The 56054-nt window shown below is 70.4% G+C and carries 55 protein-coding genes and 2 pseudogenes (1 of these 57 cut by a window edge); 22 read left to right on the forward strand and 35 right to left on the reverse strand.

Features of this window, described 5'->3' with window-relative positions; genetic code table 11:
• Positions 1 to 136: 136 nt before the first annotated feature.
• On the reverse strand, positions 137 to 607 hold the full coding sequence (locus ACH4TV_RS11180; RefSeq protein WP_398396638.1) for a MarR family winged helix-turn-helix transcriptional regulator: 471 nt from the start codon (positions 605 to 607) through the stop codon (positions 137 to 139).
• 94 nt (positions 608 to 701) lie between these two features.
• On the opposite strand from ACH4TV_RS11180, the gene ACH4TV_RS11185 reads away from it, so the two are divergent.
• Both ACH4TV_RS11185 and mltG read left to right on the forward strand, forming a co-directional pair.
• Entirely contained in the window at positions 702 to 2507 is a 1806-nt protein-coding gene (locus ACH4TV_RS11185; RefSeq protein WP_398396640.1) for an ABC transporter ATP-binding protein, read from the forward strand.
• Between the two features lie 65 nt (positions 2508 to 2572).
• Positions 2573 to 3448: an endolytic transglycosylase MltG gene (gene mltG, locus ACH4TV_RS11190; protein ID WP_398396642.1), complete on the forward strand. Its 876-nt coding sequence runs from the start codon at positions 2573 to 2575 to the stop codon at positions 3446 to 3448.
• Positions 3449 to 3477: 29 nt separating this feature from the next.
• Here the strand turns inward: mltG and ACH4TV_RS11195 are convergent, their stop codons facing one another.
• From ACH4TV_RS11195 to ACH4TV_RS11210, 4 genes and pseudogenes are all read right to left on the reverse strand, one after another.
• Positions 3478 to 4575 carry an NAD(P)-binding domain-containing protein gene (locus tag ACH4TV_RS11195; protein ID WP_398396644.1) on the reverse strand — a complete coding sequence of 366 codons (1098 nt, stop codon included), beginning with the start codon at positions 4573 to 4575 and terminating at the stop codon, positions 3478 to 3480.
• Between the two features lie 69 nt (positions 4576 to 4644).
• On the reverse strand, positions 4645 to 5682 hold the full coding sequence (locus tag ACH4TV_RS11200) for an ABC transporter substrate-binding protein (RefSeq protein WP_398396645.1): 1038 nt from the start codon (positions 5680 to 5682) through the stop codon (positions 4645 to 4647).
• Positions 5683 to 5787: 105 nt separating this feature from the next.
• Positions 5788 to 5994, reverse strand: a pseudogene (locus ACH4TV_RS11205) (sulfonate ABC transporter ATP-binding protein); the annotation flags it as partial.
• A gap of 87 nt (positions 5995 to 6081) precedes the next feature.
• On the reverse strand, positions 6082 to 6165 hold the full coding sequence (locus tag ACH4TV_RS11210) for a putative leader peptide (RefSeq protein ID WP_351276907.1): 84 nt from the start codon (positions 6163 to 6165) through the stop codon (positions 6082 to 6084).
• Positions 6166 to 6287: 122 nt separating this feature from the next.
• Here ACH4TV_RS11210 and ACH4TV_RS11215 point away from each other — a divergent pair, with 122 nt between their 5' ends.
• Complete coding sequence (locus ACH4TV_RS11215; RefSeq protein ID WP_398396647.1) at positions 6288 to 6710, forward strand: secondary thiamine-phosphate synthase enzyme YjbQ; 423 nt, start codon at positions 6288 to 6290, stop codon at positions 6708 to 6710.
• A 71-nt stretch (positions 6711 to 6781) separates the two neighbouring features.
• Here the strand turns inward: ACH4TV_RS11215 and ACH4TV_RS11220 are convergent, their stop codons facing one another.
• The 3 genes from ACH4TV_RS11220 to ACH4TV_RS11230 form a co-directional block, all read right to left on the reverse strand.
• The gene (locus tag ACH4TV_RS11220) at positions 6782 to 7249 is read right to left on the reverse strand and encodes a hypothetical protein (RefSeq protein ID WP_398397740.1); all 468 of its coding nucleotides are present in this window, start codon (positions 7247 to 7249) and stop codon (positions 6782 to 6784) included.
• Positions 7147 to 7770 (reverse strand): helix-turn-helix domain-containing protein, encoded by a 624-nt coding sequence (locus ACH4TV_RS11225; RefSeq protein WP_398397742.1) that lies wholly within the window; start codon positions 7768 to 7770, stop codon positions 7147 to 7149. The genes ACH4TV_RS11220 and ACH4TV_RS11225 overlap by 103 nt, the downstream gene beginning before the upstream one ends.
• A gap of 115 nt (positions 7771 to 7885) precedes the next feature.
• Positions 7886 to 9073, reverse strand: coding sequence for a right-handed parallel beta-helix repeat-containing protein (locus ACH4TV_RS11230; RefSeq protein ID WP_398396649.1), 1188 nt, complete (start codon positions 9071 to 9073; stop codon positions 7886 to 7888).
• A 321-nt stretch (positions 9074 to 9394) separates the two neighbouring features.
• On the opposite strand from ACH4TV_RS11230, the pseudogene ACH4TV_RS11235 reads away from it, so the two are divergent.
• Positions 9395 to 10495 (forward strand): annotated as a pseudogene (locus ACH4TV_RS11235) (polysaccharide lyase family 1 protein); the annotation flags it as partial.
• Positions 10496 to 10768: 273 nt separating this feature from the next.
• Here the strand turns inward: ACH4TV_RS11235 and ACH4TV_RS11240 are convergent.
• From ACH4TV_RS11240 to ACH4TV_RS11275, 8 genes are all read right to left on the reverse strand, one after another.
• Positions 10769 to 11359 carry a TetR/AcrR family transcriptional regulator gene (locus ACH4TV_RS11240; RefSeq protein WP_398396651.1) on the reverse strand — a complete coding sequence of 197 codons (591 nt, stop codon included), beginning with the start codon at positions 11357 to 11359 and terminating at the stop codon, positions 10769 to 10771.
• A 241-nt stretch (positions 11360 to 11600) separates the two neighbouring features.
• On the reverse strand, positions 11601 to 11876 hold the full coding sequence (locus ACH4TV_RS11245; protein ID WP_398396653.1) for a hypothetical protein: 276 nt from the start codon (positions 11874 to 11876) through the stop codon (positions 11601 to 11603).
• Positions 11873 to 13318 carry a DHA2 family efflux MFS transporter permease subunit gene (locus tag ACH4TV_RS11250; RefSeq protein ID WP_398396655.1) on the reverse strand — a complete coding sequence of 482 codons (1446 nt, stop codon included), beginning with the start codon at positions 13316 to 13318 and terminating at the stop codon, positions 11873 to 11875. Before ACH4TV_RS11250 ends, ACH4TV_RS11245 begins: the two co-directional genes overlap by 4 nt.
• A 432-nt stretch (positions 13319 to 13750) precedes the next feature.
• Positions 13751 to 14071, reverse strand: a complete 321-nt coding sequence (locus tag ACH4TV_RS11255) for an ArsR/SmtB family transcription factor (protein WP_398396657.1) — start codon at positions 14069 to 14071, stop codon at positions 13751 to 13753.
• Between the two features lie 64 nt (positions 14072 to 14135).
• Complete coding sequence (locus tag ACH4TV_RS11260) at positions 14136 to 14438, reverse strand: hypothetical protein (RefSeq protein ID WP_398396659.1); 303 nt, start codon at positions 14436 to 14438, stop codon at positions 14136 to 14138.
• A gap of 453 nt (positions 14439 to 14891) precedes the next feature.
• Positions 14892 to 15362, reverse strand: coding sequence for a Fur family transcriptional regulator (locus ACH4TV_RS11265; protein WP_398396661.1), 471 nt, complete (start codon positions 15360 to 15362; stop codon positions 14892 to 14894).
• A 109-nt stretch (positions 15363 to 15471) separates the two neighbouring features.
• The gene (locus tag ACH4TV_RS11270) at positions 15472 to 17646 is read right to left on the reverse strand and encodes a heavy metal translocating P-type ATPase (protein WP_398396663.1); all 2175 of its coding nucleotides are present in this window, start codon (positions 17644 to 17646) and stop codon (positions 15472 to 15474) included.
• 150 nt (positions 17647 to 17796) lie between these two features.
• A complete protein-coding gene (locus ACH4TV_RS11275; protein ID WP_398396665.1) occupies positions 17797 to 18108 on the reverse strand; it encodes a DUF1490 family protein in 312 nt (103 codons plus the stop codon).
• Between the two features lie 137 nt (positions 18109 to 18245).
• Here ACH4TV_RS11275 and ACH4TV_RS11280 point away from each other — a divergent pair, with 137 nt between their 5' ends.
• The 9 genes from ACH4TV_RS11280 to ACH4TV_RS11320 all read left to right on the forward strand — a co-directional run bounded on the left by ACH4TV_RS11280 (position 18246) and on the right by ACH4TV_RS11320 (position 28207).
• Entirely contained in the window at positions 18246 to 19199 is a 954-nt protein-coding gene (locus ACH4TV_RS11280; protein WP_398396667.1) for a metal ABC transporter solute-binding protein, Zn/Mn family, read from the forward strand.
• Between the two features lie 11 nt (positions 19200 to 19210).
• Positions 19211 to 20077: a metal ABC transporter ATP-binding protein gene (locus tag ACH4TV_RS11285; RefSeq protein ID WP_398396669.1), complete on the forward strand. Its 867-nt coding sequence runs from the start codon at positions 19211 to 19213 to the stop codon at positions 20075 to 20077.
• On the forward strand, positions 20074 to 20955 hold the full coding sequence (locus tag ACH4TV_RS11290) for a metal ABC transporter permease (protein WP_398396671.1): 882 nt from the start codon (positions 20074 to 20076) through the stop codon (positions 20953 to 20955). The genes ACH4TV_RS11285 and ACH4TV_RS11290 overlap by 4 nt, the downstream gene beginning before the upstream one ends.
• A gap of 136 nt (positions 20956 to 21091) precedes the next feature.
• The gene (locus ACH4TV_RS11295) at positions 21092 to 21736 is read left to right on the forward strand and encodes a choice-of-anchor M domain-containing protein (protein ID WP_398396673.1); all 645 of its coding nucleotides are present in this window, start codon (positions 21092 to 21094) and stop codon (positions 21734 to 21736) included.
• Positions 21736 to 23436: a choice-of-anchor M domain-containing protein gene (locus tag ACH4TV_RS11300; RefSeq protein ID WP_398396675.1), complete on the forward strand. Its 1701-nt coding sequence runs from the start codon at positions 21736 to 21738 to the stop codon at positions 23434 to 23436. The genes ACH4TV_RS11295 and ACH4TV_RS11300 overlap by 1 nt, the downstream gene beginning before the upstream one ends.
• Positions 23437 to 23522: 86 nt before the next feature.
• Positions 23523 to 25055, forward strand: a complete 1533-nt coding sequence (locus ACH4TV_RS11305) for an anchored repeat ABC transporter, substrate-binding protein (RefSeq protein ID WP_398396676.1) — start codon at positions 23523 to 23525, stop codon at positions 25053 to 25055.
• Positions 25056 to 25063: 8 nt separating this feature from the next.
• On the forward strand, positions 25064 to 26587 hold the full coding sequence (locus tag ACH4TV_RS11310) for a TIGR03773 family transporter-associated surface protein (protein WP_398396678.1): 1524 nt from the start codon (positions 25064 to 25066) through the stop codon (positions 26585 to 26587).
• The gene (locus ACH4TV_RS11315; RefSeq protein WP_398396680.1) at positions 26580 to 27329 is read left to right on the forward strand and encodes an anchored repeat-type ABC transporter ATP-binding subunit; all 750 of its coding nucleotides are present in this window, start codon (positions 26580 to 26582) and stop codon (positions 27327 to 27329) included. The genes ACH4TV_RS11310 and ACH4TV_RS11315 overlap by 8 nt, the downstream gene beginning before the upstream one ends.
• Positions 27326 to 28207, forward strand: coding sequence for an anchored repeat-type ABC transporter permease subunit (locus ACH4TV_RS11320; RefSeq protein ID WP_398396682.1), 882 nt, complete (start codon positions 27326 to 27328; stop codon positions 28205 to 28207). Before ACH4TV_RS11315 ends, ACH4TV_RS11320 begins: the two co-directional genes overlap by 4 nt.
• Positions 28208 to 28293: 86 nt before the next feature.
• Here the strand turns inward: ACH4TV_RS11320 and ACH4TV_RS11325 are convergent, their stop codons facing one another.
• The 17 genes from ACH4TV_RS11325 to ACH4TV_RS11405 all read right to left on the reverse strand — a co-directional run bounded on the left by ACH4TV_RS11325 (position 28294) and on the right by ACH4TV_RS11405 (position 44975).
• A complete protein-coding gene (locus ACH4TV_RS11325) occupies positions 28294 to 29067 on the reverse strand; it encodes a class I SAM-dependent methyltransferase (protein WP_398396684.1) in 774 nt (257 codons plus the stop codon).
• 93 nt (positions 29068 to 29160) lie between these two features.
• A complete protein-coding gene (locus ACH4TV_RS11330) occupies positions 29161 to 30378 on the reverse strand; it encodes an aminotransferase class V-fold PLP-dependent enzyme (RefSeq protein WP_398396686.1) in 1218 nt (405 codons plus the stop codon).
• Position 30379: 1 nt separating this feature from the next.
• Complete coding sequence (locus tag ACH4TV_RS11335) at positions 30380 to 31699, reverse strand: pyridoxal-phosphate dependent enzyme (protein ID WP_398396688.1); 1320 nt, start codon at positions 31697 to 31699, stop codon at positions 30380 to 30382.
• Positions 31696 to 33165 carry a Y4yA family PLP-dependent enzyme gene (locus tag ACH4TV_RS11340; protein WP_398396690.1) on the reverse strand — a complete coding sequence of 490 codons (1470 nt, stop codon included), beginning with the start codon at positions 33163 to 33165 and terminating at the stop codon, positions 31696 to 31698. The genes ACH4TV_RS11335 and ACH4TV_RS11340 overlap by 4 nt, the downstream gene beginning before the upstream one ends.
• Before the next feature lie 157 nt (positions 33166 to 33322).
• Positions 33323 to 33736: a hypothetical protein gene (locus tag ACH4TV_RS11345; RefSeq protein WP_398396692.1), complete on the reverse strand. Its 414-nt coding sequence runs from the start codon at positions 33734 to 33736 to the stop codon at positions 33323 to 33325.
• Positions 33733 to 34539, reverse strand: coding sequence for a class I SAM-dependent methyltransferase (locus ACH4TV_RS11350; protein ID WP_398396693.1), 807 nt, complete (start codon positions 34537 to 34539; stop codon positions 33733 to 33735). The genes ACH4TV_RS11345 and ACH4TV_RS11350 overlap by 4 nt, the downstream gene beginning before the upstream one ends.
• A 64-nt stretch (positions 34540 to 34603) precedes the next feature.
• Positions 34604 to 34945, reverse strand: coding sequence for a DUF5713 family protein (locus ACH4TV_RS11355; RefSeq protein ID WP_398396695.1), 342 nt, complete (start codon positions 34943 to 34945; stop codon positions 34604 to 34606).
• Positions 34946 to 35018: 73 nt separating this feature from the next.
• Complete coding sequence (locus tag ACH4TV_RS11360; protein ID WP_398396697.1) at positions 35019 to 35825, reverse strand: class I SAM-dependent methyltransferase; 807 nt, start codon at positions 35823 to 35825, stop codon at positions 35019 to 35021.
• Positions 35822 to 36013, reverse strand: coding sequence for a hypothetical protein (locus ACH4TV_RS11365; RefSeq protein WP_398396699.1), 192 nt, complete (start codon positions 36011 to 36013; stop codon positions 35822 to 35824). The genes ACH4TV_RS11360 and ACH4TV_RS11365 overlap by 4 nt, the downstream gene beginning before the upstream one ends.
• Positions 36014 to 36039: 26 nt before the next feature.
• Positions 36040 to 37875: an ABC transporter ATP-binding protein gene (locus ACH4TV_RS11370; protein WP_398396701.1), complete on the reverse strand. Its 1836-nt coding sequence runs from the start codon at positions 37873 to 37875 to the stop codon at positions 36040 to 36042.
• Complete coding sequence (locus ACH4TV_RS11375) at positions 37872 to 37997, reverse strand: hypothetical protein (RefSeq protein ID WP_398396703.1); 126 nt, start codon at positions 37995 to 37997, stop codon at positions 37872 to 37874. Before ACH4TV_RS11375 ends, ACH4TV_RS11370 begins: the two co-directional genes overlap by 4 nt.
• A 2-nt stretch (positions 37998 to 37999) precedes the next feature.
• Entirely contained in the window at positions 38000 to 38638 is a 639-nt protein-coding gene (locus tag ACH4TV_RS11380; protein WP_398396705.1) for a hypothetical protein, read from the reverse strand.
• Positions 38635 to 40497, reverse strand: coding sequence for an alpha/beta fold hydrolase (locus tag ACH4TV_RS11385; RefSeq protein ID WP_398396707.1), 1863 nt, complete (start codon positions 40495 to 40497; stop codon positions 38635 to 38637). Before ACH4TV_RS11385 ends, ACH4TV_RS11380 begins: the two co-directional genes overlap by 4 nt.
• Positions 40498 to 40713: 216 nt before the next feature.
• Positions 40714 to 41001, reverse strand: coding sequence for a hypothetical protein (locus ACH4TV_RS11390; RefSeq protein ID WP_319094485.1), 288 nt, complete (start codon positions 40999 to 41001; stop codon positions 40714 to 40716).
• Positions 41002 to 41204: 203 nt separating this feature from the next.
• Complete coding sequence (locus ACH4TV_RS11395; protein ID WP_398396710.1) at positions 41205 to 42620, reverse strand: phytoene desaturase family protein; 1416 nt, start codon at positions 42618 to 42620, stop codon at positions 41205 to 41207.
• Between the two features lie 222 nt (positions 42621 to 42842).
• Positions 42843 to 44072: a sensor histidine kinase gene (locus ACH4TV_RS11400; RefSeq protein ID WP_398396713.1), complete on the reverse strand. Its 1230-nt coding sequence runs from the start codon at positions 44070 to 44072 to the stop codon at positions 42843 to 42845.
• Positions 44073 to 44285: 213 nt separating this feature from the next.
• A complete protein-coding gene (locus tag ACH4TV_RS11405; RefSeq protein ID WP_398397744.1) occupies positions 44286 to 44975 on the reverse strand; it encodes a response regulator in 690 nt (229 codons plus the stop codon).
• Between the two features lie 253 nt (positions 44976 to 45228).
• Between ACH4TV_RS11405 and ACH4TV_RS11410 the strand changes: the two genes are divergently transcribed.
• The 3 genes from ACH4TV_RS11410 (at position 45229) to ACH4TV_RS11420 (ending at position 48379) form a co-directional block, all read left to right on the forward strand.
• A complete protein-coding gene (locus ACH4TV_RS11410) occupies positions 45229 to 45531 on the forward strand; it encodes a response regulator transcription factor (protein WP_398396716.1) in 303 nt (100 codons plus the stop codon).
• Between the two features lie 184 nt (positions 45532 to 45715).
• A complete protein-coding gene (locus tag ACH4TV_RS11415; RefSeq protein ID WP_398396719.1) occupies positions 45716 to 46822 on the forward strand; it encodes an NAD(P)/FAD-dependent oxidoreductase in 1107 nt (368 codons plus the stop codon).
• 156 nt (positions 46823 to 46978) lie between these two features.
• Complete coding sequence (locus tag ACH4TV_RS11420) at positions 46979 to 48379, forward strand: cytochrome P450 (protein ID WP_398396721.1); 1401 nt, start codon at positions 46979 to 46981, stop codon at positions 48377 to 48379.
• Between the two features lie 73 nt (positions 48380 to 48452).
• Here the strand turns inward: ACH4TV_RS11420 and ACH4TV_RS11425 are convergent, their stop codons facing one another.
• Both ACH4TV_RS11425 and hutH read right to left on the reverse strand, forming a co-directional pair.
• Positions 48453 to 49355, reverse strand: a complete 903-nt coding sequence (locus ACH4TV_RS11425) for an amidohydrolase (protein WP_398396723.1) — start codon at positions 49353 to 49355, stop codon at positions 48453 to 48455.
• On the reverse strand, positions 49352 to 50923 hold the full coding sequence (hutH, locus tag ACH4TV_RS11430) for a histidine ammonia-lyase (RefSeq protein WP_398396725.1): 1572 nt from the start codon (positions 50921 to 50923) through the stop codon (positions 49352 to 49354). The genes ACH4TV_RS11425 and hutH overlap by 4 nt, the downstream gene beginning before the upstream one ends.
• A 135-nt stretch (positions 50924 to 51058) precedes the next feature.
• Between hutH and ACH4TV_RS11435 the strand changes: the two genes are divergently transcribed.
• From ACH4TV_RS11435 to ACH4TV_RS11460, 6 genes are all read left to right on the forward strand, one after another.
• The gene (locus tag ACH4TV_RS11435) at positions 51059 to 52171 is read left to right on the forward strand and encodes an ABC transporter ATP-binding protein (RefSeq protein ID WP_398396726.1); all 1113 of its coding nucleotides are present in this window, start codon (positions 51059 to 51061) and stop codon (positions 52169 to 52171) included.
• On the forward strand, positions 52168 to 52833 hold the full coding sequence (locus ACH4TV_RS11440) for an ABC transporter permease (RefSeq protein ID WP_398396727.1): 666 nt from the start codon (positions 52168 to 52170) through the stop codon (positions 52831 to 52833). The genes ACH4TV_RS11435 and ACH4TV_RS11440 overlap by 4 nt, the downstream gene beginning before the upstream one ends.
• Positions 52830 to 53519: an ABC transporter permease gene (locus tag ACH4TV_RS11445; RefSeq protein ID WP_398396728.1), complete on the forward strand. Its 690-nt coding sequence runs from the start codon at positions 52830 to 52832 to the stop codon at positions 53517 to 53519. Before ACH4TV_RS11440 ends, ACH4TV_RS11445 begins: the two co-directional genes overlap by 4 nt.
• 71 nt (positions 53520 to 53590) lie before the next feature.
• Positions 53591 to 54511: an ABC transporter substrate-binding protein gene (locus ACH4TV_RS11450; RefSeq protein ID WP_398397746.1), complete on the forward strand. Its 921-nt coding sequence runs from the start codon at positions 53591 to 53593 to the stop codon at positions 54509 to 54511.
• 93 nt (positions 54512 to 54604) lie between these two features.
• Positions 54605 to 55489 (forward strand): MurR/RpiR family transcriptional regulator, encoded by an 885-nt coding sequence (locus tag ACH4TV_RS11455; protein WP_398396729.1) that lies wholly within the window; start codon positions 54605 to 54607, stop codon positions 55487 to 55489.
• Positions 55490 to 55585: 96 nt separating this feature from the next.
• Positions 55586 to 56054, forward strand: partial view of a cyclase family protein gene (locus ACH4TV_RS11460; RefSeq protein ID WP_398396730.1) — the 5' portion only. Its footprint extends 317 nt past the window's final position; only the first 469 of its 786 coding nucleotides appear in the window; it begins with the start codon at positions 55586 to 55588; its stop codon lies beyond the right edge, outside the window.

Raw genomic sequence — 56054 nt, forward strand, 5'->3', positions numbered from 1 at the left:
GGGCGGGGCGGCCCCGCGGCCCGCCCACCAGCCCCCCCGCGGCGGGGGCGGCGCCCCCCCGCCCCCCCCCCGCCGGGGGGGGGGGGCCCCCCCCCCCCCCCCCGGCCCCCCCCCCCACGGCCCGTTTTCGTGTGCGTCAGCAGCGCCGTTCGGGCGGCGTTCCGGCCCCGTCCATCAGGGTGTCCAGCAGTACGCCCAGGACCGCGCGCTCCTTGTCCGTCAGTGGCGCGAGAATCTCCGCCGCCGCCGCCCGGCGCGCACCGCGCAGTTCGCTCAGCGCCTTGTGCCCGTCGTCAGTGAGTTCGATGCGGATCACCCGGCGGTTGTCGGGATCGGGCACCCGGCGCACCTTGCCGCTCGTCTCCAGCGCGTCCACCAGCGTTGTCACCGCCCGGGGCACGACCTCCAGGTGCTCCGCCAGATCGGCCATCCGTGGTGGGGAGCCGTGGTGCTGGAGGTGGTGCGAGAGATTGCGCAGCAGCCGGGACTGGGCGGGGGTGATGCCGACTCCGCGCTGCTCCAGCTGGTGCTTGTGGATGCGGTGCAGACGGCGGGTCAGGCTCAGCAGCTGGTCGGCGAGCGGACCGTCGGCGTCGGGGGAACTCATGAGGGAACAATATCAGGATGCAGTTCATTGTGTACATAGGTAACAATGAGCTATGCTCCGCCAATCGTCATCACCGTATCTCCCGAAGGAGCCCATGAAACCCGACCGTCAACCTGCCCGGACCGCGTCCGCAGAATCGGAGGCGGACCAGCCGCGCCAGGTCCGCCGCATCCTGAAACTCTTCCGCCCCTACCGTGGCCGGCTCGCCGTGGTCGGCCTGCTCGTCGCCGCCGCGTCTCTCGTCTCCGTCGCCACCCCCTTCCTCCTGAAGGAAACCCTCGACGTAGCGATCCCCGAGGGGCGCACCGGACTGCTCAGCCTGCTCGCCCTCGGCATGATTGTCAGCGCCGTCCTGGGTGGTGTCCTCGGCGTTCTCCAGACCCTGATCTCCACGACCGTCGGCCAGCGCGTCATGCACGACCTGCGCACCGCCGTCTACGGCCGCCTCCAGAACATGTCGCTCGCCTTCTTCACCCGCACCCGCACGGGCGAGGTCCAGTCCCGCATCGCCAACGACATCGGCGGCATGCAGGCCACCGTCACCTCCACGGCGACCTCCCTGGTCTCCAACTTCACCAGCGTCGTCGCCACGATCGTCGCGATGGTCGCCCTCGACTGGCGCCTCACCGCCGTCTCGCTGCTCCTGCTGCCGGTGTTCGTGTGGATCAGCCGCCGCGTCGGCAACGAACGCAAGCGCATCACCACCCAGCGCCAGAAGCAGATGGCCGCGATGGCCGCCACGGTCACCGAGTCGCTGTCGGTCAGCGGCATCCTGCTCGGCCGGACGATGGGCCGCGCCGACTCGCTCACCCGGTCCTTCGCCGAGGAGTCCGAAGGCCTGGTCGATCTCGAAGTGCGGTCCAGCATGGCCGGCCGCTGGCGGATGGCCGTCATCGGCATCGTCATGTCCGCCATGCCCGCAGTCATCTACTGGACCGCGGGACTCGCCCTCCAGTTCGGCGGCCCGTCAGTCTCGATCGGCACGCTCGTCGCCTTCGTCTCGCTCCAGCAGGGTCTGTTCCGGCCGGCTGTCAGCCTGCTGGGCACCGGCGTCCAGCTCCAGGCCTCGCTCGCGCTCTTCCAGCGCATCTTCGAGTACCTGGACCTGCCCATAGACATCACCGAGCCCGAGAACCCGGTCCATCTCGACACGGTCAAGGGTGAAGTCCGGCTGGAGAACGTCGAGTTCCGCTATGACGACAAGAGCCGCCCGATCCTCGACGGCGTCGACATCACCGTCCCGGCGGGCGGCAGCCTGGCCGTCGTCGGCCCGACCGGCGCCGGCAAGTCCACGCTGGGCCACCTCGTGCCCCGGCTGTACGACGTGACGGGCGGCCGGGTCACCATCGACGGGGTCGACGTCCGGGACCTCGACTTCGACACGCTCGCCCGCGCGGTCGGCGTCGTCTCCCAGGAGACGTACCTCTTCCACGCGACGGTCGCCGACAACCTGCGCTTCGCCAAACCGGACGCCACCGACGAGGAACTCCACGCGGCGGCACGGGCGGCGCAGATCCACGACCACATCTCCTCCCTGCCCGACGGCTACGAAACGGTCGTCGGCGAGCGTGGCCACCGTTTCTCGGGCGGCGAGAAACAGCGCCTCGCCATCGCCCGTACGATCCTGCGCGACCCGCCCGTCCTCATCCTCGACGAGGCGACCAGCGCTCTGGACACCCGTACGGAGCACGCCGTCCAGGAGGCCATCGACGCCCTGTCGGCCAACCGCACCACGCTCACCATCGCGCACCGTCTGTCCACCGTCCGGGGTGCCGACCAGATCGTGGTCCTGGACGCCGGGCACGCGGTCGAACGGGGCACGCACGAGGAACTGCTGCGCCGGGACGGGCGGTACGCGGCCCTCGTACGCCGGGACGCCCAACTGGAGCCGACCGGGTGACGTATGGGGTCGGACAAGATGAAGATATGTCGGGTTTATAGGGTTTTGCGGGTTACCGTGCCCGCATGCTGATGAACACTCCGTCACGGAAAACGATTCGCCTGACGCGCCGTGGCCGGGCCGTCCTCATCGCGACCGGAGCCGTGGTCGCGGCCACCGCCGTGGCGGTGCCGCTGCTGAGCGTCGACAGCGAAGGGGACAGCCGGCCGACCTCTCTCCTCATCCCGGAGGGCTGGCGTTCGATCCAGGTGTACGAGGCGGTCGACAAAGCCCTCGACCTGCCGGCCGGAAGCGCGAAAAAGTCGCTGGCCAAGGCCAGGCTGCAACTCCCGAACGACGCCGAGGGCAATCCCGAGGGCTATCTCTTCCCGGCGACCTATCCGCTGAAGGAGAAGGCCACCCCGGAGTCCCTGCTGTCGTTCATGGTCAACACCGCGAACCAGAAATTCGGCGGTCCGCCGGTCACCGCCGGGGCACAGCGCAACGCCATGAACGTCTACCAGGCCGTCACCATCGCGAGCATCGTGCAGGCCGAGGCCGCGACCAAGCAGGACATGGGGAAGGTGGCCCGGGTCGTCTTCAACCGGCTCGAGCGCGGGATGCCGCTGCAGATGGACTCGACCATCAACTACGCGCTGAACAGGTCCACGCTCAGGACGACGGCCGGCGACACCCGTCTGGACAGCCCGTACAACTCCTACCAACGCATGGGTCTGCCGCCCACGCCGATCGCCAACCCCGGCGAGGAGGCGATGCGCGCCGCCATCAGCCCGACCCCGGGCGACTGGCTGTACTTCGTCACCGTCAAGCCCGGCGACACCCGCTTCACGGCCGACTACGCCGAACACCAGCGCAACGTCGCCGAGTCCAACCAGAACCAGAAGAATCAGAAGAACCAGAAGAGTCAGCGGGAACGAGGGGGCGGGCAGCCCGCCAAGTGACCTGACGGGTCATGCGACCGCACGGGACGTCAGACAGTGGCCGGCTCCTGGTCGAGCAGCCGCCTGATGTCCCGTACGGCTGCCCGCCCGGCCCGGTTGGCGCCGATCGTGCTCGCCGACGGGCCGTATCCGACCAGGTGGACGCGCGCATCGGCTACCGCCGCCGTTTTTTCGACGCGGATCCCGCCGCCCGCCTCACGCAGCCGCAACGGCGCCAGATGGTCGATCGCGGCCCGGAACCCGGTCGCCCAGAGGATCACATCGGCGTCCACGCGCTTCCCGTCCGCCCACTCGACGCCGTCCGGAGTGATCCGGTCGAACATGGGCCGCCGGTCGAGGACACCGTCGGCGATCGCCTGCCGGATCGCGTCGTTGAGAGGCAGTCCGGTGACCGACACGACACTCTTGGGCGGCAGCCCCTGCCGTACCCGCTCCTCGACGAGCGCGACGGCCTCCCGTCCGAACTCCTCGTTGAAGGGCCCTTCGCGGAAGACCGGCGGACGCCGGGTCACCCAGGTGGTCGCGGCGGCGTACGGAGCGATCTCCATCAGATGCTGGGTGCCGGACGCACCCCCGCCCACCACGACCACCCGTTGCCCCGCGAACTGCTCCGGCCCGGGGTACTGCGCGGTGTGCAACTGCCGTCCCCGGAAGGTCTCCTGGCCCGGATAGCGCGGCCAGAAGGGCCGGTCCCAGGTGCCGGTGGCATTGATCAGCGCCCGCGCGGACCACATGCCGTCCGAGGTCTCGACGAGCAGCCGCCGGTCTCCGCCTCCCTCACGCACCGCCTGTACGTCCACCGGCCGGCGCACCTTCAGATCGAACGCCTGCTCGTACGCGGTGAAGTACTCGCCGATGACCTCGGCGGACGGCCGCGCCGGATCGGCGTCCGTCAGCTCCATGCCGGGCAGCGCGTGCATCCCGTGCACCTTGCCGTACGTGAGCGACGGCCACCGGAACTGCCAGGCACCGCCGGGGTGCGGGGCGTGATCGAGCACGACGAAGTCACGCTCCGGCTCGAAACCAGTACGCCGCAGGTGATAGGCGCTGGACAGACCGGCCTGCCCAGCGCCTATGACGACGACGTCCACTGCTCGTACTCCGTCACGCACCCCGATATTGTTCACGCTTCTACTAACCGGGGGAGGGTCGAGGATCTTCCCGCAAGCAGTCGGTACGCGGTCGACCGGGCTCGGTCACGACTCCTTGGCGGGACGGGGGGCGGTGGTGGACGGCGGCAGATCGTCGTTGAAGCGCCGGTCCATGTACTTCGCGAAGTCGACCTTGTTCGGGATGAGCTCAAGGCTGGTGAACGTGTCCGCGATCTCCTGCTCGGAGGCGACGAGCGCGTCGTCGATCGCCACCGGGATACGGGTCGCGTTGGTCCGGTTCACCGAAGCGAGCGCCACGTCGTACGGCAGCCCGGTGTCCTTCGCCCACACCTTGGCCCACGCCTCGGGATGCGCGTACACCCAGTCCTGGGCGCGCCGCAGCCGGTCCACGAAGTCCTTGATCGCCGCGACCTTCTTGCTGTCCTTGAGCGCGGAGGGCGCCGCCACCTGGAAGTTGAGCCCGTTGACCACACCCTTGCCGTCGGCCAGTACGCGCCCCTGCCCGGCCTGGAGCACCTGCGAGGTGTACGGGTCCCACACCGCCCACGCGTCGACGCTGCCGCTGGTGTACGCGGCCAGGGCATCGGCCGGCTGGAGGTACTTCACCTTGACGTCGGAGAGAGTGAGCCCGGCCTGCTCGAGCGAGGCGATCAGCTGGTAGTGCGCGGACGAACCCTGCGCCACGGCAACGGACTTGCCCTTGAGATCGGCGGCCTTCCTGAGCTTCGAGTCCTTGGGAACAAGAATGGCCTCGCCCTGGGATCCGCCACGCAGGGCGCCCACCACAGTGACCTTGGAACCGGCGCCGGCCGCGAAGACCGGCGGGGTGTTGCCGACGCTGCCGATGTCGACGGCCTTGGCGTTGACGGCTTCGAGCAGGGGTGGGCCGGAGGTGAAGGTGGACCACTTGATCCTGTAGTCCAGGTTCTTGAGCTCACCGGCGGCCCGCAGTACGGCCTCCGAACCGCCCTTCTGGTCACCGGCATTGAGCGTCAGGGACCCCTTGCCGTCGGTGCCGCCGCCGGATCCGATCGAGGAGTTGGCCACCGAGTTCCCGCCGCAGGCGGAGGCGAGGAGAACGAGGGGGAGGAGCAGAGCGGCGGGGACGAGGCGTCGACGCATGCTGGTTCCATTCGTGTCCAGGAGGCTCGATCGAGTGGTGAACCAGGCTGTGTGAAAGGGGAGTTGAGGGCCGGGAATGCGGGGGAGGGGCAATGGTCCTTCGCGTCAGGCGGCCTCGGCGGCGGTCTCGACACCCAGGCGTTCCAGGAGTCCGGCGCGCAGTTCGGCGAATCGCGGGTCGGTGATGTCCCGCGGACGGGCCAGGTCGACCGTCGTCTCGTACGCGATGACCCCCTCGTCCATCACGAGGACGCGGTCGGCGAGCAGCACCGCTTCCTCGACGTCGTGCGTCACCAACAGGACGGCGCCCCCGGCGAGCAGAATCAGCGGATCAGGGGAGATCCCGGACGCGCGGGTGGGGCGGAGCCCAGGCGGGCGGCAGGGGAGGAGGAAAGGGCGTCAGCAGCCGCGGCGACACGCGGCGGAGGCCACCCGCAGCAGGTCGATGTGACCGCGCGTGGTGAGCATGGCTGAACGCAACATGCCGCCGAAAGTAGCCAGATGACGTGACCACGGTCAATGGCGTCTCGCGGAGTGGACCTCCCGTATCAAGGGACGGGAGGTCGGTCGGGCACGGCTCCCGGTGGCTGGGCGAGGATGGGTGCATGTCCGATGTCTTCACCACCCGCGTCCTGAACATCGCCTCCGGCACCGCGGAGACGGTCGTCGATCTCACCCGTGACTGCGAGACCTTCCTGAGGGAGGTGGCGGGCGGCCGGGACGGCCTCCTCAACGTGTTCGTCCCGCACGCCACCGCCGGAATCGCGGTCATCGAAACGGGCGCGGGCAGCGACCACGACCTCCTCGCCGCCCTGCACACCCTCCTCCCCTCCGACGACCGCTGGCAGCACCGCCACGGCACCCCCGGCCACGGCCGCGACCACGTCCTCCCGGCCCTCGTCCCGCCGCACGCGACACTGCCGGTGCTGGGCGGGCGACTGGAGCTGGGGACGTGGCAGTCGGTGTGCCTGGTGGACACCAACATCTCCAACCCCGACCGGCAGGTGCGGTTGAGTTTCCTGGGGTGAGGGAGATCGTTCCGAGGTAGTCCAGGACTGCCTGGCCGTCGGACGGTCGCAGAACGTCGTAGACCCAGTCCTCACTGCTCGTCGACGGCCTGCTGGTCGTCGGCGCCGGTCGGGTTCCGGTTCGTGACGGGCGCCGCCAAACTCCCGAGGATGGCGAGCAGTTCGGCGTTGCGGCTGCCCGGTTCGGCGTGGAAGACCTTGAGGATCAGACCGTCCGTGCCGACGATGGCCAGCTTGCTGGTGTGCAGTTCGAAGTCGCCGACCTTCGGGTGATGCAGCCGGCTGACACCCGGCCGCTTGGGATGCACGTCGTGATGGCCCCACAGACGGCGGAAGTGCTCACTGCGGATGGACAGTTCGCGCACGAGCTCCACCATCCGGGGATCGTCGATGTCAGGTCCGACGTTGGCGCTCAGGGCGGCGAACCCCGCCTTCGTCAGCTCCTCCCGGTCCCGGAGCAGCTCCCGTTCACTCTCGTTCGGGGACAGGGCTGTCGCGAGGGTGTTGGCGGCGAGCACATCGGTGAACTTGTTCTCGATGTAGGCGGGGTTGCTCGGCCAGCCGTCGATGAGCTGGAGGATGCCGGGTGGTACGGGTTCGGGGTTCGGCGAGGCCCGCGAACGGTCCGTGGAACGGCCTGTGCGGCGATTTCGGGTGGGGCGCGCCTGGGTAAGGGCGATCGGTGTGTGGTGGCGTCGGGGTCCGGGTTCAGCACGTCGGCGAGGGCTTCGAGGACCTGGAGGGAGGGGTTGCGGTCGCGTCCCTGTTCCAGGCGCAGGTAGTAGTCGGCGCTGATCCCGGCGAGCATCGCGACCTCCTCGCGGCGCAGTCCCGGGACGTGCCGCAGGCCGCCGCCGCGGATTCCGGCGTCCTGGGGCCGGACCAGTGCCCGGCGGGCGCGCAGACAGTCGCCGAGAGCGTTCGTGCCGTCCATGCCCCAATCCTGGATCCGTATCGGTTGAGGTGACTGTCCCTGGCACTCCCAGGAACCGCGAACGGCGGGGTACGGCCGGACGGGGCCGGGCCGGCCTCGCCAGAGCCTGGGTGTCCGCGCCGTCATCGCGGTGCGGCTTGAGGTCCACTTGGCGCTGTGTTCGCCCGGCCCACGTTCCTGGTGGAAGACGACCCGCGCCCTGGCTTCACGGCTGGGCGGTCGGTCCGGGTGCGGAAGCCGCTCAGAACCGTGCCCCGACGTCCGCGCCGTTGCTGGGGCGCAGGAACGTGGAGGACGGGATGGCGCCGTCGGCCGCTCGGGGGCCCGTGATCGTGCTCGCGTTGGTGCTGACGAACGACCAACTTCCGCCGAGATTCCAAGAGTTGCCACTGCCCGTGGAGTTCGAGCCCAGCGACATGTTGGTGCCGTTGGCCACCGCGAGGTTCTTCGTCAGCGTGCTGGAGGAACGGTCGAAGGTGAAGCCGGTCTTCGGGTTGTCCCACGCCGTGCAGCGTTCGATCTTCATCTTGCCGGGGTTGTTGTTGTCGACGAAACCGCCGGCGGAGTTGTCCCAGGCCATGCTGTTGCGAACGGTGTGGTTCGCGGCAACGCCGTTGCCGCCCATCTTGAACCCGTTGCCGTCACCCTGGTAATCGGGCAGGTTCCACCGGTTGAACCCGTTGCCCCAGGCGAGGGTGTTCTCGACGAGGATCGGCGAGTTGTCGAACATCCAGAAGTCCAGGCCGTCGTCGGCGTTGTTCCACAGCCGGGCGCCGCGCAGCACGTTGCCGCTGCCGGAGCCCTCCTTGATGGCCAGACCGTCGGCGCTCTCGCCGTTCTTGCGCGGGTCGCGGTTGCCGTAACTGTCCAGGTTCAGGATCTGGTTGTTGCTGGAGGCGCCCTGGAGGTGGAACCCGGACTCGTAGTTGTCCCGGGTGACGAGGCGGTCGAAGACGTTGCCGCTGGTGTCCAGGCCGAACACGCCGTAGGGGCCGTGGACGATCTCCAGGCCGACGAGCCGCCAGTACTCCCCCTCGATGTGGACGACGCCGCGATCGGCCCGGGGGATGCTCGAGCCCACCGCACCCGGGGTGTACGGCATGTTCTCGCCGTCGACGACCACGCGCTCGCCGTTGTAGCCGCGCAGGGTGATGGGCTGGCTCGCCGTGCCGCTCTTGAGTAACTGGATGTTCGTGCTGGGTGCGTACGTTCCGCCCCGGATCTGGATCGTGGTACCGGCCTGCGCCAGATCCACGGCGCGTTGGATCGTCTTCAACGGGGCGGTGAGTGTCCCGGGATTGCTGTCGCTGCCGTTCGGTGCCACGTACAGGTCGGTTGCGGCGTGCGCGCTGCCGGCGGAGAACAGGGCGAGGGAGCCGGCCAGGAGGCCGGTGAGGGCGGTGGACACGGTGACGTGTTTCAGGCGCATGATTCGTCTCCAGGATGCGGCTGTACGGGCGCGGGGAAGCGCTTTCCCGGAAGGTAGGGCCAAGCTCTGAGCCCGTCAATAGATGTGTACGTGTCCAATGTTTATATCCATGAATACTTGCTGCTGAGCGACGTAACGGCCCAGCCGCAGAGGTGCCACCAGGTCACAAGGTTATTCATCTACGTGAACAAAGACAGTGCAGCGCTGTTGACGGGGTCACGGCAACTCCCTACCGTCTGAGAAACCGCTTTCTCTGAGCCGTGTCGGCTTGATCAGTTCAAGATCCGAACAGCTGATTCGAAGACGAACGAGGAGACGAGCATGAGGAAACCAGCCGTACTGCGACTCCCTGCGGCGCTGGCCACGATGGCCCTCGCGTTCACCACCGGCGCGGTTCTGTCGGCGGCCGAGGCGTCGGCGGCGACCCCCGGTGTCACCGGCTATGCGACCCAGAACGGTGGGACCACCGGCGGTGCGGGCGGGCAGACCGTGCGGGCCACCACCGGAACCGCGATCCATGCGGCCCTGTGCGGTCGGGCCAGTAGCAGCACCCCGATCACCATCGAGGTCCAGGGGACCATCAACCACGGCAACACCAGCAAGGTGTCGGGCGCCAGCTGCAACACCGCCGCCGGAGTGATCGAGCTCAAGGAGGTCAGCAACGTCACGATCATCGGGGTCGGCAGCGGCGCTGTCTTCGACCAGTTGGGCATTCACCTGCGCGACGCCCGCAACATCATCATCCAGAACGTGACCGTCCGGAACGTCAAGAAGTCCGGCTCCCCCACGTCCAACGGCGGTGACGCCATCGGTATGGAGCGCAACGTCCGCAACGTCTGGGTCGATCACACCACCCTGGAAGCGTCGGGTGGGGAGTCGGAGGGGTTCGACGGTCTCTTCGACATGAAGGACAACACCCAGTACGTGACCCTCTCCTACACCATCCTGCGCAACTCCGGCCGCGGTGGCCTCGTCGGGTCAAGTGAGAGTGACGTCTCGAACAGCTTCATCAGCTACCACCACAACCGGTACGAGAACATCGACTCCCGCGCCCCTCTTCTGCGGGGCGGCACGGCCCACATGTACAACAACCACTACGTGAAACTCAACGAGTCCGGCATCAACTCCCGGGCCGGAGCCCGCGCGAAGGTGGACAACAACTATTTCGAGGACTCCAGGGACGTCCTGGGCACCTTCTACACCGACGCGGCCGGTTACTGGCAGGTCAGCGGCAACATCTTCGACAACGTGACCTGGTCCGCCCCCGGTAGTGAGAACCACCCCGCCGGCCCCGACCCGAAGTCCAACACCACGGTCAGCATCCCCTACTCCTTCAGCCTCGACGCGGCCAGTTGCGTGCCGAGCATCGTGAGCCGGACGGCAGGCGCCGACAAGGGGCTGCGCGTGTCGGACGGCAGCTGCTGACCCCGCTGCCCGGCATGAGGGCCCTCTGGCCGGACGCTCCAACCTCGACCGTCAGGTGCGGGTGAGTTTCCTGGGTGAGGGAGACCGCCCGTGAGCGGCGTTCTTGAGCGGTTCGAGCGGACGGCTGCGATCTGCGGTGATCTTGGGGTCGTTGTCAAACTGGAGGAGTGGGAGTTCCGTGAACTCCTGTATGAGGTACGCGAGTTCGGTCGTCTCGGGGTCGGCGGGTCGAGTTGGGAGGCCTCAGGGCCGACCTTGTGGCCGGACCGATCAGCGGTGCAGGAGGGGGAGGAACAAGTCGTCGACGATCTCCTCCAGGGTGGCTTCCGGGACGGGAGCCTGAGTGCGAAAGAGTTCGTGGCGGACCAGGTCGACGGGCAGGGAGGCCACCCGCGGTGTGATGCGGTCGAGTTCCACCTCGCCGCGCTGGTCGGCGCGTTCCAGGACGACCATGATCGTTTCCGCGCCGAAGAACTGTCCTCGCAGATAGCCCGCCACCTCCGGACTGCGGAAGTACTCGGCTAGCAGGCCTTGAACGATGTGACGCTCGGGCCCCTCGAACCTCTGGGACATCCTGCGCAGGAGAGTCAGTACGTCCTCACGGAGGGTGCCGCTGTCCGGCACCTCCTCGGGGAACGACCCCTCCCGCCGGATGGCGTCGACGACCAGGGCCACCCGGTTCGGCCACCGTCGGTAGAGGACGGCCTTGCTGGTGCCCGCCCGTTCCGCGATGCCCTCCATGGTGAGCCCCGCCATGCCCACGGAGTTCACCTCGTCCCAGGCGGCCTTGAGGATGGCCGTCTCCAGCGCGGCCCCGCGCCGTCTCGACGCCTTGGGCCGGGCGCTGCCCACCGTTGTCATGCGTACTCCTTCAGCAGCATTGCGTGACCCTGTACTTCACGCGATCCCGTCCGACGCGAGGCTACGCGACCCTGTCACCGACGCCGGTTCGGTGAACGTTCGCCCCGACCGGTACACGGTCAACGTGTCCTTCCATGCCGGGGCCCGTGACGCGGCCGTGCCCGGCGCGCCGTCCCCGGCACACCTGGGGTGCGGGTCTACACCAACGAGGGCGCGCCCGAGAGTTCGGGCGTCGTACACATCACCGGCAGGCGCGAGGCGGATGGCGGAGAACGGCTTGAGACGCCGCGTTTCCCTGCACGGCGAGCGAACCGGCGTACTCCATGTCGTCGAGCGCCCGGCGCAGGGTGAGGTCGGTGCGGCTGCAGAGGTGCGGTTTCCGGTGCACCCGGGTGAGGCTCTGCTCGACCGTCCTGACGGTGACGTGCAGCTTCTTCGCGATCTGGCGGTGGCTTCCTGATCCCCGGACGCGCCGTGCCCCTTGCCTCGTGACCGGAGGCGCGGCGCGGAGCGTCACTTTGTGTCGGCGGGCTGCCCGGCAGGTCCCGCCACCGCCTCCTTCGCGGCCCGGGGCGCCTTGCGGGACGGCAGCAGCAGTGCCGGGATCAGGGCCAGGACACTGAAGCCCGTCACCCACCAGAAGGTCGTCCCGAACCCGGCCGCACGGTCGGCGAGCGTGGTGCCCGTCGTCTCGTGGGCCAGGATCACCACCAGTGCGGCCGTACCGAATGAGCCGCCCAGCTGCTGCATGATCCGGATCACTGTGGTCGCGTTCGGGACGTCGTCCGGGGCCAGGTCCACGTAGGCCCCCGTCACGATCGCCACGGTCGCGGCGCCGAGCCCGGCGCCGCGCACGACCAGGGCGATGCCGAGATACCACTCGCTGGTGTCCGTCCCGACCTGGGTATACGCAAGGGTGCCCACCAGGGTCAGCAGCATGCCGGCCACCACGATCGGCTTGGCGCCGATCCGGTCGGTGAGTCCGCCCGCCCAGCGGGTCAGCAGCGCGCCGAGGCCCTGGGGCGCCAGAAGGAGCCCGGCCGTCAACGCCGATTCGCCCCGGACCTGCTGGTAGTACAGGGGCAGCAGCAGGATCGCGCCGTACAGCGAGAGACCGGCGAGGAACAGGAGGACCGCGCACATCGAGAACGAGCGCACGCGGAACAGACGTACGTCGAGAACGGCGTCCCGCCTGCGCGGGCTGTGGACGAGGAAGGCCAGCAGGAGCATCATTCCGCCGACCAGCGGTACGACCGCCTGGAGCCGGTCGAAGCCGCCGTGCCGTCCGGCCTCCGTGAAGCCGTACACGACGGCCGCCAGCCCCGGCGACAGCAGGGCGATACCCATGACGTCCAGGCGCTTGGCGGTACGTGTCTCCTGGGTGGGCAGATGGTGCCGGGCGAGCAGCAGGGCGATCAGGCACAGCGGTACGTTGACGTAGAAGATCCAGCGCCAGCTGGCGTTGCTCACGATCAGGCCGCCGATCACCGGACCGAGGACGGGGGCGACGACGGCGGCCAGCGTGACGACGGTCAGGATGCGGCCGAGCCGGCGCGGTCCCGCTGAGCGGACCAGCATGATCTGGAGCACGGGCTGCATGAACCCGCCCGCGATGCCCTGCAGGACCCGGATGGCGATGAGGCTGCCGATGCTCCAGGCCGCTCCGGCCGCCGCCGAGGTGAGCATGAACAGGGCCAGCGACCACATCCACACCCGCTTGGCACCGAAGCGGTCGGCCGCCCAGCCGGTGGCCGGGATCGCCATGGCGAAGGCGAGCAGATACCCGGTGCTGACCCACTGCACGGTCGTCACCGTGCTGTGCAACTGCCGGCTCAGTCCGTCGATGGCGACGTTGACGATCGTGGTGTCGAGCAGCGGCGCGAGGCCGCCGATGACGAGGATCCCGGCCATTTTGAGCAGTGCGGGGTCGAGACGTTCCTTGGTCCGGGCAGCAGGCATGGGCCGCCCCCCCTCTTAGGATAGGAAACTATCCGTATCTTAAATACGGAACTCGCCGTATCTAAGAGGGGCGTGCATCAAGAGTGGGTCAACGGGCCGCCGTGGGCCGGGTTTGGTGGCGGCCGTCAGGGTGGTGCGAGCCCAGTACCCGGAGGTGGCATTGGTTGAGAACGGACGCGCGCACCTCATCCTGAAGCAGGGCAGGACTGCTTCGGCGGTGAAGAGGCAGGGGCTGCCGGCGTGCGCGGCAATGCTGCCCGCCCATGTCCTGTCCGTCACCGACGCGGCGATCATCGTGCGGCGGTGGGGGTGGTCGGTGAAGAAGGTGCGGCGCAGCTCGATCGCGTCGGGCAGGTCGAGGTCGAACCGGCGGGCCCTGCCGTGGCCGCCGCGTTCGGGAGCGGGGCGCCGTCATGCCGCGACGGCGCCCCGCTATTCCTGTGCGTGCCGGATGGCGTCCAGCACGATGTGGGCGATGTGCTCGTCGGTGAGGTGGTACCGGATCTCGCGAGCCTGGCGGTGGGTCGTCACGATCCGGGAGTTGCGCAGTACGCGCAGGTGCTGCGAGACGAGCGGCTGGCTCACGCCGAGTGCGGCGACCAGCTCATGGACGTACTTTCCGCCCTCGGACAGTTCGTTCACGATGCCGAGGCGGACGGGGGAGGCCAGCGCCTTCAGCAGGTCGCTGGCGGCCTCCAGGGCGCGTATCGGCTCGTCCGCCGGGGCTGCCGAGGGGGGAGGGGTCGTCGTCACATGCATACATTAGCAAGTGACAATGATTTCCGGTACGGGTTCGTGTCGCGGACGCGGATCCGGATCAGTGGTCGTCCCAGTGGCCGTCGTGCGGGGCGTGACGGTGGCCGTCGTGCACGTAGTCCACGTGGTCCTCGTGCGGCACCGCCACGTGGCCGCAGCTCGCGCCGTGCTGGTGGTCGTGGCTCTCGTGGGTGGCGTGGCCGGCGCTCGCGCACTCATCGACGTGCCCCTCGTGGGACTTGTGGAGGTGACCGTCGTGCGCGTAGTCGGTGTGGTCGCCGTGCGGGATGGCGACGTGGCCGCAGCCCTCGCCGTGGGCGTGCGTGTGGTCGGCGTGCGTGCGGTGCTCGGTGGCGGTGGCCATGTGGTGCTCCTCGTGGTGCTTTTCGGGTTGCCTGCGGTTGGGGGCCCCGCAGGCCGTGCATGGCGACATTAACATATGGCAATTCACGCATGTGTTGCGGGTGGGGCCGTCCACCCGCTCTGGGTAGGGGATGCGGCGGCCCGCGATGACGTCACGGCCGCCCGCGGGGCCGCCCGTCCGTGGCCTAGTGCACTCGTCGTTCATGGCGAAGCTGATGCAGGTCCGGCGACCGGCGATGGACGGCTGACGGCGATGCCGCGGCCTGGTCGCAGGCGTAGAGGCGGGCTGTTGTGCGGCCCTGGCTGCCGTGCTCGGCCGCTGCGGCGCGAAGTCGGTCCCGCGTTGCCGGTTGACGCCGAGACCGGCGGAGGTCGCGGGCTCGGTGTGGATGAACTGCCGTACCGCGGCGGCCGTCTCGTCGTCGAACCCGAGCGGCGTGAGTGCGGGTCTCCTTCAGCTCGCGCAGCTGGGTGCTCGGCCAGGGCTGTCCTCGTGTCCGGGCACCCAATGGCGCGGGGGAATGCCCTGTTGGTCTTCGGTGGTGTGGCAGTCGGTGCACAGGCCGGTGAGTTCGACCGTGTGCTGCACTGCCGCGAACCCGGTGTCGGTGGCGATCCGGTCGGCCCACGCCTCGACGACCTCGGAGTCCACCGGGCGGCTGCTGCCGCAGCAGCGGCAGATCAAGTAGTGGCGGTGGCCGTCGTCGGGCCGCCGACGGTAGAGCCGTCCGCCTGCCTCGTCGCGTACGACGTCTACGCCCCCCTCCGTCTCCAGGTCGCGCAGCGCGCGGTAGACGGTGGTCAACCCGATCGACTGGGCGTCGGCGACCAGCAGGGCGTGCAACTCCTGGGCCGACACGAAATCCTGGCAGCCCGCGAGTGCGCGCAGGATCGCCAGTCGTTGCCGGGTCATCCGGCCGCTCACGGCTGATCACCCCCCAGTGGCAGTCGCCGAGTCGGTACCCGCCTCACCGTAAATGGAAATGAAATCCATGTCCATGCGAAGGGGGGGTGCCGGTGAGGGGTCAGGGAGATCAGCGCACGCGCCGCTCCTCCAGTGGTGCGGCCCGCAGTCGTGCGGTGGTGTCGCTCGGCAGGTGCGGGGTGTGTCCGACCAGACGGGCGGAGTTGGCGACCACGGCGATGCTGCTGGTGTTGTGCAGCAGGGCGGCCAGGACGGGGTTGACGGAGCCGCCGGCGCCCGCGATGAGGCCGACGAGGTTCACGCCGATGGCCAGGGTGTAGTTCTGCCGTACGACGCGCAGGGTGTGCCGGCTGAGTTCGACGACGGCGGCGACCTGGCGCAGGTCGTTGCCGGCCAGGGCGATGTCGGCGGTCTCCAGCGCTACGTGGGAGGAGTGGGAGCCCATGACGATGCCGACGTCCGCGAGGGCGAGCGCGGGGGCGTCGTTGGTGCCGTCGCCGACCATCGCCACGCTGTGTCCCTCTGCTTGGAGGTCGCGGATCAGCTGGAGTTTGGCCTCGGGCAGCGCGTGGGCGTGGACCTCGGTGATGCCGAGCGCGTCGGCCACTGCCTGGGCGGTCTCGGGTGCGTCGCCGGTCAGCAGCACGATGCGGGTCACCCCGAGGTCGGTCAGCTGGTGGACGACGGTGTCGGCGCCGCCGCGGACGGCGTCGGACAGGCCGAGCATGCCGATCAGTTTGTCGTCGTGGGCGAGGCAGATGACGGTCTCACCGGCGGCGCGCAGTCGGCTCGTCCAGTCCTGGGCGACCTCGGAGAGCTCCAGGCCATGGCGGCGCAGCAGGGCGGGACTGCCCACCAGCAGGCGGGTGCCGTCGAGTTCGGCGCGCACGCCCATACCGAGGACGACCTCGCAGGCCTGGTGGATCGGGATGTGCAGGTGCTGTTCCTCGGTGCGCCGGACGATGGCTTCGGCGAGCGGGTGCCGTGCGTGCAGCTCGCCGGAGGCCGCCAGGCTCAGCACCTCGTCGGCGGTGACCGTCTCGTCGAGCGTCACCACGCTGGTGACCAGGGGACGGCCCAGCGTCAGGGTGCCGGTCTTGTCGAAGACCACGGCGGTGACGCGGCCGATGCCCTCCAGGTGGGTGCCGCCCTTGATGAGGGTGCCCCGGCGGGCGCCGTTGCCGATGGCCGCGCTGATCGCGGTGGGGGTGGCCAGGCCCGCGGCGCAGGGGCAGGCGATCAGCAGCATGGTCATCGCTCGTCTGGCGTCCCGGGTCAGGATGTAGGTGATCCCGGCGAGGGCGAAGGACACGGGCACGAAGCGGCGGGTGAAGGCGGCGGCGACGGTCTGGATCGGGGCCCGGTCGGCCTGGGCCTCCTCGACCCGGGTGATGATCCGCCCGACGACCGTGTCCTGCCCGACCGAGGTGGCCCGTACGGTCAGGGAGCCGGTGGAGACGAGGGTGCCCGCGTACACCTCGGTGCCCGGTTGCACGTACACCGGGAGTGCCTCGCCGGTGATCGCCGCCTGGTCGACCAGCGCCTCTCCGGACTCGGCGATGCCGTCGACGGGGATGCGGTGGTGTTCGTAGACCGCGACCACGTCCCCGGTCCGGACCTCCGTGAGATCGACCTCGGCCTCGACGCCGCCGCGCACCAGCCAGACCCGCTCCTCGCCGATGGAGAGCAGTTCCTCGATGGCGCGCCGGGTCCGCCGCAGGGTGACGGCCTGCAGGAACTCGCCGATGTTGAGCAGCCACAGCACCATGAGCGCGACCACGTTCTCGCGCAGGACCAGTGAGATCACGGTCGCCGTGGTCACCAGCAGATCGGTGCCCACGTGGCGTCTGCCGCCGAGGGTGCGGGCGGCGCCGCGGAAGAACGGCAGCCCGGTGAAGACGGTGACCGCTCCGAGGAGGCCGGACGAGCCCGCCGGGGTCCATGGAGGCCGGCCGAGCAGTCGTCGCAGTCCCACCAGGGCGAGCACCGCACCGCCGATCACCAGCCGCGCGACCTCCCCCGTCGAGGAGTCGGGCACGGACCGGCTGGCTCTGGCGGGCACCCCGGGTGGCGGTGGTCCGGCGAGGGCGGCCACCAACCGGTCCACGTCGACCAGGTCGGGCTGCACCCAGACGATCACGGCGCCGGTACGCGGGAAGATGCGCAGCGCCCTGAACCCCGGCAGATCGGTGAGACGGTCGTCGACCAGCCCGGCGCAGCCGGGTCGAGCCCGCAGCCAGGAAACCGTCAGTCGTACACGGCCCGCGGCGGCGGACCGCACCACCACCCCAGAATCGGAGCCGGAGCCGGGTACGGGGGACGCCGGGCCGGGAGCGGAAGCAGGAACGGCGGGTGAAGCGGGAACGGCGGCGGAGCCGGAATCGGGCGCCGGAACGCCGCCGGGTGCGGACGTGCCGGACATGACGACCGCCTCTCAGTGCTCGTGGTCGTGGGCGTGTCCCTCGACACCGACCGCCGAGGGCGGCGTCGCCTCCTCACCCAGCGACTCCCTGGCCTCCGCCAGCAGGTCTCCTGCCTTCAGGCGGGCCTCCTCGGCCGCCTCCCCGAGTCGCCGCCCCGTCGTGATGCCACCGGCGATACCGCCGACCAGCAGTCGGCGGACCGCGGGTTTCGTCTTGGGCCCGGCTTTGGCGGCTGCCCGCAGTACCAGTACGCCGGCGGTTCCGGACAGGGCGTAGTGCGCGATACGGCCCACGGCCGCACCCGCGAAAGCGGCGGGATGCATCTTGGCCTCCTTCCGCGGAGTGGATTCCTCCGTGTTCGTCGCTATAAATCCATTCTCGTCCCACGGCGAATATCGCGCACCAGTGGTAGTGCGGCGGTCGAGGCGACAGAGGGTCAATTCGCGGTAATGATTGTCATATGGCACGGCTGAAAGATGGTCTTGGTACCCGTTTCTCTCCGGCGCCGCTGACCACCAGCGTCTCCCTGGTCCTCCTGGTTGCCTGCGGCAGTTCGTCCGGTTCCGGAAGCGGCGCCGACCTCTCGCAGAACCCGGTTTCGTCGTCCGTCATCTCCGTGGTGGCGTCGACGAACGTCTACGGGGACATCGCCGAGCAGATAGGCGGAGGGAAGGTGAAGGTCACGTCGATCATCAGCGACCCCGACCGGGACCCGCACTCCTATGAGGCCAGCACCCAGAACCAGTTGGCGCTGTCCAAGGCGAAGGTCGTCATCGAGAACGGCGGCGGCTATGACGACTTCGTCGACCGCATGCTGAAGAGCAGCGACTCGTCCGCCGAGGTCATCAACGCGGTCGAGGTCTCCGGGAAGACCGCCCCGGCAGGCGGGGAGCTCAACGAGCACGTCTGGTACGACTTCCCCACGGTCGCCGAACTCGCCGACAGGATCGCCACCGCCCTGGGCGAGGCCGCCCCGGACGAGGCCGCCGACTTCACCAGGAACGCGGACGACTTCAAGGCGGGGCTCAAGCAACTGGAGGCGAAGGAAGGGCAGATCAAAGCCGACCACGGCGGCAAGGAGGTGGCCGTCACCGAGCCCGTCCCGCTGTACATGATCGAGGCCGGCGGCCTCAGGGACGCGACGCCCGAGGCCTTCAGTGAGGCCGTCGAAGAGGGTGACGACGTCTCCCCGAGGGATCTGCGGGCCACGCTGGCCCTGTTCACCGACAGAAAGGTCGAGGCACTGGTCTGCAACGAGCAGACCTCCGGCCCGCAGACCGAGAAGGTCGAGCAGGCGGCCAGAACCGCCGGGATTCCCGTCGTCGCGTTCACCGAGACCCTGTCCGAGGGCAAGGACTACCTCGGCTGGATGACCGCCAACGTCGACGCGCTCGCGAGCGCGCTGAGCCAGTGAAACGCCCCACCGTGACGTCCCCGCCCCGAGCCCCCGAGGCCGGGACCGCGAACCGTGACGCGGACGGGGCGGTGATCAGCCTGCGCGACGCGGCCCTGGCCTACGGGGGCCGCGTGCTGTGGCAGGGTCTCGAACTCGACGTACGGCCCGGGGAGTTCCTTGCCGTGCTCGGGCCCAACGGCTCGGGCAAGACCAGCTTCGTACGCGCCCTGCTGGGCGGGCGGCAGCTGTCCGCGGGCACGCTGACGGTCCTGGGGCGCCCGCCCCGCAACGGAAACCGCCACATCGGCTACATCCCGCAGCAGGCGACGCTGTCCGCGTACGCGATGCTGCGCGCCCGCGACCTGGTCCGCTTCGGCATCGACGGGCACGGGTTCGGACCCCGGCTGCGCACGGGCGCCGTCCGCCGCCGGGTGGACGAGGTCCTCGAATCGGTGGGGGCCGCCGGGTACGCGGACGTCCCGGTCTGCCTGCTCTCCGGCGGCGAGCGCCAGCGCGTCCGCATCGCGCAGGCGCTCGCGACCGACCCGCGGATCCTGCTGTGCGACGAGCCGCTGCTCTCCCTCGACCTGCACCACCAACGGGCCGTCACCGAACTGGTCGACGCCCGGCGCCGCTCCCACCGCACGGCGGTGGTCTTCGTGACCCACGAGATCAACCCCGTGCTGGGACTGGTCGACCGGGTGCTGTACCTCGCCCGCGGCGGCTATCGGGTCGGCACCCCGGAGGAGGTGCTGACCTCCGAGGCGCTGTCGCGGCTGTACGGAACCCAGGTGGACGTCGTCCGGGTCCGGGACCGGATCACAGTCGTCGGTGTGCCCGACGAGGTGGCCGAGCCACCGCACCACCTCGAACTGCCGCACGGAGTACGGCCATGACCGTCGCCGACGGGATCTGGCGGCAGATCTTCAACTTCGACGACTACGGCGAACTGCTCGCCCTGGTCCGCAACTCGCTCGTCGCCGGAGTCGCGCTCGGCCTGGTCGGCGGACTGGTGGGGGTCTTCGTGATCATGCGCGACCTGCCGTTCGCGGTGCACGGGATCAGTGAACTGTCGTTCGCCGGCGCCTCGGCCGCGCTGCTGCTGGGCGTGAACGTCGTGGCCGGCTCGATCGTCGGCTCACTCGTCGCGGCCGGGGCGATCGGCCTGCTCGGCTCCCGGGCCCGGGACCGCAACTCCGTGATCGGCACCATCATGCCGTTCGGCCTCGGGCTCGGCGTGCTCTTCCTCGCCCTGTACGAGGGGCGGGCGGCGAACAAGTTCGGCCTGCTCACCGGGCAGATCGTCGCCGTCGACACCCCGCAGATGTCCTGGCTCCTCGGCACCTCCGCCCTGGTGCTCGTGGCGCTCGCGGTCATGTGGCGGCCGTTGGCGTTCGCCAGCGCCGACCCGGAGGTGGCCCAGGCGCGGGGCGTGCCGGTCCGTGGGCTGTCCTTCGCCTTCATGATCGTGCTGGGGCTCGCGGTCGCGCTGTCCGTGCAGATCGTCGGAGCGCTGCTGGTCCTCGCCCTCCTCGTCACGCCCGCGGCCGCCGCGGCCCGGATCACGGCGTCACCGGTACTGCTGCCCGCGCTGAGCGTGCTCTTCGCGGTGGCCTCCATCGAGGGCGGGATCCTGCTGGCACTGGGGAGCAGCATCCCCATCAGCCCCTACGTCACGACCATCTCGTTCACGATCTACCTGGTCTGCAGGGGAGCGGGCACCTACCGGACGCGGCGGTGGGGAGCCAGGGAAACGGTTCCGGAGACCGGCTGATCACCACGCACCACACACCCACTGCGCACCCCCTTCGCCCTGGTGGCATGGCAACCCCATTGCTTCCTCTTTTGAAAATGATTATCGTTCTGTCCGTGCCCAAGCGGGCATGAACATGACTCATGGGGGGTTTCTTTTGCGTACCCGCAGACGCCTGCTGACTGTCACCGGCATTGCCGCCGCCGCGCTCGCCACGGCCGGACTCAACACGTCGGCCTTCGCCGCCACCACCCTGACCGCCGGCCACGTCGACGTCCTCGACGCCGAGTGGGACGGCGCCGACCTGCATCTGCACGTCCACGACGAGGAGACCGACACCGAGTACGAACCGGTCGACGTGACCCTGTCGGTGCCGGCGGCGGCCAAGGTCGCCAACCCGGGATTCGGGTTCCTGGGTACGGGCAGCCAGATCTGGCTGCTGCCGGACACCGAGGCCGAGGCCGACGCGGCCGGGGTGCTGTTCCCGGGCATCTCCACCGAGCACCTGACCACCGGGGTCCTCGCGAACGACACCGTCACCTACCGGCTCGTCAGCGCCACCCGCAACGGTGCCGCCACCGAGGACTTCAGCATCTACGCGGGCAGCGGGACCCGCTGGTACGACAGCAATCCGGCCATCACCACCTTCAAGTCCCGGACCTTCGGTGTCGCCACCCACAACCACGCCAACTGGGCCTTCGAAGAGGCCGGTACCTACCAGCTCACGTTCCGCGTCCAGGGCACGGTCGGTGGCGTGACGGAGTCGGCCACCGAGACGTACGCCGTCGTCGTCACCTCGTGATGCGGGCCCTGACGCGCGGCGGACGCGCCTTCACAAGTGCGGCGCTCATCGTGGCGACCGCGGTGCTTCTGGGCGTGGCAGGGCTGGTCGCCGGCGGCAGCGGGTCCGCCCGCGCCGCCGGTGGCGCGGTGGTCCTCGACGAGGGCGAACTCGATTTCGCGCCCCGACCGGTCGACGGGAAGCTGGAGTTGCAGATCGACGACCGGAGCAGCGGCACCACGGTTGTGCGAGAGCCGTCCGAGGTGGTGCTGCACGTGGTGCAGTCGTCCTTGCAGGCCACCCTCGACCCGGTGGCCGGCGCGCTCGGCACGACCAACCTGGACTCCTGGCAGCTCAACGGCTGGGAGGCGGAGAACATCTTCGCGCCGGAGCCTGGCTGGAACGGCTCCGCGGCGGGCGGTGACACCGAGGTCACGCTGTCCGGGTACGACGGACCCGGCGACTTCGGACTGGCCTCCTACACCCGTGAGATGGACGGCGTGGACGCCCCGGCGATCCCGTACCTCGGCAGTGTCGAGTCCGTTCAGCGCACCTTCACGCTGCCCGGCGACGAGCAACGGCTGCTTCCCATCTGGCAGTTCACCAAGGAGGGCGTCCACCGGCTGACGTTCACGGTGACCAGTGGCGGCTCCACCGACACCGAGACGCTGGCCGTGGTGGTCGGCGACGACGTCGACCCGGACGACGTGCTGCCCGGCGACGGCTCCACGCCGACGCCCTCGACTCCACCGACGTCCGCGACGCCGACGGGTACCTCGCCCACGACGAGCGCGACACCGACCGCGCCGGCCGCGCACGTCATCGACAACGGTCACCTCGATCTGGCCGCGCGCCCGCTGGACGGCTCGCTGCAGTTCCAGATCAAGGAGGGCACGGCGCAGGACCACGAATGGTTCGAGCCGGACGACGTCGTCCTGCACGTGAAGCCCGCGGCCCGGCGGAAGATCACCGAGGGGTACGAGTTCCTGGGGCCCGCGGGTGATCCCGTGTGGTGGCTGCCCATCCAGCAGGTCGACGGTCTCGTCTGGCCCGGCTGGAGCACCGACCAGTTCAAGAGCTCCGAGATCGACGGCCGTGTCGCCTTCCGGCTCGATGCCGTCCGGGGCCCGGGAGCGCTGAGCATCTTCACGGAAGGCTCGGTCGGCTCGGTGGACATGCACGCCCACAGCGGGGACGGGCTGCCCGACAGCTTCGACCTGTCCGTACCGACCCACCGCCACACCGTGTGGGCCTTCGCGGCCGAGGGCGTCTACCGCACCACGTTCACCGTCGGCGCCACCCTCGCCGACGGCAGGAAGGTCAGCGACACGGGGACCATCGCCTGGGTGGTCGGGGACGACGAGGACCCGTCGACCGTGACGCCGGGCGAGGGGGAGGAGCCGACGGCGTCGCCGACGGCCACTCCGTCGGAGCCGTCCTCCGCGACACCGACCCCTACCGCCTCCCCGTCGGCGTCGGACTCTGTGCCTGCCTCGCCGAGCGCTTCGGCCTCGTCGGCGGACCCGGGCTCGGTTTCCTCCGGAACAACGGGCGGTGGCTCGTCGACCGGCGGCAGCAGCGGCCTCGGCGGCACTTCGACGGCCGGCGGGCTCGCTTCCACCGGTGCGCAGGTCTCCGGGATCGCGGGCATCGCCGTTCTCGCCCTGCTGACGGGAGGCAGTGCGGTGTTCCTCGTACGACGTCGCCGTACCGCTCAGTGAAAGCTCCGCGTACGACGGACCGGCGCTCGGCAGCCACCCGGTCCGTCGTACGCGGCATTGTCGTGTGAGAGAGAAGGAGGAGCCCCATGCGGGGCCACCCCAGACGCACCACCCGCACTGCCGCCGCGCTGGTCGCGGCGAGCGCCCTGCTCTCCGGATGCAGCGGGCTCCAAACCGGGTCGTCCGACGCCGAGTTGACGGTGTCGACGACGACCGCGATCATCGCCGACCTCGTCGAGCAGGTCGGCGGCGACCGCCTCGACGTCACCTCGATCGTGCCGCACCACGGCGACCCGCACTCCTACGAGCCGAGCCCCGGCGACGCGGCCAGGGTCGCCAGGGCCGATGTCGTGTTCAGCAACGGCCTGCTGCTCGAAGAGCCCGGGATCATGAAGATGGTCCACACCAACGCCCGGAAATCCGCTCCGAAGATCGAGATCGCCGAAAAGCTGGAGGAGTACGGCGGCACGGTCATGAAGCTGGAGGAGGACCTCGGGCTCGACGTGCTGTGGCTCGGCTGGGCCGTCGAGGGCGAGGTCGCCGGAGACGGTTCCCAGGTCCGCACGACCGCCACGAAGCTGGAGGGCCCCGGCGAGCTGCGCGTGTATCTCACCGACACCCTCGGCAAGCCCAAGGTGTACATCGACTCCGCCGACGGCCTCGACGACGCCGACTCCTTCACCCTGCCGCCCGAGGCGCACACGCACGTCAACTGGGCGTTCAGCGCGCCCGGTACGTACCGGCTGACGGTCGGGGGGCGGACCGAGACCCTCGACGGGAAGGGCGAGGAGATCGGCAGCGGCACCTTCACCTTCACCGTCGGCGACGACGCCGAGGCGCCCGAGGGCGCGCGTGTGCTCGACGGCGGGCACGGCGACGTCGCGCTCAACGCCGAGACCGGGAAGGTGTACGTCCGCGCCGACGACAAGAGCGGCGAGCCGGCGCGGCTCGCTCCCGGCGACGTGGTGCTCAACGTGCCCGACCGGGCCAGGGCGGCCGTACCCAAGGAGGAGTCGTACTCCTTCCTCGGCGAGCCGGGCGACGAGCTGTGGGTGCTGCCGCAGGCCGTGATCGGCAAGCATGTGCACGGCGACATGGACCCGCACGCCTGGGCGGACGTCGCCAATGCCGAGGCGTACGTCCGGCGGATCGAGGCCGAGCTCATCAAGGCCGATCCGGACGGGAAGGCGACGTACGAGAAGAACGCGGCAGCGTATCTGAAGACGCTCGGTGCCCTCGACGAAGAGGTCGCGCAGAAGCTCGCGACCGTGCCGGAGCAGAACCGGAAGCTGATCACCACCCACGACGCCTTCGGGTACCTCGCGAAGGCGTACGGCATGGAGATCGCGGGCTTCGTCGTGCCCCTGCCGAACCAGGAGCCGAGCGCGGCCGAGGTGGAGGAACTCGGCACCGCCATCCGGGAGAAGAAGGTTCCGTCGGTGTTCCTGGAGCCGAACCTCGCGGCGCGCGCCGACGTGTTGCGCCGGGTGGCCGAGGACGAGGGGGTCGGCATCTGCACGATCTACGGCGACTCGTTCGACGACAACGTTGACAACTACGTATCGATGATGCGGCACAACGCGACCGAGCTCGCCAAGTGCCTGGGGGAGGACGCCTGATGAGGGGCATGCGGAGAGTTCAGGGGGTCGCGGTGGTGGTGGTGATCGCGGCCACCACGGCGGGGGGCGCGGTCGCTGTCGCGGACGACAGTACGGCGGGTGCGGCAGGGGCGGGACTCGGCCGGATCGTCTACGCGGACGGGGTGCTGACCCTGGATCCGGCGGACGGCGCCCATGCGATCGGCGTCGGCGACGCCGGTGTGGCGGACGCTTCGGCGCCCGGGTGGGACACCACCGGTGTACCCGAGGGGGCGGTGGCCGGCGACACCGTGCGGTGGTCGCTGGCCGGGCTCGACGGTCCGGGCGACCTGAAGGTGTACGCAGCCGACGACGCGCTGTTGTTCGACAGCGCCGACGATGTGGCCGACGAGCACGAGCTGCCGGTGGGCCGGCAGGGCGACACGCGTTGGGAGTTCAGCCAGGACGGCACGTACCAGGTCATCTTCACCGCCGAGGCCACGGCCGCGGACGGGCGGGAGCTGTCCGTCGGAACCGTGTACACGGTGGTGGTCGGGGACGCGGCGGACGAAGAGGACACGGACGAGCCGGTCGCCGAGGAGACGCCCGCTGAGGCGGCGCCGACACCGGCGACGGGCGCGAAGACCGTGCCGGCGGCGGCCGAGACCCAGCGGCGCACCGCCCTGGCCGCCACCACGGCTGCCACCGACGTCGTGTCCGACAAGAAGATCCTCGACGAGGGCCACGTCGATTTCGCCGCTCGCGTTGTCGCCAACAAGCTGCAGATTCACCTCAAGGACGGCACGGTCTCGGGGAAGACCACCTGGCGGGAGCCTTCCTCGGTGGTCCTCCACGTCAAGCCCGCGGCCAAGAACACCCTTCCGGACAGCGAGGAGTTCGCGTTCCTCGGGAAGGGCGGCGACCCGGTGTGGCTGCTCGACCAGGTGCAGCAGGAGGGCCTGCTGTGGCCCGGCTGGTCGACGGACAACATCGAGGCGGGCAGGACCAAGGGGGGAGTGGAGTTCTCGCTCACCGCGGTCGAGGGGCCGGGCGCCTACGCGCTCTACACGTACGACGCGATGTCCGGCGCGAACATCCTGTTCAACAGCAAGGACGGGGTGCCGGACTCCTTCCCGGTCGCGCAGAACACGCACGCGCACGGCGGGTGGGCGTTCACCAAGGAGGGCACGTACCGGCTGACCTTCAGGATGAGCGGGACGCTGGCCGACGGAACGAAGGCCTCCGACACCGAGACGGTGACGTTCGCGGTCGGCGACACCGACCCCGGCACGGTGACGCCGGGCGACGGCTCCGGCGAGGGAACCTCCGGGACTCCCGGGGCTCCCGGCTCCTCCGCGACTCCCGGGCCCTCCGATTCCGCGTCGTCGGACGCGTCGGGCTCCTCGTCGGGCGCCGGTTCCACGGGCGGCTCCTCGACGGGCGGCTCCAGCGGTTCGATGGCCTCCACGGGCGCCGGCCAGGCCGTACTCCTGGGCTCGGCCGCCGCAGCGCTCACCGCCGTCGGCGCCGGGGCCTTCCTCGCCGCCCGGCGCAGGAGGACCGCACGTGGCTGACAGCGCGGGCCCACTGCTGCGGGTCACCGGCGCGACCGTCGTACTCGGCGGACGGACGGCCCTGGAGAAGGCCGACCTCTCCGTCGACGCGGGTGAGCTGGTGGGCCTCATCGGACCCAACGGCGCCGGCAAGACGACCCTTCTGCGTGCCGTCCTCGGCCTGGTTCCGCTGGCCGCGGGGGCGGTGACCGTGGAGGGAGGGACCGGGCGTGGGGTCGGGCGGCTCATCGGGTACGTGCCCCAACGGCACGAGTTCGCCTGGGACTTCCCCATCGACATCGCCGGCGCCGTCCTCACCGGCCGCACCCGGCAGATGGGCTGGCTGCGCCGCCCGGGCTCGGCGGACCGGGCGGCGGTGGACGAGGCGCTGGAACTGACCGGGCTCACCGAACTGCGCCGGCGCCCCGTCGGCGAGCTCTCCGGCGGTCAGCGGCAGCGGGTCCTGGTGGCCCGCGCCCTGGCGGCCGGCCCGCGCATCCTGCTCCTCGACGAGCCGTTCACCGGTGTCGACGTACCCACGCAGGAGCTGTTGAACGAGCTGTTCGGCCGGCTGGCCGCAGAAGGGAAGGCGCTGCTGATGACCACCCACGACCTGGCGGCCGCCGCCCGTACCTGCCACCGGGTGGCGCTGATCAACCGCACGGTCGTCGCCGACGGCGGCCCCGAACTCCTCGCCGATTCCCACCAGATGCTGCGGGCCTTCGGCCTCGACCAGGCGATCGGCACGGTGACGGCGTCATGAGTGACCTCCTGGCCTTCCTCACCGACCCCTGGCAACTGCCGTTCATGCAGCGGGCGTTCGCCGTCGCCGCGATCATCGGCCTGGTGTGCGGGGTCGTCGGTGTGTACGTCGTGCTGCGCGGTATGGCGTTCATCGGTGACGCCGTCGCCCACTCCGCGTTCCCGGGCGTCGCCCTCGCGTACGCCTTCGAGGGCAACCTGCTCCTCGGCGGCGCCGCGGCCGGCATCACCACGGCCGTGCTGATCGCCTTCGTCTCCCAGAACCGGCGGCTGAAGGAGGACACCGTCATCGGTGTCTTCTTCGCCTTCGCCTTCGGACTGGGCATCGTCCTGGTGTCCACGCGCGACAGCTGGACGACGGACCTGTCCTCCTTCCTGTTCGGACAGGTCCTGGCGGTCAGCGCCTCGGACGTGTGGACCGTGGCCGCCATCGGTGCCGTACTCGTGCTCGTCGTCCTGGCGATCGGCAAGGAACTGGTCGCCGTCAGCCTGGACCGCGAGACGGCACGCGCCGCGGGACTGCCGGTGTTCCGCCTCGACCTCGCGCTCTACATCGCCGTCACCGCGACGATCGTGATGTCCCTGGAAGCGGTCGGCAACATCCTCGTCCTCGCCCTGCTCATCACCCCCGCCGCCACCGCCCGCATGCTCACCGAACGGCTGTGGGCGATGACCCTGCTGGCCTCGCTCATCGGCTGCGCGGGCAGCATCGCGGGCCTGTACGTGTCGTACGCCTACGATCTCGCCGCGGGCGGGTCCGTGGTCGTGGTCCTCACCGGCCTGTTCGTCGTCACGTGGTGCCTGGCTCCCCGGCACGGGCTCGTGGCGAAGCTCGTCCGGCGCCCGGACACAGCCGTCCCGGTACCCGCCGGACGGTGACGGACCGACGGCCGGCCCCCGAGCATCATGGGGGCCTGCCGTCGCGTTCACCGGGCGGGGATCGAGTGCCGCGTACGGCGCTTCGCCTATCGGGTGGCCACTACGACGTAACTGCTGCCGTACTGCCAGACCGGACCGGCATGCGCGAATCCCGCCTGCCGCAGCAGCCGTACGTGCGCGGACAGCGGCAGGCCGGGGCCGGTTCCGGCACCCGTGCCGTCGCGTGGCTGCCGGCGGTGGCGTTCGGCGAGGAGGTCGGCCAGCTCCGGCTCGTCGTCCACGGAGGCCCACCAGGAGTCCCAGTCCTCGTGGGCGAACACGTGCTGCCGCTCCGCCCAGCGCCGTCCGATGTGGTCGGCGATCCCGGCGACTTCGGAGCGGTTCTCGGGCGGCAGGTGGTCGCCGTTGATGAGGACGCCGCCGGGGCGCAGCAGCGCGGCGAGTTGTTCGTACGTGCGGGACAGTTCGTCCGGAGCCAGGTAGTGCAGTGCCGTCGTGGAGACGGCCGCGTCCAGCGGGCGGTCCAGGCCCAGCGCCTGGATCCAGCCGGTCCCGCCGATGACCGTCTCGACATAGCGGGCGGCGGTGCCGTGGTGCGTGCGGGCCAGTTCCAGCAGCAGGGGGTCCATGTCGACGCCCACGATCTCCGCGTCCGGCAGGCGCAGGGACAGCCGTGCCGCGAGAGATCCGGGGCCGCAGCCGAGATCGAGTACGAGAGGCGAGGCGGAATCCTCGGCCGTGATGTGCTCGACCACGTCGGCGATCACCGCGAACCGCTCCTCGCGGCCGACCGCGTACCGCTGCTGCTGGCGTTCCCAGCGTTCCACCCACAGCTCGGCCGTCGCCATGCTCAGCCCCATCCGGTCGCGCCACCCTCGCTGTTCGTGCCTGTTTTCCGGAACTCGCCAGCACCCTACAGGTGAAAACGGTTCCCATTCACACTAGGCGGTGTTTCAGCGAAGGGAGGCAAGCACGGCCACCAACCGGTCGATTTCCTCAGGCGTGTTGTACACGTGCAGGCTGACGCGGACGGAGCCGGTCTTCTCGCCCGCGCTGCCCTGGCAGTGGTTGTCGGAGCGGACCATGAAACCGTGGCTGAAGAGGATGAAGCCCAGGTCGCCGGAGGCGATGTCGCGGTGCCGGAAGGTGACGATGCCCTGGCGCTGCTGGACGGGTGAGCCGGCGGCGAGGCTGAGCTCGCAGCCGAGGATCTCGTACGGGTCCAGGTGGCGCAGTCCGTCGGTGAGCCGCGCCGCCAGGGCTGTCGTCCAGCGCTCGATGCGGTCGATTCCGGCGGCCTGGAGCCAGTCGAGCGCAGTGCCCAGGGAGACGATGCCGGTGGTGTTCGGCGTGCCGTTCCAGCCGCCGGGTGCGAGGGCCGGTCCGCGCGCCTGCCGGGCCCACACCGCGCCCGTACCGGGCAGGGCCAGGGCCTTGTGCCCGGAGAAGACGACGAAGTCGACGTCCAGGTCGGCTGTGGACACCGGCAGGTGGCCGACGCTCTGGGCGGCGTCGAGGCAGATGACCGCGTCCGGGCCGACCGCCTGCCGGATGCGGTGGACGTTCATGTTCCCGCCGTAGACGTGGTGCACGTGGGTGGCGGCGACGAACCGGGTGCGCGGTCCCGCCAGTTGGGCCAGCGCGACGTGGTCGTAGTCGTGGGAACCGGCCTGGTACGGCATCCGGAGAACGCGGACGTGTGTGCCCTGGGCGGCCAGGAGCCGCTGGGTCTCCAGCCAGGGCGCGATGTTGGCCTCGTGGTCGGCGACGGGGACGACGATCTCGTCTCCATCGGTGAGGTACGACGTCAGCCAGTCGCGCGCGATCGTGCGCAGCCCCTCGGTCGTGCCGCTGGTGAAGTGGACGCCGGAGCGTTCCGGAGCCGGGTCGGACAGGAACTCCTTGACGCGGTCCCGGGTCCGCTCGACGAGTTCGGTGGTGCGGTTGGCCCAGGTGTAGGTGCCGCGGCCGGCGTTGGCGTTGGAGGTGGTGAGGTAGGTGTGGACGGCGTCCAGCACGGCCTGTGGCTTCTGGGCGGTGGCGGCGCTGTCCAGGTAGGCCAGTTCGGGATGGGCCGTGATGATCGGGAACTGGACGCGCAGCTCGTGCTGCCAGTCCCGCAGGTCCTCGGGGAAGGCCATGCCGTTGCCCCGGGTCGAGGTGACGGTCATGTCAGTCCCGTACCAGGGGCGCGCCGGCGTCGCGCCAGGCGACGATGCCGCCGGCGAGGCTGCGGACGTCGGGATGCCCCATGTGGGTCAGCAGCGCCGCGTACTGGGCGGACTTCTCGCCCACCGGACAGGCCAGCAGTACCGGCCGGCTCCGGCTGAAGGGCAGGCCGCCCCGCAGGAGTTCGTCGAACAGTTCGTCGACGAAGTTGACCGCCCCGTCGATGTGCAGCGCCGCGTACGCGAACGGGCTGCGCAGGTCGACCACGAGGGGCCCGTCGGTGGCGATCCACCGCTGGGCGTCCGCCACACCGATGGCCGGGGCGGCGCTCACCTCGGCGGCGGACAGGTCGGCCAGGGAGTTCTTGCGGCGGGGCCGGCCCAGCAGGTCGGGCCGCCGCTGCCGGACGTAGCTCAGATAGCTCTCGACACGGTCGCAGACGATGAAGACGGCCGTCTGACGCTCCGTGAGCTCGGCGTCCAGCTCGCGCAGGTGGCGGACCGCTCCGAAGTAGGCCGCGCCGCCGGTGGGGCCGGCCAGCATCCCGCAGCGGCGGACCAGGGTGAGCATCCCCTCGATGGCCTCGTCGGCGCTCACCGTCCGCATCGTGTCGTACGTGTCCGGGTCGAACAGGCCGACCGCGTGGACCTCGTCGATGGTGCGGATGCCCGGGATGAAGTCGGACTTGGCCCCGACCAGCCCGACGACCCGGACCGCCGGGTCGTGCTCGCGCAGCACCCTGGCCACGCCGGTGGAGGAGCCGGCCGTGCCCACGCAGGCGATGAACCAGTCCGGGGCCCGGCCGTCCAGGTCCTTGACGATCTCCGGGCCGGTGCCGGACATGTGGGCCTCGGTGTTGCGGGGGTTGAAGTACTGGTCGGTGTGCAGATACGCGCTGCCGGACTCGGCCAGCGTGCGGTGGAACAGGGTCAGCGGGTCGTCGGTCGCGGTCGGGTCGAGGCATTCGCTCTGCCCCGGCAGCTCCTCGATCTCCGCGCCCAGCAGCAGGAGCAGGTCCTTGATCTCCGGCACGCGCATACGGTTGGTGACGCTCTTGAAGGTCAGGCCGTGCATCCCGGCGATGACGGACAGGGCCTTGGCCGTGTTGCCGCTGGAGAGCTCGACGAGCTGGCTGCCCTGCTCCACCGCGTCGGCGAGGTGGGGGCGCGCCATGTTCCAGGCGGTCCGGTCCTTCACCGACCCGAAAGGGTTGAGCATCTCCAGTTTGGCGAACAGGTCGATGTTCCGCAGACCGGTGACGGCGGGGTCGATGCGCACCAGCGGGGTGTTTCCTATGACCTCGGTGATGCTGTCGTACCTCACTGCTGTCCCTCCGAGGGCGTCGTCGGCCAGTACTGTTCGTCGAGGCTCCACCGCCATGAGCCGGCGTCCTGCCAGGCGGCCACCTTGCGGGCGACGGGCTGGTGTTGTGCGCGGCCGGCGTGGAAGTCCATGGCGTATCCGGCGGTGTTGGCGAAGGCCAGCAGATCGCCGGGCTCCGGCCGTCGCGGAAGGAAGACCGTCCTGCGGGTGACCATGTCGGTCTCCAGACAGAGACTGCCGAAGAGATGGACACCGACGGGCCCGGGATCGGCGCGGACTCCGGCGCCGTCCCTGGGGACGACGACAGGATCCATCAGCACCCCGTGCTCCTCCAGGGCCATGTCGTCGGCCTTCAGCGCCAGCCGTACCAGCAGAGCACCGCCCGCACCGGGATCGCGTACCTCCAGCACCTTCGCCAGAGTGATCCCGCACTGGTCCACCAGGGCACGCCCAGGTTCTGTGTACAGGTCGTGCAGGTTCTCCAGCAGCAGGGCGGCCAGTGGGCGGCCCCCCAGCGACGCGGCGGGCTGGGCCAGCAGTTCGTCCAGATACCGCTCACCGGCGACCGGCCGGTGAGCCGGGTACAGCCCCAGCGTCCCGCGCAGCGTGCCGCCCTCGTTGCGCAGCCCGTAACCGTGCCCCTGCCAGGTCAGGGGCGGGCGCCTGCCCAGGACGGCTTCCGTGAGCTGCGTCGTGTACCGCTCCCACTGCCCCTGGTCGGCAAGGTAGTTGACACCGAATCCGCCACCGATGTCCACGGCCCGCGGACGCAGTCCCCGGCTGCGGCACTCGTCCAGGACATGGAGACAGCCCTCCAGGGCCGTCGCCTTCTCGGTGAGGCTGGTCGTGTCCAAGTGGTAGGCCACACCGGTCACTTCGACCGTGTCGCTGTGCCGTTCGGCCATCTCCAGCAGGGTGTCCAGTTCGCGCACGGGTGAGCCGAAGCGACTGCGCCGGCTCAGCACCCGCACGCCGGCCGTCTCGAAGCCCGACAACCGCAGCAGGACGCGGGCCCGGGGGAGGGCGTGCTTGCGGACGAGACCGGTGAGCTGGTCCAGCTCACCGGCCGAGTCGACGCTGACGGTCACTCCGGTGCGGGCGGCCAGCCACAGGAACTCCGGGTTCTTGGGCCCGGTGGCCATGATCCGGTCGGCCACGAATCCGGCGCCGAGAGCGTGCTGCAGCTCGCCCAGGGATGCCACGTCCACGCCCGCGTCCGTCGCGGCGAGCCGTCGCAGCAGGGCACTGGACCGGTTGGTCTTGTGCGCGAAGAAGACCTGGCCCGAGAGGCGGTGCCTGCGGTACACAGACCGGAAGCGGTCCAGATTCTCGGCGATCTGGTCGGGCACGAGTACGTTGAGCGGTGACCCGAGCGCGTCCGTGAGCATGTGCAGGAAGCCGGGGGCCCGCAGCAGGGACAGTAACCGGCCACCGAGCCGGGGTTCCAGGTACAAGGGGCTGCCCATGCGTGTCCCTCCCCCGGACGACCAAGGCCCGGCATACCGAGCGGGGTCGGCACTTTCTCCCGCGGTTCGCCGTATAGCACCTTTCCCTCAGGTGCGCTCCCTTACGCCCCGAGGCGCCGGTGTCGTCCGGCAATGGCTGGGACGGTGACCGCCGCCGTTACGACTCCGAGCCGTGCGAGGGACGTACGGCCAGCAGGCGAGGCGGCGGGCGGAGCCCTTGGTGCAGGCCCTCCGCCAGCCAGGCGCCCAGGGCTTCGGCCTGCGTGGGATCGATGAGCGGACCGAAGGCCACAGCGGGCCCGAGTGGCTTACGGTCCCGGGTGCACGGCTGGACGACCACGCGGTGGCCCGTACGTGGCACCTGGTTGCCCTCGTGGTGCGGGCACCGCAGGTGCCGGCCCAGGCAGCCGGTGGCGACGAGCACCCCGAACGGCACCTTCTGGGTGGCGCCGCGCAACGCTTCGAGGACGCGGCCGTCCGCCGCGCCGCAGCCGTTCTCGGCCCGGCAGACCGCGGCTGTGAAGCCTTCGGCGGTCTCCCGGCCGGCGGTGTGATGCGGCCTCTGGGTCATGCCACGGCCGTCCCGGTCAGGATCCGGACGTCCAGGTCCCGCACCCCGTCGGCCTCCAACGCGGCGGTGAAGCGGGCGCGGACGCGCTCCACCGCGTCGGGGGACAGTCCGTTCAGCAGGGCGCGCGTGCCGCTGCCCACCGCGAGGTCCCAGGCCGTCGTGGCCGTGAGGGGGACGGCGAGTTCCCGGCGTACCACCCGGGGATCACTCAGCCCGAGGCTCTCGAGCCAGGCGGCCAGCCCGTCAGCGGTGTCGATCCGGGCCAGTTGGTCCGACTGCGGCGACCCCGGCCATGCGCGCTCGGTCTCGACCGTGCCCTTGAACGCCTTCCCCCAGCCGCCGAGGGCCCCCTTCTCCCATACGGTCACCGCGAGCCGCCCGCCCGGCCGCAGCAGCCTTGTGAGTGCCGCCGCGTCGCGGTCCATGTCGGGGAAGAAGAACACGCCCAGCGCGCACTGCACCAGGTCGTAGTCCCCGTCGGGCGCCGCCCACGCCGTGACGTCGTGCCGGTGGAAGCGCAGGTTCGTCAGGCCGTCCTGCCGAGCGCGCCGCTCGCCGAGCGCCACCAGAGCCCCGGAGAGATCCACCGCATCGACCAGTCCGCCCGGGCCGACCGCACGGCCCGCGGGAAGCGCCGATGCGCCGGCTCCGCAACAGGCGTCGAACACCCGCTCGCCGTCGACCGGAGCCGACGCATCCACCGTGGCCTGACCGACCGGGTCCCACAGCAGGGGCGACCAGTTGTGGAACTCCTCGGCACCCGCGCTGAACACCTCTCCGATCGTGGCCGGTTGTGCGGTCATCGGAACCCCCAACGCAATTGAAACGATTGTCGTTATCGTCAACGTACTGGCGGGGAGCCCTCGCTCACCAGTCCCGGGTGGCGATCAGCTCCTCTCCGTCCGCGTCCGCGAAGCCGTAGGCCGACGCGACAAACCAGAAGTCCTCGCCGATCGCCTCGCGCGCCACCGTCTCGATCTCACTCCCGGCCGCGTCGAACGCCGCCTCCAGCAGGTTGAACTCCTCCGTCGCGGCCTGTGTGAGCACATACAGGGCGGTCAGGTCCGACGGTTGCTCGGCCTCGATCCGCTCGCACAGCCGAAGCAGAATTTCCTTGCCCCTGTCGACGACGTGATCGGGGTAGTACGTGTCCGTGTACAGCGGCTGCAGAAACGCATGCCCCGCCGCCTGCTCGTTCGTGATCGCCATGACGCCCCCACCCGGTAGAAGAACTGACGCGCCGATCATGCAGCAGACCACTGACAAAGGACGTTCCCGTCTCTCAGGGCCGGGGTGACGACGGCCTGACGTAGGTGCAGATCGCCAGCGGTGAGTGCGGGTCGTAGGGTTCCGCGTCGGCGGGCCAGTCGCCGAGGCGGGTTTCCGGTTCGAGGCCGGCGGCGCGGGCGTAGGCGTCCATCTCCTCCGGTGTGGTCAGGCGGGAGACCTCGGTGCCGACGCGGGTGGTGCCGTCGGACTCGTACCAGACATGGGAGAGGTGCCACAGCGAGCCCTCGGGCAGCAACACGGAGTGGCTCTGCAGGCCGGTACCGGGCTCCGGGTACGGCGTGAAGTACGTGGCGCGGCTGCGGCCCTCGTGCAGGGCGACGACGGCCGCCTTGTTGTGGGTCTCGATGACGAGCCGGCCGCCGGGGGCGAGCAGGTCGGCGGCGCGCTGCACTGCCTGTTGCTGTTCCTCGGGGGTGAGCAGCATGGACAGGGTGGCGCAGACGCAGTACACGAGCCCCACGGTGTGGTCGGCGGTGTAGGTGCGGATGTCGGCGTGCACGGCCTCGACAGGGGTGTCGTCGGTGAGGTTGCGGCGGAGGACGCCGAGCATCTCGGGCGAGGAGTCGATGCCGGTGATCGTGCCGACGTGGCGTGACAGCGGCAGCGCGATCCGCCCGTTGCCGACGCCGAACTCGACGGTCCCCGAGGCCGGGTCGGGGTGCAGGGAGGCCAGGCGCTCGACCTCGGCGACGACGGACGCGTCGTCGGGGAACAGCCGGTGGTACCAGCTGTCGAACTGCCGCCCGTAGCCGATGTCGTCGATGACGGCGGTCGTCGTGGGCTTGGTGAACGTGCTCATGGGTGCTGCCTCCGCTTCTTGGATGGGGTGTGCCTCGGGTGGCTGTTCCGTCTGGCTTGCGAGCAGGCGCCGAACAGGATCATGACGGCGGCGCCGATGACGGCGGGGGTGCTGACCGCTCCGGTGGCGATCAGGAAGCCGACGATGCCGACGGCCACCACGAGCGGGGTCAACAGGAAGTCGTTCATCAGGTTCTCCTGCCGGGATCGATGGATCAGGGCGCCACGTCGCTGAGTTCCTGGAGCCGGGCGAGCCGGCGGTAGAGGTCGCTGTGCCGGTGGAGTTCGCCGTGGGTGCCGACGGCGTGCACCTGTCCCCGGTCGAGTACGACGATCTGCTGGGCCTCGGTGACGGTGGACAGCCGGTGGGCGATGGCGATGACCGCGCAGAAGCCGGAGATCATGGTGATGCTGTCGCGCAGCGCGTTCTCCGACTCGGTGTCGAGGTTGGCGGTGGCCTCGTCCAGCAGCAGGAACCGGGGCGCCTGCAGCAACGTACGGGCGATGGCGAGGCGTTGGCGCTGGCCGCCCGACAAGCCGGCGCCCCGGTCGCCGAGTTCGGTGTCGAGGCCCTGGGGCAGCGCGCCGATCACCTCGGTCAGGTTGGCCATGCGCAGCGCCTCGGCGATGTCCTTGTCGTCGGCGTCCGGCGCACTGTAGGTGAGGTTGTCGCGGACGGTGCCGCGCAGCAGGGTGTGGTCCTGGTCGACGTACCCGACGATGGACCGGAGTTGGTTCAGGGGCAGGTCGGTGATGTCCGTGCCGTCGATGCGGATCGCCCCGGACACCGGGTCGAAGAGCCGCTCGATGAGCTGGAAGACGGTGCTCTTGCCCGCCCCGGACGGGCCGACCACGGCGGTGAGGCCGGTGGCGGGGACCGTGAAGGAGACGTCGTCGAGGACGAGCTTGTCGGTGCCGGGATAGGAGAAGGCCACCTTGTCGAAGGCGAGTCCGCTGCCGTACGTGGGGCCGCCGGGGCGGTTGCTGCGCCTCCGGTCCGCCGGGTGGTCCGCCGTCCTCTCGCCCTCCACCTCGATCCTCCCGAGCTCCGCCAGGCGGTCGATCGACGCCCTGCCGACCTGGAACTGCGCGATGGACGTGAACAGCGTCAGCAGCGGGGCCACCAGGTAGAACAGATAGAGGATGAAGGCCGTCAGGTTGGCGGCGGTCATGTCGCCGGTCGCGGTGCGGGCCGCGCCCAGAGCGATGACCACGGTCAGGGCGAGCTGCGTGCCGATGCTCATGGTGGGGTCGAGGAGCGACGACAGCACCGTCACCTTGATCCCCGACTTGCGGGCCTGTTTCGCGATGTCCGCGATGCCCTCCGCCTCCCGGCCCTCGGCACGGGACGCCTTCACGGTCGGCATCGCACCGAGCACCCGCAGCAGCGCGGAGCCGAAGTTGCCGGTGTCGGTCTGGTTGGTGATCGACACCTTCCGCACCCCGCGCGCCAGCCACAGCGAGATGACGCTGGTGACGCCGAGACAGCCCACCGTCGCCAGGAGCAGCACCTCGTCGACCCAGGCCATCAGCGCGAGGCCGCCGACGACCAGGAAGCCGTTCTGGATGATGCTGTCGATGGCGTGCGTCATCGTGGTGCGGGCGAGGAGCGTGTCGCTGACCATCCGGGCGAACACGTCGCCCTGCTTCCAGCCGCTGTACGCACGGAACCGGGAGCGCAGCAGCCGGGAGGCGAGGTTGCTGCGGATGTCGTAGACGATGTTCTCCCCGGCGAGCCCGATCACGTACGAGTGGAGGGCGCCGAGGATGGCGTCGACGGTGAACAGGACGGCGGCGAGCAGGATGGGTTCGGTCACCGGTTGTCCGGCCTCCACGGTGGCGACCAGGGCGCCGATGACCGCGGGCTGGGCCAGGGACGCCGTGGCGCCCAGCAGGCCCAGCAGGATGCCGAGGGCGATCAGTTTGCGGTGCCGGCCGAGCGCCCGCCACGGTTTGGCGCCCTTGCCCCACAGGAGATGGAGATGGAGCTGCGGGACCGCCCGGTGCACGGCCCGCGGCCTGGCCGGGGGCCGCGGGCCGGTGGGGCTCACTCGGAGTCACTCCCGTCCTGCTCGCGTCCGCGGAGGACCTGGACGTACAGGAGGGCCGCCCTGACGAGGCCGACCCCGACCAGTGCGAGGCCGGTGAGGAAGAAGGGGTTGTCGAAGCTCATGGTCAGGCCCTCGCTTCTGTCTTGGAAGAGGCGGGCGGTGCGGACGGGGCGGCCGGGGTGAGCGGAGTGGCCGGGGCGTGCGGGTCGAGCGGGACGAACGGGGAGACGAACATCAGCCGGGGGCCCTGGCGCAGGTCGTAGCCGGTGCCGGAGGCCAGGGCGAACTGGAAGCCCCTGACGTCGTCGGGCGGTGTGTCCTCGGCCGCGATACGGGTGCGGACGTGCTCGGTGATCAGGCGGTAGCCGGGGGTGTGGGCGGCGGCCGCGAAGCCCTGTTCGAGGCGCGGCAGGATCTCCTGGCACGCGTCGAAGACGGACTTGTCGGCGCGGCGGGTCGGGAACCAGACCAGGTGCATGGGCTTGCGGTCGACGATGCCGCTGGCGTCGCGCCAGGTGGAGGCCGTACCGTCGCCGCTCACCGTGCGGTAGAGGAAGTGGTAGTCGTGCATGGCCGGGTGCGGTGCGAAGAACCGCCAGTTCGGCAGGAGCGAGAAGTGGTCCCGGGTCCGGACCCGGCTGAAGTCGTGGTGGGGGTGCTGGCCGGCGAAGGTCAGCAGGAGCACGGCGGCTCCGGCGATCCGCCAGGGGGCGCCCTCTCCGGTGAGGGCGTTCCTCAGTTGCGGGCGTGGCAGGGATTTCATCGGGCGCTCTCCTTCCGGCCGACGGGGCGGGAGGAGGAGGCCGGGGCTGTGGGGGTCCGACGGCCGAGGTCGTCGAAGAACGCGATGACGCGGTCCGTGACCTGGTTCGCGTAGCGGCTGGTGATCAGCATGGTCTCGTGGGTGGCGCCCTCGATGACCACGGTTTCGGTGCGCGCGTCGGCATGGGCCTCGGCGAGTTCCCTGTGGAGCAGCAGTTGTTCGGGGTTGCGGTCCACGGTCCGCTGGGCCGAGACCACGAGCGCGGGCACGCCCTCGATCCGGGCGAGCGCGCCGGTGAAGGACTTGAAGTCGGCCCGGATCGCCTTCCATTCACGGCGCGCGGCCTCCCACATACGGGCGTCCGCATACTGCGCGAAGACCTTCTTCCGGTAGGCGTACGGCAGTTCGCCGATCCACGCCGGGCGGGTGACGAGGATGCCGGTGCCCAGCCGCAGCGCCCGGCTGACGGCCGTGAGGTTACCGGCCAGGCCCTTCTCGCTCGCGCCCAGTCCGCTGGTGAACTGGCCGGGGTGGGAGGAGTCCAGATAGACGATGCCCTGGAGCCGGTCGCCCAGGTGGCGGGCGGCGCGGCGGGCGAGCTCGCCCCCGATGGAGTGGCCGACGAGGATCACCTTGCGGTCCGGGGCGACGGCGCCGTTCACGAGATCGACGAGATCCTGGACGGACTCCGACAGCCGGAAGGCCGTCGTGGCGTGCCGGTGGCTGCCGGCGTATCCGGCGCGGGCGTAGGTGATGACCCCGTACCGGGTCTCGTAGCACAGGCGCTCGGCCATCCACGCGTAGTGCTCGCTGGTCGACAGCAGCCCGCTCGCCAGCACGACGACCGGCTGCTGGGGATCGCCCGGCGAGTACTCCTCGTACTGGAGCAGGTTCCTGCTCCGGGTGGTCAGCGTGCGGGAGGTGTGCCAGCCCTCGGTGGTGCGCAGGCGCCGTCGCACAGCGGTGGCGGCGGCTGCGACGGTGCCGCCCGCGAGAGCGGCGACCGCGGCGGTCAGCGCACGGTCGTCGCGGCCGGCGATGGTGGGGTGGGACCGGGGGGCGGCGGTGTAGGCGACCAGGGGGTGGAACGCGGGGAAGGCGGTCACGAACCTGCTGAGACCCATGAAGTAGCCGTTGGCCACGTGGAAAGCGGCGGCACTCGTGATCATGGAGCGGGTCAGCTTGCCGCCCCTGGCGTAGACGAGCGGGAAGGAGCACTCCAGTGCCAGCACGCTGTGCGTGAGCACCTTGGCGGTCTTCGGGTGTTCCTGGGTCCACCGGTGCATGCCCTCGTGCCCGTACGTACGGGTGCGCATCACGCCGCCGAGCGCGGTGGCGTCGCGCCAGGGCTTGCCGAAGAGCTTGACCCAGCCGGAGATCGCGTAGGCCATGTTGGCCTGGAGGGCGGCGTACCACAGCAGCGCGTCCTTGGCCGCGGGCGAGGGCACCAGGCGGGCCGCGCCGGTGGCCAGCTGCACCAGCGTGGCCACCTGGTCGGAGCCGTCGCCGCCGTAGTGGTGGCGCGGGGAGAGCAGGGCGGACGACGCGCCGAGGAAGACGTTGCCGGCGCCGCGCCAGCGCGAGTCGCCGGGCAGCAGCATGCCGACGGCCACGGCGGAGCGGGCGGCGTGCAGGGCGGTCGTGGTCCGTACCCCGCTGACGCCGTCGACCAGACGGCGCGTCAGAGGGCCGGCCCCGGCCAGGTACTGCCGGGCGACCTCCCAGTCGTTCATGCCGCCCTTCTCTATGTCCTTGCGCTGGGTCAGGTACTCCAGGGAGGACTGCAGGCTGGACACCGCGGCCAGCCGCTCGGACATGCCGATGGCGCGATCCCTGCCGACCGGAGCCGGTCCGAACACCGCAGAGGTGATCCTTCCCGGAATGACGGGAGGAGTTTTTCCGCTTATGCGGCCACTGAATTTCACGGGCCCCTCTTTCGTGGTAGCCTCTTGTTGCGATTTATTTGCCTCAAGGCACACCGCCGGGCCAGAACACACCTCTGGCCCGGCGGTTTTTTCATGCACTTCGCCGATCAGTTCCTGACAGCCGCGGGGAGTGAGGCTGTGCGGAGCGGATCAGACAGCGCCGCCGACGGCCGCGGCCTGCGCGTTCGCGGCGTTCGCGACGGCGTTGTTGGCGTCCACCGCGGCGTTGTTGGCCTCCACCGCGCTGGCCGCGCCGACCACCTGGCCGACACCGCCGGCGACCTGAGCCAGGTCCCCCAGGGCGGCGAGCGCGTTGAGGGCGTTGGCGCCGTTCACCCGGCCGATGCGCGGGGTGCCGAGGGTGGGACGAGCCGACGCGAGGATGACACCCTCCACGGGGAGGTCCATACGGTCCATCGCCTTCGCAATGCTGCTCATTTTCTTTTCCCTTTCGTTTCGAGGGCTTCGGAGAACCTTTTTCCGTGCCCTTCGAGAAAGAACACTACGGGCGCCTCCAGGGGCCTCACATCCTGAAAATTGACGAATTTCGGAGTGACGGAGTTCACAGTGAGCGGGCGGCGCGAAAAAGGCCCGGACCGTGTGGTCCGGGCCTTCTCGGAGAAGGACTTATCCCTTATCGCTTATCCGCGAAGTCGGCGCAGCGCCGACGCGGCCGCGTTCGCGCCGCACATGCCGTGGGCGCCGGCTCCCGGTGGCGTCGCGGCGGAGCAGATGTACATGCCCGGCACGCCGGTGCTGTAGGGGTCGAGTGCGGCGCGGGGGCGCAGCACGAGCTGGAAGGCGGTGTTCGCCCCGGCGACGACGTCACCGCCGACGTAGTTCGGGTTGTACTCCTCGAAGGCGGCCGGGGAGCGGACGGCCATGTCCAGGATTCGCTCGCGGAATCCGGGGGCGAACCGTTCGATCTGCGCGACGACCGCCTCCGTGGCGTCGCCGTCGTAGCCGTGCGGAACGTGCGCGTACGTCCAGACCGGGTGGACATCGCCCTTGGAACGCAGCGGATCGGCCAGGTACTGCTGGCCGACGAGCACGAAGGGCCGCTCCGGCATGCGCCCGGCGTGGATCGCCCGCTCGGTGCCGGCGACCTCCTCGTAGCTCCCGCCGAGGTGGACGGTGCCGGCCCGGCGGGCCGCCTCGGCGGTCCAGGGCACCCCTTCCTGGACGGCGAAGTCGACCTTGAAGGCGCCGGGTCCGTGACGGTACCGGCGATAGGCCCGGGCCACCCGCCCTGGCAGCCGGTCGCCCAGGATGTCGGCGACCGCGCGCGGTGTGAGGTCGAAGAGGACCACGTCGGCCGGGGGCAGATCGGCCTGGGAGCGCACCCGGACACCGGTCTCGATCCGGCCGCCGAGCTCCACGGTCAGGGCCGCCAGCGCGTCGCTGATCGCCCGGGAGCCGCCCGAGGCCACGGGCCAGCCGTGCCGGTGGCCGGCGGCGATGATCGTCAGGCCGACAGCGGCGCTCGCCGGCCGGTCGAACGGGCGGAAGGCGTGCGCGGCCACCCCGGCGAAGAGCGCGCGGGTGGTCCCCGACCGCCACAGCCGGGCCACCGCGGCCGTGGGCAGCAGGGCCTGCGGCCCGAACCGGGCGAGGCGCAGAGGATGCCGCGGCAGATGCGTGAGCGGCTGCATGAGGTCCTCGGCGAGCGCGTCGTAGCCGTCCACGAGCGGCTGGAACACCCGCCGCCAGTTGCGTCCGTCCACCCCGCCGAGGCCGTCGGCCGTCTCCTGCACCGACCGGTGCAGGACGCCGGCCCCGCCGGAGTCCAGCGGGTGCGCGCAGTCGATGTCCGGCAGGCACCAGGTCAGGCCGTGGCGGCCGAGGTCGAGGCCGCGCAGGAACGGGGAACCGACGGCCATGGGGTGGGTGGCGGAGCAGTGGTCGTGCAGAAGTCCCGGGGTCAGTTCGCTGGTGCGCGTGCCGCCGCCGATGGTGTCGGCGGCTTCGAGGACGGTGACCTCGACACCCTCCCGGGCGAGGAACACGGCGGCGGCGAGACCGTTCGGGCCGCTGCCCACCACGACGGCCGTACTCATGTGGCTCCCGCGTCTGCTCGAAGAGGGGCACCGGTCCGCCAGTTCGCGAAGTGGCGGACGGGAAATGGTGGACCGGGCCCTCGAAAGGACGGGCCCGGCCCGGGCCGTTTCACCACTCTGCGGAACGTGAGAAGGCCGTCCCGGCACCTTTGGGTCTCCGACACTAGAGGGCGGGCCCGCGCGGCACATTCGTAGAATTGCCTAATTCACGCCCCGGATCGACTAGCCCGCGTCCCAGTTCATCTCCGGCTCGGGTTTCGTCCGGCCGTGCCGTCTGGCGTGGCGGCCGGATTGCGGGCGGGGTGGGGGAACCGGGTCGGGGGACTTTTCGGCGCCGGGGAGCGCGGCTTCCGCGAGCAGGGGGAAATGGGCGATGAGCCACCAGCCGCCGTCGTCGGCGGAGCCCGCGGTCAGGGCGCCGCCGACGGCCTCCGTGCGTTCGCGCAGACCGATCAGCCCGTAGCCACCGTGGCCTCCCGTTGGTCGGGAACCCCGCCTCGTGGAGCCGGTGTTGTACACGTCGACCCGGAGCAGGTCGTCGCGGGTGCGGTGGACGCGCACCGTCGCCTGGGCACCCGGCGCGTGCCGTCGTACGTTGGTCAGCGCCTCCTGGACCACGCGATGGACCGCGGAGCCCACCTCGGGCAGCAGACTGCTGCGCAGGGCGGCGCCGGTGATCTCGAGCTGTGCGGTCGAGCCGTCACCCTGGCCGCTGAACGCCGAGACCAGTTTGGTGAGTTCGGCGTACGGCTCCTCCGGGCGCTCGATGGTGGTCTGCTCGCCTTCCTCGCGCAGTACGCGGATCAGCCGGCGCATGGAGTCCATGGTCCGCTGCCCGGCTTCGGCGATGTTGCCCAGGATGGGGCCGACCTGTTGGGGCGAGCTCTGGTGAATCACCCCGGCGGCGTGAGCCTGGGCGATGATGCCCGTCACGTGATGCGCGACGAAGTCGTGCAGTTCCCGGGCGAGTTGCACCCGCTCGGCGAGCCTTATGGAGGCGATCGTACGGATGCGCCGGGCGTCCAGGGTGCGCAGATAGCAGCCCGCTCCGATCGCCCCGCCGACGGCGAACGTCAGCAGGAAGGGATAGGTGAGGGTGATCGCGGTGCCCCCGGTGCGCAGGGGTTCGTCGATGACGCTGACCCCCATCGCGGCGGCCAGTGCCAGGGCGACGCCGGGCCGGGCGACGTTGCGGCAGGAACGGGCGAGCAGGACCAGCATGCACGCCGTCTCCAGCAGCCCCCACTCGGGCATGGCCCACCCCATCAGGCAGGTGCTCAGCGTCACCGTCGTCGAGACGGCCGCGGCGATCCCCGCCCGCAACTCGGTGCTCAGCCGCGATTCCGGCGCGAGCACCAGTGCCAGAGCGAGGGGGCCGGTCACGAGTGGCAGCCAGTCGAGGAGGCCCTGCTGCCGGGACCCGATGATCCCCAGGTCGAGCAGCCACAGCACGCCCAGAGCCGGGTACAGGGCGCGGTGGTTCCACCCCTGCAGGGGTAACCGAGGTGGCCTGAGATGTGGCTGGGTCGCTCGTGCCGAAAGTGCCGCGAGTGACGAAGTTGTCATACAACCGGAGATTAGGCATGTGCATGCTTGCCTGGCAGGGAGTGGATCGATCTGTGGGCAGTGACACAGATCGATTACAGAACCTTCACGGAGTTGCCGTCAACGTCCTGTCCGGACGGTTCCGTTGGCCCAGGCCCATGCGGCCACCTCGACGCGGTTGCGTACGCCGAGCTTGTGGTGGATGTGGCCCAGATGCGTCTTCACGGTGGACAGGGACAGGCACAGCTCGTCGCTGATCTCCTGGTTGGTGCGGCCCACCGCCACCAGCCGGGCGACCTCCAACTCCCGGGCGCTGAGCGATGATTCGGGAACGCCGGTACCGTTCGCCGGCGCCGACGCCCGTTCCTCCAGCTGCTTCAGCAGCCGCAGGGTCACCGCGGGCGAGACCAGCGCGTCACCGCGCGCCGCCGCCCGCACCGCCTCGACGAGCAACGCGGGGGTGGCGTCCTTCAGCAGGAAGCCGCAAGCTCCGTTGCGCAGGGCCACGTTGAGGTAGTCGTCCTGGTCGAAGCTGGTGACCACCACGACCTGGGTCGGGTACATCGCTCCGGGGCCGGACAGCAGCCGCGTCACTTCCAGCCCGTCCAGCTTCGGCATACGGACGTCCACCAGACACACGTCCGGCCGCAATGTGCGCGCCAACTCCACGCACGCAAGCCCGTCGGCGGCTTCTCCGACCACCTCGATGCCTTCCTGGGCGTCGAGGATAAGACGGAAACCGGCCCGGACCAGATCCTGGTCGTCGGCAATGATTACGCGCGTCGAGGTGCGGCTCACGCGGCCGAGCATGCCATGGATCACGTCGCAGGTCCGGCCGTCCGCAGAATACCGACGGGCCAAGTGGCCCTAAGGGACGGGCGGTTGGCGCGTTCCTTACGGCAGAGCCGCTTCGGCGGAAGGACCGAGGCCGATCGGCCGATGACCGCCGCGAGGTATCGGTCCAATGGTCGATGGCCGGGGCCCCGATGGCAGGGCAGAGTCACCACGCACCACGAGGACGATCTCGCGGGTCCTCGACCCCCCTCCGAACAAGGCAGGCACCATGGCAGTGGACAGCTCTGGCCGGCTCAGCACCCGGGAACTGGAGATCCTTCTTCTGGCAGCCCACGGAATGTCGGACGCGGACATGTCCCATCAGCTGTCGATCTCACCTCGAACCGTGGCTTCCCACATGCGCAGCGTCCGGGAGAAGCTGTGCGCGAAGAACCGCACGCATCTCATCGCGACAGCACTGCGCGCCGGAATCCTCGCCCTGCGGACGGACCGGCTGGACCGGCTGGACGAAACGTTCCGCCTGACGGGGCAGAGCAAGGTCCGCGCCCAGCCCGTCGGCATCGCGTGGTGACTGACCGCGTACGCCCGGCCGGGACGGCAGGGGCCGTGGGGGCCGTTGTTTCACGGGATGTACACAGAAGCTCATCGGATCTTTAAGTTTCAAGCGCTACTCTCGTCGGCAACCGAGTGGCCGATGGCGCCCCACCAGCCGCGCCACTCGCTCCCCCCACCCGACCAGGCGCAGGAGACTCGGTGTGCGTGACGGCGACGTAGTGGTGATCGGCGGCGGCTATGCGGGCGTACGTCTGGCGAAACGGCTGGACGAGACGGCGCACGTCACACTGGTGGACCGCAAGGAGGTCTTCTTCCACCGCATCGCCTCTTTGCGCGCCGGTGTGCACCCGGAATGGACGTCGACGCCGTTCATCCCCTACGACCGGCTGCTGCACAACGGCCGCGTCGCCGTGGGCAAAGCGGTCCGCATCGACACCACCGAGCGACAGGTGGAGCTGGCCACGGGCGAGCGCCTCCCGTACGACGTGGTGGTGATCGCCACCGGCGCCGACTATCCCGAACCGGCCCGTTTCACCGGCACCACCGTCGAGGAGGCCGCCGAGTCGTTCGCCGGACACCAGCGCAACATCGCCACCGCGGATCACGTCCTCGTCGTCGGCGGCGGGCCCTCCGGCGTCGAACTCAGCGCCGAGATCCGCCTGGCCCGGCCCGACGCCCGGGTCACGCTCGCCCACTCGGGGCCGACGCTGCTGCACGCCACGGGCAGCGAGCGGGCCGGGAACAAGGCCCGCGCCTGGCTGGAGTCCCACGGCGTCGAGGTACGGCTCGACGCCTTCATGTCTCCGGGCAACGACTTCGGCACCTATCGCGACGCCCACGGGAACGTCATCGACGCCGACCGTTCCTTCTGGGCGACGGGCACCACCCCCAACACGTTCTGGCTGCGCATGGCCGGTCACAGCGACTGGCTGAACAGCTCCGGGCACGTCAAGGTCGACCGGACGCTCCGGGTCGAGGGCTGGCCGGACGTCTTCGCCGTCGGGGACGTGAACGACGTCAGCGAACTCAAGATCACACCGGTCGCGCTCGCCCAGGCGGACCTCGCCGTCCACAACATCCGCGCGTACCTCCAGAGCTCCGGCAAGCACCGCCGGCAGCCCCGCTCCTACCGGCAGATCCACCGCACCCCGATCGTCGTGCCGTTCGGGTCGGCCGACGGAGTGACCATGCTGCCCGTGCCGGGCGGCGAGACCGCGGTCCTCGGCGGCCGCACCAGCACCCTGGCCAAGGCCAAGACCCTCATGACCCCCTACATGAGGCGCCAGCTCGGGTACACCGCGGCCTGAGATCCCACGCCCGGGAAAGGTGTCCCCGGCCGGTCCCCAACTGCGGCTTGCGCCCCCGTTGTTACTCCGCCGTACGTCCTGGGGTAAGGTCCCAGCGTTTCCAACTACCGGCTGAACGTAAGCCGGTACGGGGAGTGTTGGAGGGGCGACGCGACGATGGAATCCCAGTGGGGCGACGGTGGATCTGTGGACCTGGACGGCGCACGGTTGGAGGAGATGTCACCTGAACCGCTGCTGACCAGGGACTACGAGACGCGCCCCTCACTCGTGTACGAACGGCTGAGACAGCGGCACGGTCCGGTCGCACCGGTCGACCTGCTGGGCGTACCCGCCTGGCTGGTCCTGGGCTACCGCGAGGCGCTCCAGCTGCTCCAGGACGACGACGGCTGGCCGAAGGGGCTGGAGAAGTGGCGCGCCCGCTCCGAGGGCAGAGTGCCGGCCGACTGGCCGCTCGGGCCGTCCCTGGAGGTCAACCATGTGCTGATCCAGGGCGGCCCCGGATACCGGCCGTTGCGGACGGCGTGGGACACGGCCCTGAAGCCGTTCCAGGACCCGGGCCACCCCCAGGCGAGGCGGCTGAAGAGGGCTGTCACCGCCTGCGCCGACGACCTGATCAGCCTGCTGGGTGAGGGCGGTGGCACGGGCCTGGCGGATCTGTCCGCCCAGTTCTCCCGGCCGCTGCCGCTGATGGTGGCCAGCCATCTGCTCGGCATCCCCGGTTCCCAGGGCGACGACGCGCTGATGGACATGTGGCGGGTCCTGGACGCGGGTCCGGACGCCGAGCCCGCCCTGGAGCGGCTGCTGGCGACGCTGGCGGAACTGGCGGCGGCGAAACTGGAGAAGCCGGGAGACGACTTTCCCTCGTACCTGCTGGCCGCGCACCCCGGACTCTCGCTGGACGAACTGGCCCGCGAGCTGTTCATGCTGCTGGGCATGACGTCCGACCACGTCGGCATCCTCATCTCCAACACCGTGGTCGAGGTCATCTCGGGTGAGGGCACCGTGCGGGCCAGCCTGTCCGCCGGGATGGTCAGGGAGACCATGAACCGGGTGGTCATGCGGAAGCCGCCGCTGGTGAACTTCGTACCGCGCTTCGCGGCCAAGGACACCCCGCTGGGCAACTACCTGATCCGGGCGGGCGATCCGGTGTGGGTCTCCTCCGCCGCGGCGCACGCCGACCCCCTCTTCGCCAAGAACGTGTGCCCGAGCACCACGGTCAGCACCCGGGCGCATCTGTCCTGGGGCGCGGGCCCACGCCAGTGCCCGGCGCGCGAACTCGCGTCGACGGTCGCGGCGGTCGGTGTGGAGCGCCTGTTCGAGCGGTTCTCGCACCTGGACCTCGCCCTCCCCGTCGACCAACTCCCTTGGCGCTCCTCGCCGTTCATGCGAGGTCTGCGGTCACTGCCCGTACGGTACGAGCTCGCCCCGGTGTCCGAGCGGCCGTCGGGGTACGACCGTGCGGCGCAGCCGGCCGAGGTGGCACTGCCGGACACGTCCGCCCGGCAGCGGTCCTCGCTGTGGCGCTATCTGACGGGCCTGATCCGCACCGGCCGCTGAGCCCCGGACGCGGTCCCCGGCGTGGAGCAGGGGACCGCGGGTCTGCGGGTGTCGGCGGGTCAGGAAGTCAGCGTCAGTTCTCCCCGGTGAGCAGCCGCCGAGGGTTGGCGATGCGGAAGGCGTACGCCGCGGCTCCGCCCAGACCGAAGCCGGGGTGGAGGGGCGGCTCCGCGTAGGGCCGGTCGGAGCCCTGGACGACGGCGCCGGTGCCGAGGGCGCGGACGATCGCGTCGACGGCACGAGGGCCGTACGACGAGGTCTCGACGAAGACGCCCGGATCGACGTCCGTCTCCTGGCCGCCGCCCCGGGCGGCGAAGCGCTCCCCGTGCAGCGGGGCGAGCCCGGCCAGCAGTGCGAAGCACACCCGCAGGTGTGGATGGCGGGGCCGGCCGAAGGCGCGGAAGGCGAACCAGGCGGCGTGCATCTGCTGGACGTACGGAACCATCGCGGGCCACCAGCCGGGGCCCTCGGACTCGCCGGCCGCGGGTCCGGGGTGGACGAACAGCGGCAGGTCGCGCTCTTCGAGCAGATCGAGCAGCGGGGCGCACCGCGCGTAACCGGCGGCGTCGGCAAGGGCGTTCGCCGGGAGCTGGAGGCCGGCGAACCCCCGGTCGAGGTCCTTGGCGGTCACGTTCGCGTCGATGTCCCGTACGCATGCGGCGGCCCACGCGCCGAACGGCTCCGGGAGCGCGCTCGAACCGTCGTGGTAGGCGTCGAGCAGGGGCCGCGCCTCGGCGGCGGGCAGCCACTCCACGCCGATCGGGGCGGACAGGGAGACGAGCACCCGGCCCAGACCGTCGGCGCCGGCGAGTTCCGTACGGCGGGCGATGTCGTGGTCGGCGGGAGGGATCTCGTAGGGCGGCTCACCGTGCAGGTACAGGGTCCAGCCGTCCAGGAACGGCGGTTCGCGGCGGGAACGCAGGGCCGCCACCAGCGCGGGGGTCCACACATGCTGGTGTACGTCGACGTTGGTCATGACGCTCCTCCCACCAAGGCTGACGATTCTCCCAGCAGCGCGCGCAGTGCGCCCCGGACGTCGTCGGACCCCAGGATGTCGTGACTCACCACCTCCACGTCCACCCCGCAGGGCCGGTCGTCGTCGAGACGGGGTACGGCCTCCCGGATCGTACGGTGCAGAAGCCGGGGCCCGCGGCCCAGGGTGGACGGCGCCGCCAGGTCCACGGCCTGGGCGGCGACCAGGGCCTCCACGGCGAGCAGCTGCCGCAGCCGGGTCAGCATGATCGTCAACCGGCGTGCCCCGAGTGCCGCGTTGGTCGAGTCGTCCTCGACGGCGTCCGCGCCGTACCGGGGGTCGGTGCACACCGGCGCGGACAGCATGCGGATCTCGGCGACCAGCGCCTGCGCGGTCTTGGTCAGCGGGGCGAATCCCGAGCGCTCCGGGCCGTACGGCGAGAGGTTCGCGGGGAGTCCGCTGACGGCGGGGTCGAGCAGCCGGCGCATGCGCTCGGCGGAGATCGACGCGGTCTGCGTCAGGGCCAGTGCGAGGGTGTCGAGGGCGAGGGCCAGGGCCGGGGTGTGGAAGTTGCCGGAGGAGAGGATCTCCCCGGTGTCGGGCAGCACCACCGGGTTGTCGCCGCAGCCGTTCAGTTCCGGGTCCAGGGCGGCGCCGGCGAAGCCCAGGGCGGCGTACGCGGCGCCGTGCACCTGGGCGGCGCAGCGCAGACTGACGGGGTCCTGGACCCGCCGCGCGTTGCGCGGATCGACCAGCGCACCGCCGTCCAACAAGGCGAGCAGCTCGCGCGCGGCGCGGGACTGGCCGGGGGCGGGGCGCAGGCCCAGGACCCGGGCGTCGAGCGGGCTCGTGTTCGCCCGGAAGCCCTCGTAGGTCAGCGCCGTGACCGACTGGGCCAGGGTGAGGAGTGCGGCCGCCTCGTGCAGGGCGAGCGCCCCCTGTCCGGCCGCCAGCGGGCTCGCGCTGCACAGCACATGCCCGTCCTTCGGGCCCAGCAGTGCCGGCGTGAGAGAGGCCTGGTGCAGTGCCGTGGCGCCGTCGAGCACCTCGCCGTCGAACTCGGCGCGGCCCTCTCCGATGACGACCAGGCCGACATGCGCCAACTGGCACAGGTCGGAGGCGCCGATCGACCCCACCTCGGGGATCACCGGATGCACGCGCGCGTTGAGCATCGCCACGAGCAGCCGCGGTATCTCCGGCCGCACTCCAGTGCCGCCGCCCGCGATGCCGTTCACGCGGGCGAGGACGGCCGCCCGTACGACGGGAACCGGCAGCGGATCGCCGACCGCGTTGGCCCGTCCCCTGACCGTACGGACGCTGAACGCCTCCAGCTCGGCGCGCGGCAGGGCATACGACGAACGGGTGCCCAGGCCCGTCGTCAGGCCGTACGTCGGCACCTGGCGGTCGACGACGTCCTCGACGACCGCCCGGTCGCGCTCCAACCGGGGGAGCACCTCGTCCGCCAGGACGACCCGGGCGCCGTGGTGGGCGACGGCGACGACATCGTCGTACGACAGTGTCCGCCCGTCGACGACGACCGCGGCTTCGGGCCGGGGCCGCGCTCGTTCCATGGGTTGTCTCTCTCCGCTCAAGCGTCCCGGGCCTTATTTCTTGTGAATGTAACGTGCCGTTTACAGCAGGCCATTGACTGTCATTCAGCCACCGATAACTCTGCATGACTATATGCAGTCGGGTAAGGGGCAGCTTTGATCAGATTCGATGCAGTGAGCAAAAACTATCCAAACGGCACGACAGCGGTGGACGAACTGTCCCTGGAGTTGGCCGAGGGTGGCATCACGGTCCTGGTCGGTCCCTCCGGCTGCGGCAAGACCACGACTCTGCGCATGGTCAACCGCATGGTGGAACCCACGGCCGGGACGGTGAGCCTGCGCGGCCAGGACATCCGGGAGATCAACGCACCCGAGCTGCGCCGCGGCATCGGGTACGTGATCCAGCACGCGGGACTGTTCCCGCACCGCACCATCCTCGACAACATAGCCACCGTTCCGCTGCTGCTCGGCTGGAGCCGGAAGAAGGCGCGGTCACGGGCGGCGGAACTGCTCGAACTGGTCGGGCTGCCGAGTGAGATGGCCAAGCGCTATCCCCATCAGCTCTCCGGCGGACAGCAGCAGCGCGTCGGGGTGGCCAGGGCGCTGGGCGCCGACCCGCCCGTGCTGCTGATGGACGAACCGTTCAGCGCGGTCGACCCCGTCGTCCGGGCGGAGCTGCAGGCGGAGTTCATCCGGCTGCAGAAGGAACTGCACAAGACGATCGTGTTCGTCACCCACGACATCGACGAGGCGATCAAACTCGGCGACAACATCGCCGTGTTCCGTACCGGCGGCAAACTGGCGCAGTTCGACACCCCCGAGCGGCTCCTCGCCCATCCCGCCGACGACTTCGTGGCCGACTTCGTCGGGCAGGACCGGGGCATCCGCCGGCTGTCCTTCGTCAAGGGGGCCGATGTGCCGCTGCGCGAGGGCCCGGTGCTGCCGTCGAGCGCGTCCGTGGCGTCGGCGCGGGCGGCGGACGAGCCCTGGGTGCTCGTCGTCGACGAGAGCCGACGGCCGCTCGGCTGGGCCGCGGTCGCCGCACTGCCCCAGAGCGGCGCACTGTCGGACGTACCGCTGGCACCGCTCGGCCATACCTTCAGCCTCGTCGGCGACTCGGCGCGGGCCGCCCTCGACTCGGCGCTTCTGTCGCCCTCCCGGCTCGCGGTGGGCGTGGACGACGACGGCGCGGTCGTCGGGGTCGCGGACGCCTACGAGCTGTCCGCCGTCATGGCCGACGCCGACGGCCCGGGCGGTGAGGAGAAATGAGCGACGACGAGCCGCTGATCCGGTGGCAGTGGATCGGCGATCACGCCGGTGAACTGGCCGACTACACCGGGATCCATCTCAGACTCGGCCTGCTGCCGGTGCTGTTCGGGCTGATCATCTCGGTGCCTCTCGGCATCCTGTGCCACCGCTGGCGGTGGCTGTACCCGCCGGTGCTGACCGTGGCCAACATCCTGTACTCGATTCCGTCCCTCGCCCTGTTCATGATCTTCGTGCGGTACACGGGGCTCACCGAACGCACGGTGATGATCCCGCTGACGATCTACACGCTGTCGGTCCTGGTGCCCAACGTCGTCGACGGGCTGGCCTCGGTCCCCGAACCCGTCCGGCTCGCGGCCACCGCGATGGGATTCGGGGCGATCCGCCGGGTCGTCCAGGTCGAACTGCCCATCGCCGTACCGGTCGTCATCGCCGGCGTACGCGTGGCCGCCGTCTCGTCCATCAGTCTCGTCGCCGTAGGACAGCTGATCGGACAGGGCGGACTCGGGTACTACATCACCCGTGGTCTCCAACTCGACTTCCCGACGCCGATCATCACCGCGATCGTGCTGATCATGCTGCTCGCCCTCGCCACCGACGCCCTGCTGGTCCTGGCGCAGCGGCTGCTGACCCCGTGGTCCCGGAACAAGGTGACGGCGCCATGAACGACTTCCTGAACCAGGTCCGGCTCGTGGGGGACTGGCTGACGTCCTCGGCACAGTGGCACGGCGACGACGGAATCCCCCATCGGCTTCTCGAACACCTCACCTACAGCGGTCTGTCCCTGCTGTTCGCCGCCCTCATCGGGCTGACCCTCGGGCTGCTCGTCGGGCACACCGGCCGTGGGGCGTTCGCCGTAGCGAGCGTGGCGAACCTGGCGCGGGCGATCCCTACCTTCGGTCTGGTGGTCCTCGTGGTCACCGTCGCCGGACTCAGCACGACGCCCGTCCTGGTCGCGCTGGTCGCCCTCGCGGTCCCGCCGATCCTCATCAACACCTTCGAGGGCGTCCGGGGCGTGGACCCCGACACCAGGGACGCGGCGCGCGGGGTCGGGATGACCGAGTGGGAGGTCCTGCTACGGGTGGAGGTGCCGATGGCGCTGCCGCTGATCCTCCTCGGGCTGCGGGTCGCCGCGATCCAGGTCGTGGCCACCGCGACCGTGGCTGCTTACCCGGGTCTCGGGGGCCTCGGCCGCTTCATCGTCGACGGGCTCTCCCGCAACGACTACGAACTGGTCATCGGCGGCTCGACTGTCGTCGTCGTCCTGGCACTTGTCGTCCAGCTCGTCTTCACCGCGCTGCGGCGCGTCATCGTCTCGCCGGGCCTGCGGGTCTCGCCGTCGAAATCCTGATTTCCTACAACCTTTGACTTTCCGAGCCCTGGGCTCCGAGAAGGGAAACATCCATGAGCACCATGCGAGGCATGTACCGCGGCGCCGCGTTCGGCCTGATAGCCGCCCTCTCCCTGACCGCCTGCGGCGGTGGCGGGGACAGCGACGACAATCCCCTGGCGGGCGACAGCGGAGGCAGCGGCAAGGCCATCGTCGTCGGCTCGGCGAACTTCCCCGAGAACCAGCTGCTCGCCGAGATCTACTCGCAGGCCCTGGAGGCCAAGGGCCTGAAAGTGACCCGCAAGTTCGACATCGGAGCCCGCGAGGTCTACTACGACCAGGTGGTCAAGGGCGGGATCAGCGTCTTCCCGGAGTACAACGGCGCCCTGCTGTCGGTGGCGGTCGACAAGAACAGCACCGCCACCAGCACGGACCAGGTCAACGCCGAGCTGAAGGAGAAACTCCCCTCATCGGTCGAGATACTCGACTCCGCCGCGGCTGAGGACAAGGACTCGGTGACGGTCACCGCCGAGACCGCCGCCAAGTACAACCTCAAGACCCTCGCCGACCTCAAGCCGGTCGCCAAGGACATGACGATCGGCGCCGGTTCGGAGTTCAAGACCCGCCAGCAGGGCGGGGTCGGCCTGAAGACGGTCTACGGCGTCGAGTTCGGAAAGTTCCAGCCGCTGGACGCGGGCGCCCAGACCACCCTGGTGAAGCTGCTCAAGTCGGACGACGTGCAGGCCGCCAACCTCTACACCACCGACCCCGCCATCGTCGCGGACAAGCTGGTGGTCCTTGAGGACCCGAAGAACCTCTTCTCCTCGCAGAACGTCACGCCCCTGGTCTACAAGTCGGCGGTCGACGACACGGCGAAGGCGGCGCTCAACGGCGTCTCCGCCAAGCTCACCACCGAAGACCTGCTGGAGATGATGAAGAAGCTCGTCAACGACAAGGAGGACGCCAGCGCGGTCGCCGAGGAGTGGCTGACGAAGGCCGGCCTCGTCAGCTGACCCGGTTCGGCCGCGGCACCACCGCCCGCCCTCTCTCCTGGCCGGCGCGTCAGGCAGGGGAGAGGGGACCGAACACGACCGGCTGGGGAGCAGATGAGTGAAGGTGTCGGCACCGACAAGGGCGTTGGTGCCGCTGAGTCCGCCGGGACCGGTTCCTCCGTACGGCTGCACCAGCTCTTCGAGGGCCGTCGGCTCACCCCGACGCAGCGCCGTATCGCGCACTGCCTGGTCCGGCAGGCGGCGGCCGTGCCCTTCCTGTCGAGCGTGGAGCTGGCCCAACTGGCAGGCGTGAGCCAGCCGTCGGTGACGCGGTTCGCGGTCGCCCTCGGCTTCGACGGGTATCCGGCGCTGCGCAGACACCTGCGGGACGTCGCGCCCGCCGGGTCGGAGCCGGAGGAACGGTCGAACAACCCGTACCAGCAGGCGGTACGGGCCGAGATCGACAACCTGCGGCAACTGGCGTCCCTGCTCGCGGACCCCGGGCCCGTGGAACGTGCGGGCCGGCTGCTCGCCGCCTCCCGGCCGCTGCCGGTGCTCGGGCTGCGCGCCTCCGCCGCCCAGGCACGGGGGTTCGCCTACTTCACGGCCAAGGTCCACCCCGACGTACGGCTGCTCGACGAGGGCGGCTCGATGCTCGTCGACCGGATCGACGCGGCCCGGCAGGCCGGTGCGAGCGCGCTCCTGTGCTTCGCGCTGCCGCGCCACCCGCGTGAGCTCCTCGACGCGCTCGACCACGCCCGGGACGCGGGGCTTACGGTGGTGACGATCGCCGACGGCACGTTCGCCCCGGTGGCCGCCCACAGCGATCTGCTGCTCCCGGCAGCCGTGGGCACCGGCCTGGTGTTCGACACGGTGAGCGCCCCCATGCTGCTGGGCCAGGTCCTCCTGGAGGCCATGTGCGACGCGCTGCCGGACGCGCAGGCCCACCTGGAGGAGTTCGACGCGCGGGCCGCGGCGCGGGGGCTGTTCGTCGAGTGAGCGCCCCGTAGCGGGGACCGGGCTGCGGGGCGGTCCCGCCCGGCGTCAACCCGGCCTGGGATGCTGGTGGTTCCAGCAGCGTCCCAGGAGGCAGCCATGTCCGAGCCGTCCGTCCTCGCAGCGTTGGTGTCGGCCCTGCGGGGCGGGTCGATCGAAGTCGTCGACCTGACCTCACCGTTGTCGTCGTCCACACCGGTGATCCAACTGCCGCCCCCCTTCGGTCAGACCGCGGTCTTCGAGCTGGAGGAGATCAGCAGATACGACGACCGGGGGCCGGCCTGGTACTGGAACAACTTCCGCACCGGCGAGCACACCGGCACCCACTTCGACGCACCCAACCACTGGGTCACCGGCAAGGATCTCGCCGACGTGGCCTCGGTGCCGGCAGGCCGGCTGATCGCACCGGCGGCGGTGCTGGACTTCACGGCCGAGGCGGCGGAGGACCCGGACTTCCTGGTCGAGGTGGACCATGTGCGGGCCTGGGAGGCCAAGCACGGCCCACTCCCGGACGGGGGCTGGCTGTTGCTGCGTACGGGCTGGGACGCCCGTTCGCACGCGCAGGAGC

This window comes from Streptomyces sp. NPDC020898, from assembly GCF_044333925.1.
In the GTDB taxonomy this organism is placed as follows: Bacteria; Actinomycetota; Actinomycetes; order Streptomycetales; family Streptomycetaceae; genus Streptomyces.

Bases quoted from the DNA above. Each gene is read 5' to 3' on its own strand.
- ACH4TV_RS11290 (WP_398396671.1), top strand. From the start codon at position 20,074: ATGACCGTCGCCGACGGGATCTGGCGGCAGATCTTCAACTTCGACGAC.
- ACH4TV_RS11395 (WP_398396710.1), bottom strand. From the start codon at position 42,620: ATGAGTACGGCCGTCGTGGTGGGCAGCGGCCCGAACGGTCTCGCCGCC.
- ACH4TV_RS11365 (WP_398396699.1), bottom strand. From the start codon at position 36,013: ATGAACGACTTCCTGTTGACCCCGCTCGTGGTGGCCGTCGGCATCGTC.
- ACH4TV_RS11420 (WP_398396721.1), top strand. From the start codon at position 46,979: ATGGAATCCCAGTGGGGCGACGGTGGATCTGTGGACCTGGACGGCGCA.
- ACH4TV_RS11305 (WP_398396676.1), top strand. From the start codon at position 23,523: ATGCGGGGCCACCCCAGACGCACCACCCGCACTGCCGCCGCGCTGGTC.
- ACH4TV_RS11210 (WP_351276907.1), bottom strand. From the start codon at position 6,165: ATGTTGCGTTCAGCCATGCTCACCACGCGCGGTCACATCGACCTGCTG.
- ACH4TV_RS11390 (WP_319094485.1), bottom strand. From the start codon at position 41,001: ATGAGCAGCATTGCGAAGGCGATGGACCGTATGGACCTCCCCGTGGAG.
- ACH4TV_RS11355 (WP_398396695.1), bottom strand. From the start codon at position 34,945: ATGGCGATCACGAACGAGCAGGCGGCGGGGCATGCGTTTCTGCAGCCG.
- ACH4TV_RS11440 (WP_398396727.1), top strand. From the start codon at position 52,168: ATGAGCGACGACGAGCCGCTGATCCGGTGGCAGTGGATCGGCGATCAC.
- ACH4TV_RS11455 (WP_398396729.1), top strand. From the start codon at position 54,605: ATGAGTGAAGGTGTCGGCACCGACAAGGGCGTTGGTGCCGCTGAGTCC.
- ACH4TV_RS11310 (WP_398396678.1), top strand. From the start codon at position 25,064: ATGCGGAGAGTTCAGGGGGTCGCGGTGGTGGTGGTGATCGCGGCCACC.
- ACH4TV_RS11215 (WP_398396647.1), top strand. From the start codon at position 6,288: ATGTCCGATGTCTTCACCACCCGCGTCCTGAACATCGCCTCCGGCACC.
- ACH4TV_RS11325 (WP_398396684.1), bottom strand. From the start codon at position 29,067: ATGGGGCTGAGCATGGCGACGGCCGAGCTGTGGGTGGAACGCTGGGAA.
- ACH4TV_RS11320 (WP_398396682.1), top strand. From the start codon at position 27,326: ATGAGTGACCTCCTGGCCTTCCTCACCGACCCCTGGCAACTGCCGTTC.
- ACH4TV_RS11375 (WP_398396703.1), bottom strand. From the start codon at position 37,997: ATGAGCTTCGACAACCCCTTCTTCCTCACCGGCCTCGCACTGGTCGGG.
- ACH4TV_RS11405 (WP_398397744.1), bottom strand. From the start codon at position 44,975: ATGCTCGGCCGCGTGAGCCGCACCTCGACGCGCGTAATCATTGCCGAC.
- ACH4TV_RS11260 (WP_398396659.1), bottom strand. From the start codon at position 14,438: ATGGCCACCGCCACCGAGCACCGCACGCACGCCGACCACACGCACGCC.
- ACH4TV_RS11275 (WP_398396665.1), bottom strand. From the start codon at position 18,108: ATGCATCCCGCCGCTTTCGCGGGTGCGGCCGTGGGCCGTATCGCGCAC.
- ACH4TV_RS11445 (WP_398396728.1), top strand. From the start codon at position 52,830: ATGAACGACTTCCTGAACCAGGTCCGGCTCGTGGGGGACTGGCTGACG.
- hutH (WP_398396725.1), bottom strand. From the start codon at position 50,923: ATGGAACGAGCGCGGCCCCGGCCCGAAGCCGCGGTCGTCGTCGACGGG.
- ACH4TV_RS11410 (WP_398396716.1), top strand. From the start codon at position 45,229: ATGGCAGTGGACAGCTCTGGCCGGCTCAGCACCCGGGAACTGGAGATC.
- ACH4TV_RS11330 (WP_398396686.1), bottom strand. From the start codon at position 30,378: ATGACCGTCACCTCGACCCGGGGCAACGGCATGGCCTTCCCCGAGGAC.
- ACH4TV_RS11180 (WP_398396638.1), bottom strand. From the start codon at position 607: ATGAGTTCCCCCGACGCCGACGGTCCGCTCGCCGACCAGCTGCTGAGC.
- ACH4TV_RS11350 (WP_398396693.1), bottom strand. From the start codon at position 34,539: ATGACCGCACAACCGGCCACGATCGGAGAGGTGTTCAGCGCGGGTGCC.
- ACH4TV_RS11225 (WP_398397742.1), bottom strand. From the start codon at position 7,770: ATGACGGCGCGGACACCCAGGCTCTGGCGAGGCCGGCCCGGCCCCGTC.
- ACH4TV_RS11230 (WP_398396649.1), bottom strand. From the start codon at position 9,073: ATGCGCCTGAAACACGTCACCGTGTCCACCGCCCTCACCGGCCTCCTG.
- ACH4TV_RS11200 (WP_398396645.1), bottom strand. From the start codon at position 5,682: ATGCGTCGACGCCTCGTCCCCGCCGCTCTGCTCCTCCCCCTCGTTCTC.
- ACH4TV_RS11450 (WP_398397746.1), top strand. From the start codon at position 53,591: ATGTACCGCGGCGCCGCGTTCGGCCTGATAGCCGCCCTCTCCCTGACC.
- ACH4TV_RS11240 (WP_398396651.1), bottom strand. From the start codon at position 11,359: ATGACAACGGTGGGCAGCGCCCGGCCCAAGGCGTCGAGACGGCGCGGG.
- ACH4TV_RS11380 (WP_398396705.1), bottom strand. From the start codon at position 38,638: ATGAAATCCCTGCCACGCCCGCAACTGAGGAACGCCCTCACCGGAGAG.
- ACH4TV_RS11345 (WP_398396692.1), bottom strand. From the start codon at position 33,736: ATGACCCAGAGGCCGCATCACACCGCCGGCCGGGAGACCGCCGAAGGC.
- ACH4TV_RS11360 (WP_398396697.1), bottom strand. From the start codon at position 35,825: ATGAGCACGTTCACCAAGCCCACGACGACCGCCGTCATCGACGACATC.
- ACH4TV_RS11300 (WP_398396675.1), top strand. From the start codon at position 21,736: ATGCGGGCCCTGACGCGCGGCGGACGCGCCTTCACAAGTGCGGCGCTC.
- mltG (WP_398396642.1), top strand. From the start codon at position 2,573: ATGCTGATGAACACTCCGTCACGGAAAACGATTCGCCTGACGCGCCGT.
- ACH4TV_RS11340 (WP_398396690.1), bottom strand. From the start codon at position 33,165: ATGGGCAGCCCCTTGTACCTGGAACCCCGGCTCGGTGGCCGGTTACTG.
- ACH4TV_RS11250 (WP_398396655.1), bottom strand. From the start codon at position 13,318: ATGCCTGCTGCCCGGACCAAGGAACGTCTCGACCCCGCACTGCTCAAA.
- ACH4TV_RS11185 (WP_398396640.1), top strand. From the start codon at position 702: ATGAAACCCGACCGTCAACCTGCCCGGACCGCGTCCGCAGAATCGGAG.
- ACH4TV_RS11280 (WP_398396667.1), top strand. From the start codon at position 18,246: ATGGCACGGCTGAAAGATGGTCTTGGTACCCGTTTCTCTCCGGCGCCG.
- ACH4TV_RS11425 (WP_398396723.1), bottom strand. From the start codon at position 49,355: ATGACCAACGTCGACGTACACCAGCATGTGTGGACCCCCGCGCTGGTG.